Source organism: Streptococcus infantarius subsp. infantarius ATCC BAA-102, assembly GCF_000154985.1.
Taxonomy (GTDB): Bacteria; Bacillota; Bacilli; order Lactobacillales; family Streptococcaceae; genus Streptococcus; species Streptococcus infantarius.
In genome coordinates, this window is the sequence record NZ_DS572684.1 from 1 (window position 1) to 57,671 (window position 57,671).

General features: G+C 37.9%; 50 protein-coding genes, 2 tRNA genes and 3 pseudogenes (1 of these 55 running past the window's edge). 52 read left to right on the plus strand and 3 right to left on the minus strand.

Annotated features, from left to right (window positions below; translation table 11 throughout):
- The first annotated feature begins 96 nt into the window (after positions 1 to 96).
- The 40 genes and pseudogenes from STRINF_RS01295 to STRINF_RS01485 form a co-directional block, all read left to right on the plus strand.
- Positions 97 to 1,014, plus strand: a complete 918-nt coding sequence (locus STRINF_RS01295; protein WP_006531206.1) for a LysR family transcriptional regulator — start codon at positions 97 to 99, stop codon at positions 1,012 to 1,014.
- Positions 1,011 to 1,484: a signal peptidase II gene (gene lspA, locus STRINF_RS01300; RefSeq protein ID WP_006531207.1), complete on the plus strand. Its 474-nt coding sequence runs from the start codon at positions 1,011 to 1,013 to the stop codon at positions 1,482 to 1,484. The genes STRINF_RS01295 and lspA overlap by 4 nt, the downstream gene beginning before the upstream one ends.
- On the plus strand, positions 1,468 to 2,364 hold the full coding sequence (locus STRINF_RS01305) for an RluA family pseudouridine synthase (protein ID WP_006531208.1): 897 nt from the start codon (positions 1,468 to 1,470) through the stop codon (positions 2,362 to 2,364). Before lspA ends, STRINF_RS01305 begins: the two co-directional genes overlap by 17 nt.
- 287 nt (positions 2,365 to 2,651) lie before the next feature.
- Complete coding sequence (gene pyrR / locus STRINF_RS01310; RefSeq protein ID WP_006531209.1) at positions 2,652 to 3,173, plus strand: bifunctional pyr operon transcriptional regulator/uracil phosphoribosyltransferase PyrR; 522 nt, start codon at positions 2,652 to 2,654, stop codon at positions 3,171 to 3,173.
- Between the two features lie 31 nt (positions 3,174 to 3,204).
- Positions 3,205 to 4,467, plus strand: coding sequence for a uracil-xanthine permease family protein (locus STRINF_RS01315; RefSeq protein ID WP_006531210.1), 1,263 nt, complete (start codon positions 3,205 to 3,207; stop codon positions 4,465 to 4,467).
- 4 nt (positions 4,468 to 4,471) lie between these two features.
- Positions 4,472 to 5,398, plus strand: a complete 927-nt coding sequence (locus tag STRINF_RS01320) for an aspartate carbamoyltransferase catalytic subunit (RefSeq protein ID WP_006531211.1) — start codon at positions 4,472 to 4,474, stop codon at positions 5,396 to 5,398.
- A 68-nt stretch (positions 5,399 to 5,466) separates the two neighbouring features.
- Positions 5,467 to 6,555: a carbamoyl phosphate synthase small subunit gene (locus STRINF_RS01325; RefSeq protein WP_006531212.1), complete on the plus strand. Its 1,089-nt coding sequence runs from the start codon at positions 5,467 to 5,469 to the stop codon at positions 6,553 to 6,555.
- A 106-nt stretch (positions 6,556 to 6,661) separates the two neighbouring features.
- Positions 6,662 to 9,841 (plus strand): carbamoyl-phosphate synthase large subunit, encoded by a 3,180-nt coding sequence (gene carB / locus STRINF_RS01330; RefSeq protein WP_006531213.1) that lies wholly within the window; start codon positions 6,662 to 6,664, stop codon positions 9,839 to 9,841.
- 209 nt (positions 9,842 to 10,050) lie between these two features.
- Positions 10,051 to 11,256: an efflux RND transporter periplasmic adaptor subunit gene (locus STRINF_RS01335; protein ID WP_043878271.1), complete on the plus strand. Its 1,206-nt coding sequence runs from the start codon at positions 10,051 to 10,053 to the stop codon at positions 11,254 to 11,256.
- Between the two features lie 14 nt (positions 11,257 to 11,270).
- Positions 11,271 to 11,981, plus strand: a complete 711-nt coding sequence (locus tag STRINF_RS01340; RefSeq protein WP_006531215.1) for an ABC transporter ATP-binding protein — start codon at positions 11,271 to 11,273, stop codon at positions 11,979 to 11,981.
- A 117-nt stretch (positions 11,982 to 12,098) separates the two neighbouring features.
- Positions 12,099 to 12,679, plus strand: a pseudogene (locus STRINF_RS10855) (ABC transporter permease); the annotation flags it as partial.
- A 225-nt stretch (positions 12,680 to 12,904) separates the two neighbouring features.
- Positions 12,905 to 13,222, plus strand: coding sequence for an ABC transporter permease (locus STRINF_RS10860; RefSeq protein ID WP_398577266.1), 318 nt, complete (start codon positions 12,905 to 12,907; stop codon positions 13,220 to 13,222).
- A 106-nt stretch (positions 13,223 to 13,328) separates the two neighbouring features.
- Positions 13,329 to 13,898 (plus strand): TVP38/TMEM64 family protein, encoded by a 570-nt coding sequence (locus STRINF_RS01350; RefSeq protein WP_187361779.1) that lies wholly within the window; start codon positions 13,329 to 13,331, stop codon positions 13,896 to 13,898.
- An 18-nt stretch (positions 13,899 to 13,916) separates the two neighbouring features.
- On the plus strand, positions 13,917 to 14,666 hold the full coding sequence (locus STRINF_RS01355) for a class I SAM-dependent methyltransferase (protein WP_006531219.1): 750 nt from the start codon (positions 13,917 to 13,919) through the stop codon (positions 14,664 to 14,666).
- A gap of 54 nt (positions 14,667 to 14,720) precedes the next feature.
- A complete protein-coding gene (locus STRINF_RS01360) occupies positions 14,721 to 15,491 on the plus strand; it encodes a hypothetical protein (protein ID WP_006531220.1) in 771 nt (256 codons plus the stop codon).
- A 177-nt stretch (positions 15,492 to 15,668) separates the two neighbouring features.
- Positions 15,669 to 15,941, plus strand: coding sequence for a 30S ribosomal protein S16 (gene rpsP / locus STRINF_RS01365; RefSeq protein WP_006531221.1), 273 nt, complete (start codon positions 15,669 to 15,671; stop codon positions 15,939 to 15,941).
- A 17-nt stretch (positions 15,942 to 15,958) separates the two neighbouring features.
- Positions 15,959 to 16,201, plus strand: coding sequence for a KH domain-containing protein (locus STRINF_RS01370; protein WP_006531222.1), 243 nt, complete (start codon positions 15,959 to 15,961; stop codon positions 16,199 to 16,201).
- A gap of 223 nt (positions 16,202 to 16,424) precedes the next feature.
- Complete coding sequence (locus tag STRINF_RS01375; protein ID WP_043878273.1) at positions 16,425 to 19,037, plus strand: cation-translocating P-type ATPase; 2,613 nt, start codon at positions 16,425 to 16,427, stop codon at positions 19,035 to 19,037.
- 191 nt (positions 19,038 to 19,228) lie between these two features.
- A tRNA-Gln gene (locus tag STRINF_RS01380) sits at positions 19,229 to 19,300 on the plus strand.
- A 30-nt stretch (positions 19,301 to 19,330) separates the two neighbouring features.
- Positions 19,331 to 19,402: transfer RNA gene (locus STRINF_RS01385), tRNA-Glu, on the plus strand.
- A gap of 81 nt (positions 19,403 to 19,483) precedes the next feature.
- On the plus strand, positions 19,484 to 20,002 hold the full coding sequence (rimM, locus tag STRINF_RS01390; RefSeq protein ID WP_043878274.1) for a ribosome maturation factor RimM: 519 nt from the start codon (positions 19,484 to 19,486) through the stop codon (positions 20,000 to 20,002).
- Positions 19,992 to 20,705: a tRNA (guanosine(37)-N1)-methyltransferase TrmD gene (gene trmD / locus STRINF_RS01395; RefSeq protein WP_006531225.1), complete on the plus strand. Its 714-nt coding sequence runs from the start codon at positions 19,992 to 19,994 to the stop codon at positions 20,703 to 20,705. Before rimM ends, trmD begins: the two co-directional genes overlap by 11 nt.
- Before the next feature lie 75 nt (positions 20,706 to 20,780).
- The gene (locus STRINF_RS01400; protein ID WP_043878275.1) at positions 20,781 to 21,293 is read left to right on the plus strand and encodes a GrpB family protein; all 513 of its coding nucleotides are present in this window, start codon (positions 20,781 to 20,783) and stop codon (positions 21,291 to 21,293) included.
- Positions 21,294 to 22,295: an NAD(P)/FAD-dependent oxidoreductase gene (locus tag STRINF_RS01405; RefSeq protein ID WP_006531227.1), complete on the plus strand. Its 1,002-nt coding sequence runs from the start codon at positions 21,294 to 21,296 to the stop codon at positions 22,293 to 22,295.
- A 168-nt stretch (positions 22,296 to 22,463) separates the two neighbouring features.
- The gene (locus tag STRINF_RS01410; RefSeq protein WP_284702729.1) at positions 22,464 to 23,216 is read left to right on the plus strand and encodes a DeoR/GlpR family DNA-binding transcription regulator; all 753 of its coding nucleotides are present in this window, start codon (positions 22,464 to 22,466) and stop codon (positions 23,214 to 23,216) included.
- Complete coding sequence (gene pfkB, locus STRINF_RS01415) at positions 23,213 to 24,124, plus strand: 1-phosphofructokinase (RefSeq protein ID WP_006531229.1); 912 nt, start codon at positions 23,213 to 23,215, stop codon at positions 24,122 to 24,124. Before STRINF_RS01410 ends, pfkB begins: the two co-directional genes overlap by 4 nt.
- Positions 24,121 to 26,049: a PTS fructose transporter subunit IIABC gene (locus STRINF_RS01420; RefSeq protein ID WP_006531230.1), complete on the plus strand. Its 1,929-nt coding sequence runs from the start codon at positions 24,121 to 24,123 to the stop codon at positions 26,047 to 26,049. Before pfkB ends, STRINF_RS01420 begins: the two co-directional genes overlap by 4 nt.
- A gap of 272 nt (positions 26,050 to 26,321) precedes the next feature.
- Positions 26,322 to 28,556 (plus strand): 5-methyltetrahydropteroyltriglutamate--homocysteine S-methyltransferase, encoded by a 2,235-nt coding sequence (gene metE, locus STRINF_RS01425; protein WP_006531231.1) that lies wholly within the window; start codon positions 26,322 to 26,324, stop codon positions 28,554 to 28,556.
- A gap of 13 nt (positions 28,557 to 28,569) precedes the next feature.
- Positions 28,570 to 30,426: a bifunctional homocysteine S-methyltransferase/methylenetetrahydrofolate reductase gene (locus tag STRINF_RS01430; RefSeq protein ID WP_006531232.1), complete on the plus strand. Its 1,857-nt coding sequence runs from the start codon at positions 28,570 to 28,572 to the stop codon at positions 30,424 to 30,426.
- A 147-nt stretch (positions 30,427 to 30,573) separates the two neighbouring features.
- Positions 30,574 to 32,433, plus strand: coding sequence for a 1-deoxy-D-xylulose-5-phosphate synthase (gene dxs / locus STRINF_RS01435; protein WP_006531233.1), 1,860 nt, complete (start codon positions 30,574 to 30,576; stop codon positions 32,431 to 32,433).
- A gap of 131 nt (positions 32,434 to 32,564) precedes the next feature.
- Complete coding sequence (locus STRINF_RS01440) at positions 32,565 to 33,224, plus strand: glucosaminidase domain-containing protein (protein WP_006531234.1); 660 nt, start codon at positions 32,565 to 32,567, stop codon at positions 33,222 to 33,224.
- A gap of 119 nt (positions 33,225 to 33,343) precedes the next feature.
- Positions 33,344 to 33,724 (plus strand): DUF1149 family protein, encoded by a 381-nt coding sequence (locus STRINF_RS01445; protein ID WP_006531236.1) that lies wholly within the window; start codon positions 33,344 to 33,346, stop codon positions 33,722 to 33,724.
- Positions 33,724 to 34,572, plus strand: coding sequence for a DegV family protein (locus STRINF_RS01450; RefSeq protein ID WP_006531237.1), 849 nt, complete (start codon positions 33,724 to 33,726; stop codon positions 34,570 to 34,572). The genes STRINF_RS01445 and STRINF_RS01450 overlap by 1 nt, the downstream gene beginning before the upstream one ends.
- A 23-nt stretch (positions 34,573 to 34,595) precedes the next feature.
- A complete protein-coding gene (gene dapB, locus STRINF_RS01455) occupies positions 34,596 to 35,363 on the plus strand; it encodes a 4-hydroxy-tetrahydrodipicolinate reductase (RefSeq protein ID WP_006531238.1) in 768 nt (255 codons plus the stop codon).
- Positions 35,360 to 36,565, plus strand: coding sequence for a CCA tRNA nucleotidyltransferase (locus STRINF_RS01460; RefSeq protein WP_006531239.1), 1,206 nt, complete (start codon positions 35,360 to 35,362; stop codon positions 36,563 to 36,565). Before dapB ends, STRINF_RS01460 begins: the two co-directional genes overlap by 4 nt.
- Positions 36,562 to 38,430 carry an ABC-F family ATP-binding cassette domain-containing protein gene (locus STRINF_RS01465; protein WP_006531240.1) on the plus strand — a complete coding sequence of 623 codons (1,869 nt, stop codon included), beginning with the start codon at positions 36,562 to 36,564 and terminating at the stop codon, positions 38,428 to 38,430. Before STRINF_RS01460 ends, STRINF_RS01465 begins: the two co-directional genes overlap by 4 nt.
- Positions 38,431 to 38,471: 41 nt before the next feature.
- Complete coding sequence (locus STRINF_RS01470) at positions 38,472 to 40,211, plus strand: ABC transporter ATP-binding protein (protein WP_006531241.1); 1,740 nt, start codon at positions 38,472 to 38,474, stop codon at positions 40,209 to 40,211.
- A gap of 2 nt (positions 40,212 to 40,213) precedes the next feature.
- Positions 40,214 to 41,983: an ABC transporter ATP-binding protein gene (locus STRINF_RS01475; RefSeq protein WP_006531242.1), complete on the plus strand. Its 1,770-nt coding sequence runs from the start codon at positions 40,214 to 40,216 to the stop codon at positions 41,981 to 41,983.
- 166 nt (positions 41,984 to 42,149) lie between these two features.
- Complete coding sequence (queC, locus tag STRINF_RS01480) at positions 42,150 to 42,800, plus strand: 7-cyano-7-deazaguanine synthase QueC (RefSeq protein WP_006531243.1); 651 nt, start codon at positions 42,150 to 42,152, stop codon at positions 42,798 to 42,800.
- Positions 42,801 to 43,001: pseudogene (locus STRINF_RS01485) on the plus strand (preQ(1) synthase); the annotation flags it as partial.
- A gap of 36 nt (positions 43,002 to 43,037) precedes the next feature.
- Here STRINF_RS01485 and STRINF_RS01490 read toward each other — a convergent pair.
- Complete coding sequence (locus STRINF_RS01490; RefSeq protein ID WP_043878276.1) at positions 43,038 to 43,535, minus strand: DUF308 domain-containing protein; 498 nt, start codon at positions 43,533 to 43,535, stop codon at positions 43,038 to 43,040.
- A gap of 237 nt (positions 43,536 to 43,772) precedes the next feature.
- Between STRINF_RS01490 and gdhA the strand changes: the two genes are divergently transcribed.
- From gdhA to STRINF_RS01535, 9 genes are all read left to right on the plus strand, one after another.
- Positions 43,773 to 45,122 (plus strand): NADP-specific glutamate dehydrogenase, encoded by a 1,350-nt coding sequence (gene gdhA / locus STRINF_RS01495; RefSeq protein ID WP_043878277.1) that lies wholly within the window; start codon positions 43,773 to 43,775, stop codon positions 45,120 to 45,122.
- A gap of 156 nt (positions 45,123 to 45,278) precedes the next feature.
- On the plus strand, positions 45,279 to 45,788 hold the full coding sequence (locus tag STRINF_RS01500; protein ID WP_006531248.1) for a GNAT family N-acetyltransferase: 510 nt from the start codon (positions 45,279 to 45,281) through the stop codon (positions 45,786 to 45,788).
- Positions 45,785 to 46,195: a peptide deformylase gene (locus tag STRINF_RS01505; RefSeq protein WP_006531249.1), complete on the plus strand. Its 411-nt coding sequence runs from the start codon at positions 45,785 to 45,787 to the stop codon at positions 46,193 to 46,195. Before STRINF_RS01500 ends, STRINF_RS01505 begins: the two co-directional genes overlap by 4 nt.
- Before the next feature lie 144 nt (positions 46,196 to 46,339).
- A complete protein-coding gene (locus STRINF_RS01510; RefSeq protein WP_006531250.1) occupies positions 46,340 to 46,780 on the plus strand; it encodes a MarR family winged helix-turn-helix transcriptional regulator in 441 nt (146 codons plus the stop codon).
- A 3-nt stretch (positions 46,781 to 46,783) separates the two neighbouring features.
- Positions 46,784 to 48,598 carry an ABC transporter ATP-binding protein gene (locus STRINF_RS01515; RefSeq protein WP_006531251.1) on the plus strand — a complete coding sequence of 605 codons (1,815 nt, stop codon included), beginning with the start codon at positions 46,784 to 46,786 and terminating at the stop codon, positions 48,596 to 48,598.
- The gene (locus STRINF_RS01520; RefSeq protein WP_006531252.1) at positions 48,588 to 50,360 is read left to right on the plus strand and encodes an ABC transporter ATP-binding protein; all 1,773 of its coding nucleotides are present in this window, start codon (positions 48,588 to 48,590) and stop codon (positions 50,358 to 50,360) included. Before STRINF_RS01515 ends, STRINF_RS01520 begins: the two co-directional genes overlap by 11 nt.
- Positions 50,361 to 50,460: 100 nt before the next feature.
- A complete protein-coding gene (locus STRINF_RS01525) occupies positions 50,461 to 51,096 on the plus strand; it encodes a GTP pyrophosphokinase (protein ID WP_006531253.1) in 636 nt (211 codons plus the stop codon).
- Between the two features lie 2 nt (positions 51,097 to 51,098).
- Positions 51,099 to 51,779: a response regulator transcription factor gene (locus STRINF_RS01530; protein ID WP_006531254.1), complete on the plus strand. Its 681-nt coding sequence runs from the start codon at positions 51,099 to 51,101 to the stop codon at positions 51,777 to 51,779.
- Between the two features lie 8 nt (positions 51,780 to 51,787).
- Positions 51,788 to 53,014: a sensor histidine kinase gene (locus STRINF_RS01535; RefSeq protein ID WP_006531255.1), complete on the plus strand. Its 1,227-nt coding sequence runs from the start codon at positions 51,788 to 51,790 to the stop codon at positions 53,012 to 53,014.
- A gap of 44 nt (positions 53,015 to 53,058) precedes the next feature.
- Here the strand turns inward: STRINF_RS01535 and STRINF_RS01540 are convergent, their stop codons facing one another.
- Positions 53,059 to 53,904 (minus strand): aldo/keto reductase, encoded by an 846-nt coding sequence (locus tag STRINF_RS01540; protein ID WP_006531256.1) that lies wholly within the window; start codon positions 53,902 to 53,904, stop codon positions 53,059 to 53,061.
- 65 nt (positions 53,905 to 53,969) lie between these two features.
- Positions 53,970 to 54,884 carry a LysR family transcriptional regulator gene (locus STRINF_RS01545; protein ID WP_006531257.1) on the minus strand — a complete coding sequence of 305 codons (915 nt, stop codon included), beginning with the start codon at positions 54,882 to 54,884 and terminating at the stop codon, positions 53,970 to 53,972.
- Positions 54,885 to 55,465: 581 nt separating this feature from the next.
- On the opposite strand from STRINF_RS01545, the gene STRINF_RS01555 reads away from it, so the two are divergent.
- The 3 genes and pseudogenes from STRINF_RS01555 to STRINF_RS01565 all read left to right on the plus strand — a co-directional run.
- Complete coding sequence (locus tag STRINF_RS01555) at positions 55,466 to 56,497, plus strand: uroporphyrinogen decarboxylase family protein (protein WP_043878278.1); 1,032 nt, start codon at positions 55,466 to 55,468, stop codon at positions 56,495 to 56,497.
- Between the two features lie 52 nt (positions 56,498 to 56,549).
- Positions 56,550 to 57,429 (plus strand): annotated as a pseudogene (locus STRINF_RS01560) (transporter substrate-binding domain-containing protein).
- A 9-nt stretch (positions 57,430 to 57,438) separates the two neighbouring features.
- A protein-coding gene (locus STRINF_RS01565; protein WP_006531260.1) for an amino acid ABC transporter permease crosses the window boundary here: on the plus strand, positions 57,439 to 57,671 show its start. The gene runs 460 nt beyond the window's last position; the window shows 233 of its 693 coding nt (coding positions 1–233); it begins with the start codon at positions 57,439 to 57,441; the stop codon falls past the right edge of the window.

Here is a 57,671-nt window from a genome sequence, read left to right on the forward strand (position 1 = left end):
AAAATGGTTAGCCAGTCACTTTGGGCTTGATATAGCGCCATTAGCTATATTTTGCTATAATAAAGATGATTGATTTTTTAGAAAGAATGATTGACAATGAATATACAACAATTACGATATGTTGTAGCTATTGCAAACAGTGGGACCTTTCGTGAAGCAGCTTCGAAGCTTTTTGTCAGTCAGCCAAGTTTGTCAGTAGCTATTAAGGACCTTGAAGGTGAATTAGGTTTTCAAATTTTTACACGTACAACGACAGGTGCTGTCTTAACGAGTCACGGAATGACTTTTTATGAAAAAGCTTTGGAGGTTGTTAAGAGTTTTGACTCATTTGAGAAACAATTTTCACAATCGTCGGCTGATTCAGATGAGTTTTCTATTGCTAGTCAGCACTACGATTTTTTACCGCCTTTGGTAACAACCTTTTCTAAGGCTCATCCAGAGCATAAGGATTTTCGTATTTTTGAGTCAACAACTATTCAAATTTTTGATGAGGTAGCTCAAGGTGATAGTGAGATTGGGATTATTTATTTAAATAATCAAAATCGCAAAGGACTTTTGCAACGTATGGAAAAATTAGGCTTGGAATTTGTCGAGTTAATCCCTTTTAAGACTCATATTTATCTGGCTAAGACTCATCCTTTGGCACAAAAGGAAAGTCTTGTAATGGAGGATTTGAAGGAGCTACCAACGGTCCGTTTCACCCAAGAAAAAGACGAGTACCTTTATTATTCTGAGAATTTTGTTGATACCAGTGATAGTCCACATGTTTTTAATGTGACTGACCGTGCAACCTTAAATGGTATTTTAGAGCGTACAGATGCCTACGCAACTGGTTCAGGTTTCCTAGATAGCCGTAGTTTTAATGGTATTACTGTTATTCCACTTGAAGACAAGCTAGATAATAAAATGGTTTATATCAAGCGTCGTGATAAAAATTTATCGGCTTGTGCTTTGAAATTCATCACTGTCATGAAAGATTATTTTGAAAAATTCAGTCCAAAGGTGACCAAATGAAAAACTATAGAAAACTTTATTTTCCATTAGCTGCTGTGATGTTGATTTTGTTGGATCAATTAAGCAAGCAATGGATTGTCAATCATATTCCTTTAAATGCCATTCGCAAATGTGTGCCAGGTATTTTTAGCTTAACTTATTTACGTAATTATGGTGCAGCTTTCTCTATTTTGCAGAATCAGCAGTGGTTTTTTACGGTGATTACACTTGCTGTTGTCGGAGCCGCTTGCTATTATTTTATTAAAAATATTAATGGCAATTTTTGGTTCTTATTTGGACTTTTGCTGATTATTTCGGGTGGAATCGGTAATTTTATCGACCGTTTGCGACTTGGTTACGTTGTTGATATGGTTCATTTGGATTTTATGAATTTTGCTATTTTTAATGTGGCGGATTCGTATTTAACAGTTGGGGTAGTGATTTTATTTATCGCCCTATGGAAAGAGGAGGAAAATGGAATTAATCATTAAAGAAGCTGGCGCTCGTTTAGATAAGGCGTTAGCAGACTTAACAGACTTGTCACGTAGCCAAGCTAATGATGAAATTAAAAAAGGAACAGTTTTAGTAAACGGCAAAGCTGTTAAAGCAAAATATGCTGTCAAAGTTGGCGATGTTGTGACTTATGAAGTGCCAGAAGAAGAGGTACTTGAATATAAAGCTGAAAATATTCCACTTGATATTGTTTATGAAGATGAAGATGTCGCAGTGGTTTACAAACCTCAAGGCATGGTTGTTCATCCATCTGCAGGTCACACGTCAGGTACTTTGGTCAATGCTTTGATGTATCATATCAAAGATTTGTCATCTATCAACGGTGTGATTCGACCAGGGATTGTTCACCGAATTGATAAAGACACTTCAGGGCTTTTGATGATTGCCAAAAATGATACTGCCCACAATGCACTTGCTGCTGAATTGAAGGATAAAAAATCCCTTCGTAAATATGTGGCTATCGTACATGGTAATATTCCAAATGATCGTGGTGTTATTGAAGCACCGATTGGACGTTCTGAGAAAGACCGTAAAAAACAAGCTGTTACGGCTAAAGGAAAACCAGCTGTAACTCATTTCAAAGTTTTAGAACGCTTTGGTAACTATACTTTGGTTGAATTGACGCTTGAAACAGGTCGAACTCACCAAATCCGTGTGCACATGGCTTATATTGGACACCCAGTTGCAGGAGATCCATTGTACGGACCACGTAAGACATTGAAAGGTAATGGTCAATTCTTGCATGCCCAAACACTTGGCTTTACACATCCAAAAACAGGTGAAACAATGACTTTTACAGCTGAAGTGCCAGTGATTTTTAAAGAAACACTTGAAAAATTGCGAAGCGGAAAAGCTTAAAACATATGATAAAAATTGCAGTGATAAACCTTTTGGAAAGTCCTGCTTTTTTTATTCGTTTTTGCGAAAAATCACGAAATATTTTTTTGCTGAAAATAATAAATCCCTTGTCAAATGATGAAAGATTTGGTATTATATAAGAGTAAATATTATCCTTTAATACTGTCCCGTGAGGCAGGCAAGGAGAGAACGGTAAAAGAAGCGTGCAACTGGTATAGTTGTACCTATATTTTGTGGAATCTCCTTGGTAACGAGGAGATTTTTTGTATATTAAGAGAGGTTTGTTTATGAAAACAAAAGAAATTGTTGATGACGTAACAATGAAACGTGCGATTACACGTATCACTTATGAGATTATTGAGCGTAATAAAAATCTTGACAATATTGTTCTTGCAGGAATTAAGACACGTGGTGTCTTCATTGCTCGTCGTATTCAAGATCGCTTGAAACAATTGGAAGGTATTGATATTCCGCTTGGTGAACTTGATACAAAACCTTTCCGTGATGATATGAAAGTTGAAGAAGATACAACTGATATGCCAGTTGATATTACTGGTAAAGATGTTATCTTGATTGATGATGTTCTTTATACAGGACGTACAATTCGTGCGGCTATTGATAACTTAGTAAGTCTTGGTCGTCCAGCTCGTGTTAGCCTTGCTGTTCTTGTTGACCGTGGACACCGTGAACTCCCAATTCGTGCTGATTATGTTGGTAAAAACATCCCAACAAGTGCTATCGAGGAAATCATTGTTGAAGTGATCGAAGTAGATGGTAAAGATCGCGTTAGCATTGTAGATCCAAGCTAAGCAGTATTAGAATTGAGGAGGATGATAAAAAGTGGAAAACGTAAGATATGATGTGCATGATATGCCAAAACCAGGAATGCTGTTTGGATTATCATTTCAACATTTGTTTGCAATGTTTGGTTCAACAGTTTTGGTACCAATCTTAGTTGGTATTGATCCAGCGATTGCTCTATTTTCAAGTGGTTTAGGTACTTTAGCACATTTGACAGTAACCAAATATAAAATCCCAGCTTACATGGGTTCAAGTTTTGCTTACATTGCAACTATGCAAATGTTAATGAAGACTGACGGGATTGCAGCGGTAGCACAGGGGGCTATCGCGGGTGGTTTGGTTTACTTAATCGTTGCCTTGATTGTAAAATTTGCCGGAAATGCATGGATTGATAAAGTTCTTCCACCTATTGTGGTTGGACCAATCATCATCGTTATTGGTCTTAGTCTTGCGACAACAGCTGTTAACGATGTTATGCTAAAAAATGGTGCTTACAATTTTACTTACCTTTTAGTTGGGATGGTAACTCTTCTTGCGGTTATTCTCTTTAACATGTATGGTAAAAAGATTATCGGTGTTATTCCAATCTTGCTTGGATTGATTGTTGGTTACATTTTTGCATTGGTAGTTGGTGCGGTAACTGGTCAAAGTATTGTTGATTTGTCAGGTGTGGCAAAATCAGCTTGGTTCCAAGTTCCAAGTTTTGATATTCTCTTTGTTGATTATCATTTCAAACTTTACCCAAGTGCTATTTTGACAATGGCTCCAATCGCTTTTGTAACAATGACTGAACACTTTGGTCACGTGATGGTTCTTAACAGCTTAACAGGACGTGATTTCTTTAAAGATCCGGGTCTTGACCGTACGCTTACAGGTGATGGTTTGGCACAAATTATCGCTGGTTTCTTCGGTGCTCCACCGGTAACATCATATGGTGAAAATATTGGTGTTATGGCCCTTAACAAAATCTACTCAGTATATGTTATTGCTGGAGCAGCAGTAATTGCTATAGTGATGAGCTTTATCGGAAAAATCTCAGCTCTTCTTTCATCAATTCCAACACCAGTTATCGGTGGTATTTCAATTGCCCTCTTTGGTGTTATCGCATCAAGTGGTCTTAAAATTTTAGTTGAAAATAAAATTGATTTTGACAATAAGAAAAATCTTTTGATTGCAAGTGTTATCCTAGTGTCTGGTATCGGTGGTTTGACATTGCAAGTTGCTGGTTTACAAATTACAGGTGTTGCTTTCTCAACACTTCTAGGTATTATCTTGTATCAAATTCTTCCAGAAAAGGACTAAAAAAATGGCAATTACAGATGGCGTTGTTTCACTAAAGCATTTGGTAACAATGGAAACTTTATCAAATGAAGAAGTGCTAGGCTTGATTAAACGCGGAATCGCGTTTAAGAACAATGAAGCCGACTTTAGTTTGGACAGACAGTATTTTGCAGCTAATCTTTTCTTTGAACCATCAACACGTACACACAAATCTTTCGAAGTTGCAGAAAGAAAACTTGGTTTAGATGTTATCGAATTTGATGCTAAAACAAGTTCAGTCAACAAAGGGGAAACTTTGTATGACACGATTTTGACAATGAGTTCTCTTGGAATTGATATTTGTGTAATTCGCCACTCAATGGAAGATTACTACAAAGAATTAATTGATAGCCGAACAATTCAAACAGCAATCGTTAATGGTGGAGACGGTTCAGGTCAACACCCAAGTCAATGTTTGTTAGACTTGATGACGATTTATGAAGAGTTTGGTAGTTTTGAAAATCTAAAAGTGGCTATCGTTGGTGACATCACGCATTCACGTGTTGCAAAATCTAATATGCAAATCCTAAAACGCTTAGGAGCAGAGTTGTATTTTGCAGGTCCAGAGCAGTGGTATTCAAGTGAATTTGATGTGTATGGAAAATACGTGGCTATCGATGAGATTGTTGATCAAGTTGATGTTATGATGATGTTGCGAGTCCAACACGAACGTCATGATAGTGAACGTGGTTTTTCAAAAGAAACTTATCACAAAACATTCGGTCTTACATATGACCGATATGATAAAATGAAGCCTTCTGCAATCATCATGCACCCAGCACCAGTTAATCGTGATGTTGAGATTGCTGATCACTTGGTAGAAGCACCAAAATCAAGAATTGCTCGACAAATGCAAAATGGTATGTTTGTCCGCATGGCAATTCTAGAAGCTGTACTTAACGGTAAAGCTTAACAATTATTTTGAAGTGTCTGCTAATAAACGTTAAAGTGCTCCCGTGAGAGCAAACGAGAGGAATAAAAATGGCAAAAAGACTTTTAATTTTAGAAGATGGAACAATTTTTGAAGGGAAGGCTTTTGGAGCTGACCTTGATGTAACTGGTGAGATTGTTTTTAACACTGGTATGACAGGTTACCAAGAATCAATCACAGACCAATCTTACAACGGTCAAATTTTGACTTTTACTTACCCACTTGTTGGTAACTATGGGATTAACCGTGATGACTATGAATCAATTACACCAACTTGTAAAGGTGTTGTCGTATCTGAAAACGCCCGTCGTGCCAATAACTGGCGTAATCAAATGACTTTGGATGAGTTCTTGAAGGCTAAAAATATTCCAGGAATCTCAGGAATTGATACTCGTGCCCTTACAAAAATCATTCGTAAGCATGGTACTATGAAAGCGACTCTTGCAAATGCTGGTGATACGATTGAGCATTTACAAGATCAATTGCGAGCTACAGTGTTGCCAACCAATAACATCGAACAAGTATCAACTAAAACTGCTTACCCAGCACCAGGTGTTGGAAAAAATATTGTTTTGGTGGACTTCGGACTTAAACATTCTATTCTACGTGAATTTTCAAAACGTAAATGTAATGTGACAGTTGTTCCTTACAACATTTCAGCTGAAGAAATTCTTCACCTTAATCCAGATGGTGTGATGCTATCAAATGGTCCTGGTAACCCAGAAGATGTTCCAGAAGTTCTAGATATGATTCGTGGCGTACAAGGGAAAATTCCGATTTTTGGAATCTGTATGGGACACCAATTATTTAGCCTTGCTAATGGTGCTAAAACCTATAAAATGAAATTTGGTCACCGTGGATTTAACCATGCCGTTCGCGAAATTGCAACAGGTCGTATTGATTTTACAAGTCAAAACCACGGTTACGCAGTTGATCGCGACACACTTCCAGATTGCCTTATGGTAACTCACGAAGAAATCAATGATAAATCCGTAGAAGGTGTTCGTCACCGTGATTTTCCAGCTTTCTCAGTGCAATTTCACCCAGACGCTTCGCCTGGTCCACATGATGCAAGTTATCTCTTTGATGATTTCATCGAATTGATTGATGCATTCCAAGCTGAAAAAGCTAATCGTTAAAAAGTCATTCGACATCAAAATCTTGTCGGTAAATTGCAAAATGACTGACAGCAAGGTCATTAACATATTTAAAGTCAATCAGAGAGTTGACAAATAGGAGAAAATAATGCCAAAACGTACAGATATTAAAAAAATTATGGTGATTGGTTCTGGTCCGATTATTATCGGTCAGGCAGCAGAATTTGACTATGCCGGAACACAAGCTTGTTTAGCCCTCAAAGAAGAAGGTTACAACGTAGTTCTAGTTAACTCAAACCCTGCGACAATCATGACTGATAAAGAGATTGCAGATAAGGTTTACATTGAACCTTTGACAACAGAATTTGTTACTCGTATCCTTCGCAAAGAACGTCCAGATGCTTTGCTTCCAACTTTGGGAGGACAAACTGGTCTTAACATGGCGATGGAATTGTCAAAAGCTGGTATTCTTGATGAACTTGGTGTTGAGTTGTTGGGAACAAAACTATCAGCTATTGAACGAGCAGAAGACCGCGATCTCTTCAAACAGTTGATGGAAGAACTCAACCAACCAATTCCAGAATCTGAAATTGTAAATACTGTTGATGAAGCTGTTGCATTTGCAGAATCAATCGGTTATCCTGTTATCGTTCGTCCAGCCTTCACTCTTGGAGGTACTGGTGGCGGTATGTGTGATAACGAAGAAGAACTTCGCGAAATCGCTGAAAATGGTTTGAAATTATCACCAGTAACACAATGTTTGATTGAACGTTCTATTGCTGGCTTCAAAGAAATTGAGTATGAAGTTATGCGTGATGCTGCTGACAATGCTCTTGTTGTTTGTAATATGGAAAACTTTGATCCAGTTGGTATCCATACTGGGGACTCAATTGTATTTGCACCAACACAAACTCTTTCAGATATTGAAAACCAAATGTTGCGTAACGCTAGTCTAAGCATCATTCGTGCCCTTAAAATTGAAGGTGGATGTAACGTTCAGCTAGCTCTTGACCCAAATAGTTTCAAATACTATGTTATCGAAGTTAACCCACGTGTGTCACGTTCATCAGCCCTCGCTTCAAAAGCAACTGGTTACCCAATCGCGAAATTAGCTGCTAAAATCGCTGTTGGTTTGACTCTTGATGAGATGGTGAACCCAGTAACTGGTACAACATATGCTATGTTTGAACCAGCTCTTGACTATGTGGTTGCTAAAATTCCTCGTTTCCCATTTGATAAGTTTGAAAACGGTGAACGTCGCCTAGGAACACAAATGAAAGCAACAGGTGAAGTTATGGCAATCGGTCGTAACATTGAGGAATCACTTCTTAAAGCTTGTCGCTCACTTGAAATTGGTGTTCATCATAATGAAATGCCAGAGCTCACAAATGTTACTGATGATGAATTAGTTAATAAGATTGTTCGTGCTCAAGACGATCGTTTATTCTACCTTTCTGAAGCAATTCGTCGTGGCTATACTATTGAAGAATTATCAAAATTAACAAAAGTTGATCTCTTCTTCCTTGATAAATTGCTCCACATCTTTGAACTTGAACAAGAATTGGCGAGTCATGTCGGAGATGTTGACGTTCTTAAAGAAGCAAAACGTAATGGTTTTGCAGACATTAAGATTGCAGAACTTTGGAATATGACCGCCGATGATGTGCGTGCCATTCGTACTGAAAATAAAATCATTCCAGTTTATAAAATGGTTGACACGTGTGCAGCTGAGTTTGAATCAGCAACACCATATTTCTATTCAACATATGAATGGGAAAATGAATCAGTCAAATCTGATAAAGAATCTATCATCGTTCTTGGTTCAGGTCCAATTCGTATTGGGCAAGGGGTTGAATTTGACTATGCCACTGTTCACTCAGTTAAAGCCATTCAAGCAGCTGGATATGAAGCCATTATCATGAACTCAAATCCAGAAACGGTATCAACAGATTTCTCAATCTCTGATAAACTTTACTTCGAACCATTAACATTCGAAGATGTTATGAATGTTATCGAACTCGAACAACCAAAAGGTATTATCGTGCAATTCGGTGGTCAAACAGCTATCAATTTGGCAGAATCATTGTCAAAAGCTGGTGTTACTATCCTTGGTACACAAGTTGCTGACCTTGACCGTGCTGAAGACCGTGACCTCTTTGAGCAAGCTTTGAAAGAATTGGATATTCCTCAACCACCAGGACAAACAGCTACCAACGAAGAAGAAGCGGTTGAAGCTGCTCACAAGATTGGTTTCCCAGTTTTGGTTCGTCCATCTTATGTTCTTGGTGGGCGTGCGATGGAAATTGTAGAAAATGAAGATGACCTTCGTTCTTACATGCGTACTGCCGTTAAAGCAAGTCCAGACCATCCGGTTCTTGTTGACTCATATATCGTTGGTCGTGAGTGTGAAGTGGATGCTATTTCAGATGGTAAAGATGTGCTTATTCCAGGTATTATGGAACACATCGAACGCGCTGGTGTTCACTCAGGTGACTCAATGGCTGTTTATCCACCACAAACACTTTCTAAAAAAGTACAAGAAACCATTGCAAACTACACAAAACGTTTGGCAATTGGTTTGAACTGCTACGGTATGATGAACATTCAATTTGTCATTAAAGATGAAACAGTTTATGTTATCGAAGTTAACCCTCGTGCTAGTCGTACAGTTCCATTCTTATCAAAAGTAACTAACATTCCAATGGCACAAGTTGCAACTAAATTGATTCTTGGACAAAGTCTTGCTGATCTTGGTTATGAAGATGGACTTTACCCAGAATCTGATTTTGTGCATGTCAAGGCGCCAGTCTTCTCATTCACAAAACTTGCTAAGGTTGATAGTCTTTTAGGCCCTGAAATGAAATCAACTGGTGAAGTTATGGGTTCTGATTTGACTCTTGAAAAAGCACTTTACAAAGCTTTTGAAGCGTCATATCTTCACTTGCCATCATTTGGTAATGTTGTCTTCACAGTATCTGATGATACTAAAGAAGAAGCTCTTGGCTTGGCAAAACGCTTTGCTAACATTGGCTACAGCATTTTTGCAACACACGGAACAGCTAAGTTCTTTGCTGAACATGGACTTGATTCAACAATCATTGATAAGATTGGTCAGGATGATGACAATGATATTCCTGCACTTGTTCGTACAGGTAAAATACAAGCGATTGTGAATACAGTCGGTACAAAACGTACACTTGACGAAGATGGTGCGATTATTCGTAGCTCTGCTATTGAACACGGTGTGCCTCTCTTTACCGCGCTCGATACAGTAGATGCTATGATTCGTGTCCTTGAAAGTCGAGGATTTACAACACAAGCCATCTAATTTTAAGTCTAAATATATATTTGAAAAGTCTGAGACAAAATGTCTCAGGCTTTTTTCTCTTACAAACTTGTAAGAATGCAATGCTAAAAAAATTCTATAATATTTGATAAAGATAGTGGTCAGGTTTGTTCTTGACAGTAAAATATCAAAAATGTATAATTGTTCTATCTGAGTGATACAACTATACAAGAAAGAATATGAGGATTATTATGTCTAGAAGAAGTAAATCAAGTATGTCAAAAAAAACTAAGGTGATGATTGGTGCAGCGGCAGCGTTCTTTGTTCTTGCAGGTGGAGGCTTAATGCTTGTGCAACAATCAAAAGCAAAAGCTGCGAACGCTGAAGTTTCTTATAAAGCTGTAAAAGTAACAGAAGGAACGGTTTCATCAACAACACTCTTAACGGGACAAGTAAAGGCTCTTCAAGAGCAGTATGTTTATTTTGATAGCAGTAAAGGCAGCTCTGCTAAGGCAACTGTTGCTGTAGGAGATCAAATTACAACTGGTCAACAATTGGTTCAATACGACTCAACCACAGCTCAAGCAACATATGACACAGCCGTTCGTGCTCTTAATAAAGTTGGACGCCAGATTGACCATCTGAAAAAATATGGTAATCTTCCAACAACATCAACAACGACTGATGACGAAACTGGTGAAGAAAAGACAGTTACTCAACAACCAACTGCTCAACAAACAGCAGATTACAATCAACAATTACAAGACTTGAATGATGCTTATGCAGATGCACAAGCAGAAGTGAATAAAGCGCAACAAGCTTTAAATGAAACAATCATTACTAGCGATGTGTCTGGTACAGTTGTTGAAGTAAATAACGACATTGATCCAGCATCTAAAAATAGTCAAACTCTTGTCCATGTTGCTACTGAAGGTCAACTTCAAGTTAAAGGGACGTTGACAGAGTATGATTTAGCAAATATTAAAACAGGTCAAAATGTTAAAATCAAATCAAAAGTATATCCTGATAAAGAGTGGACAGGTACGATTTCATATATTTCAAATTATCCAAATCAAACAGCCTCTTCTGAATCAAATGGCTCATCAAACAGTGCAGCTTCATATGATTACAAGATTGATTTGACTGGAGACACAGCAAATCTTCAACAAGGCTTTACAGTTTCTGTGGAAGTTGTCAACGAAAATAAAAACAAATTAGTTCCTGTTGATGCTCTTGTATCTGAAGGTGACAAGAAATTTGTTTGGGTTTACGATAAAGCGACTAAGAAAATCAGCAAAGTTGAAGTAGCCGTTGGTAATGCAGATGCTTCTCAACAAGAAATTTTAAGTGGTTTGGAAGTCGGACAAACAGTTATTTCAAACCCTGAAAAATCAATGAAGAATGGTGAGAAAGTAGATAAAGTCACTACTGAAGATGCCGCTACAACAGAAAAATAAGAGGTGAGTAAGTAGTGAAAGATGAGAAAAAAGCATTAATTCAGCTAAGTAATGTCGTAAAATCCTATAGTAATGGTGATCAAGAGCTTAATGTCCTCAAAGGAATTGATTTGACAGTCTATGAAGGTGAATTCGTAGCAATTATGGGTCCATCTGGTTCTGGTAAATCAACTCTAATGAACATCATTGGTTTGTTAGACAAACCAACCTCAGGTGATTATAGTTTAAATGGAACACAAGTAGAAGAACTCAAAGAAAAGCAATTAGCCAAAGTTAGAAATCAAGAAATCGGATTTGTTTTTCAACAATTTTTCCTTCTTTCAAAATTGTCTGCTTTGCAAAATGTTGAGCTTCCGCTTGTTTACGCCGGGGTAAATTCGTCAAAACGACGTCAATTAGCCAAACAATTTTTGGAAAAAGTTGAGCTCAGCGAACGCATGAAACATTTGCCATCAGAGTTATCAGGTGGTCAAAAACAACGTGTAGCTATTGCGCGTGCCTTGGTGAATAATCCATCAATCATTCTTGCTGATGAGCCAACCGGTGCACTTGATACCAAGACAAGTGACCAAATCATGCAATTATTGACTGAGCTTAATCGTGAAGGAAAAACAATTGTTATGGTTACGCATGAACCTGAAATTGCTGATTTTGCTACACGAAAAATTGTTATTCGCGATGGTGAGATTACGCGAGACACGACAGAAAGTGTCAGAATTGATTAGGGGAGGATTATAATGGAAAATTGGAAATTCGCCCTAAGTTCAATTATGGGGCACAAGATGCGTTCGTTTCTGACGACTTTAGGGGTTATTATTGGTGTAGCTTCAGTCGTGGTTATCATGGCTTTGGGGCAAGGAATGACTAATCAAGTCACTAATATGTTTGCTTCAGACAGTCAAGATGTTCAGCTCTATTACACAACAAAAAAGACTGATAATATTGATGTTTTTGACGATACAGATCCTAGAGAAGCTGATAAGGGGCCAGCTATTAAAGAAGAATGGCTACAAAAAATTACTAGTGAGCTGCAAGATGTTGAAAATTATTATTTAACCAATAGTACAACGTCAACAGTTGAGGGCAATCAGAAAAAGTCAAAAAATGTTAACATAACAGGAGTTAACAGAACCTACTTTACGGTTAAAAGTACAAAGTTCTTGCAGGACGAAGCTTGGAAACTGGCGATTACAGTCGATTTTCTCGTATTGTCATGTTGGATACCAAGCTTGCAGTTAAATTATTTGGTAGCAATGAAAATGCACTAAATCAACATGTATCAATTGGTTCAAAAAATTATTTGGTTGTTGGTGTTTATAAAGATCCAAATGCTGGATCTCAGCAATATGGCATGCAATCAGGTGGGAATGCTGTCATGACCAATACTCAATTAGCTGCTGAGTTTAATGTGGATGAAGTTCAAGCGGCATTTGTTCATGTTGAAGACGTCAAACAAACAACAAAAGTCGGAAAAGAAGCGGCTCGTCTCTTGACGCAGTTGTCAGGGGTGAGAACTGGTCGTTTTACAATCTTCGACATGTCACAAGTTATTTCGCAAGTCAGCTCTGCTTACAGCATGATGACAGCAGTTATTGGTGCTATCGCAGGTATTTCTCTTCTTGTTGGTGGTATTGGGGTTATGAATATCATGTTGGTATCTGTTACCGAGCGTACACGAGAAATTGGTTTACGAAAAGCTCTTGGAGCAACCCGTCAAAAGATTTTGACACAATTTTTGATTGAATCAATGGTATTGACAATTTTAGGTGGTTTAATTGGACTTTGTCTAGCTTCTGGTTTAACAAGCCTTATTGGAAATAGCATTCCAAATGTAAAACCATCAATCTCATTAAACATTGCTTTAGGAAGTCTTATCTTCTCAGCGATAATTGGTGTTATTTTTGGACTTTTGCCGGCTAATAAAGCAAGTAAACTAGATCCGATTGAAGCTCTTCGCTATGAATAGTGAGAAAGTTATAAGAATTCTTGTTTAATAGGATCAACCCTTGTATAATGGTTTTAAAGTAACAAATAAAAATAAAGGGTGATACAATGTATGGTGCTTTAAAAAACTGGTTAAATTTCTAGGAATTTTTTCAATTGTTTTAACGCTTCTATTTTTAGTTTATCTGTTTAAGAATTTGGATATTTTAAATGATCCAGATGCCTTAACAAGAGCTCTAAAAGGTCATCTTATTCTTGGGAGTTTTGCTTTTCTTCTTCTACAAATCATCCAAGTAGTTATTCTAATTATTCCTGGGGGAGTGACCACAGTTGTGGGGTTTATGGCTTTTGGACCTATTCTAGGCTTTATCCTAAATTATGTTGGGATAGTAATTGGAAGTATCATTCTATTCTTGTTAACTCGCCGCTACGGCAAACCATTCATCATGCTCTTTATTGATGAGCAAACTTATGCCAAATATGAGGAAAAGTTAGCTTCATCAACCTACGAAACAGTTTTTGCGCTGAACATGGCTTCACCAATCTCGCCAGCAGACATTTTGGTTATGATTACAGGTTTATCTAAGATGTCTTTTAAACGATTCCTTTATATTATTTTACTTTGCAAGCCGATTTCAATCGTTGCTTTTAGTTACTTCTGGATTTACGGCGGGCAATTTATCAGAAGTTTGCTTTGATTTTGTTATAATAGATATATGACTATTGCAATTACAACGAGTTTAAGGGAAAATGATGATTTATTAAAAAGAGCAAGAATAATCGGAGAGAAGCTTTCTTTGCCTATCATCAAACGGCAAAAGCAATCAGTAACAAAGCTTTTAAAGGGAAGAGAAGGTCTTCTTCTGGTTTATGATAATAAGCTTTGCCTGGTAAATCAAGATGGTAGTGAACTTGTTTTTCATCCAGACACTGCTATGCTACGTATTAAAAGCTCACATGATGCTTTAATTGATTTGTTGGGAAAAGAACCTTTGCGAATTCTTGATAGCACGATGGGCTTAGCAAGTGATAGCATTGTCATGGCTTATGCGGGCCACACTGTCACAGCGGTGGAAAGCCACCCAATCATTCATTTTATTGTATCAGAAGGATTACAGCATTATCAGTCTGATTCAGAAGTTTTAAATAAAGCCATGCGTTCAATTCACACGGTTTGTGCGAAGAATTTAGCTTATTTAAAAACATTGCCAGATAATTCTTATGATGTCATTTACTGTGATCCAATGTTTTCTGAGAGAATTACGGAGTCTAAAAATTTAGATGGCTTACGCCAATATGCTAACGACACAGCTTTTTCAGAAGAATTTTTGAGAGAAGCAAAGCGCGTTGCAAGAAAGAAAATTATCATTAAAGCTCATTTTAGAGATAAGGTATTTGAAATCTATGGGTTTAAGCAATTTGTGCGACCGAATCAGAAGTTCCATTATGGTGTAATTGAGATTTAATTGGTAATATATTACTATCTGAATAATTTTATATTACTATATTGAGGAGAAAAAATGGTTTCAGTAACACAACGTATAAAACAAGTGAAACAACCTTGGGGAGGATATATCCGACCCAAGACAGCATTTCATGTCCAACAATTTGATGATGAGACAGCGTTAAATGATGAAGAGAACATACATCCTATTCTTGTTGGATTGTTGGTTGATTATCTTACTCGATTTATGAATGGAGCACCGTTAGAGGATGCATTTAAAGTTTCTTTACAAGGGGCTAAAAATATTTCTGAGTATGAATTGGCAAAGGCGTTTTTAAAGCACGTTACAGGTTTAGATGATGAATCGATACGTTGTGCTCATAAACTTGTTGAATTTGATGTATATTATCGTGTACAAATGTCATCCTTTTATAGGAGTATGCAAAAAGAAAATAGTCCTGTTCTAACTGATGAGACTATTGAGAATGTACGTACAATGGTCCTAAGATCACTTGCATTTATTGAAAATTATGGACCAGTTACTAAAGATGGTTTTACTTTTGAGGGAGCTTATACTGATGTTATTACTATAGGTGATGGTGACTATTTAACTGCTGATACTCTTTGGGATTTTAAAGTATCAAAGAAAGAGCCAAATAAAGACCAGACACTTCAAATATTGATTTATTATATAATGGGAAAGCATTCTAATTATCTAGAGTTTAACAATATTCAGAATCTCGGAATTTTCAATCCGAGACTTAATAAAGCATATTCACTATCTGTAAGCGATATTTCTGATGAAATAATTACTGAAGTTTCAGAAAAAGTTATTGGTTATAAGTAATATGAATTGTAAACTAAGTAATCTACAATGCTTATATTGTTTAACAATTTGAAAAAAATTTTAAAAGGTGTCAAGTTTTTTTCTTGACACCTTATCTTTTTATGATATAATAAATTAAGTGAGTTAGTAGCAGAGCTATTAACCTAAACAAAAAAATAGAAAAGAGACTTTATACTAATGGCAGTAAAAATCCGTTTAACTCGTATGGGTTCTAAGAAAAAACCTTTCTACCGTATCAACGTAGCTGATTCACGTACTCCACGTGACGGTCGTTTCATCGAAACAGTTGGTACTTACAACCCACTTATCGAAGAAAACCAAGTATCACTTAAAGAAGAACGTGTTCTTGAATGGTTGTCTAAAGGTGCTCAACCTTCAGATACAGTTCGTAACATCCTTTCACGTGAAGGCGTTATGAAAAAATTCCACGATTCAAAATTTTTAAAATAATAGAGTAAACTAAGCCTATGGATACCATTGAAAATCTTATTATCGCTATTGTGAAACCTTTGATTTCACAACCAGATAATCTTACCATTAAAATTGAAGATACACCTGAGTTTTTAGAATATCATCTTGATTTGGATGCACAGGACATCGGTCGTGTTATCGGTAAAAAAGGTCGTACCATTACAGCGATAAGATCGATTGTCTATTCGGTACCAACTCAAGGTAAAAAAGTAAGACTCGTTATTGATGAGGAAAACTAGAGAGACTGAACTTCGGTTCGGTCTCTTTACATTTTTCTAAAACGTTCTCATTTGAATTTTTTCCTATTTATGCTATAATAGTGGTAATATGAGGGAGTAGCTAGCGAACTAGGTTCGTTATATTGTCGTCAATACGAAAGAAATTTCTGGCAATATATGAAATAGCGAGACTTGTTTTAGTAAAACAGGTCTCTTTTTTGTTGCAAAAGAGACCAGAAGGAGGATGCTATGTTCTTTTTATCGAAAGTCTTCTGATGAGACAATGGAAGAGTTGAATACTTCCTTGAACGGATTGTCGTCGCAAGAAGCAGCTAAACGCAAAGAGCGCTACGGGGCTAATGAGCTCAAGGAAGCTGATCGACCTAGTGCATTGCAAATTTTTATTGACCAATTCAAGGATTTGATTGTCATTATTTTGATTGTTGCAGCCTTGATTTCTGGTGCGACTGGTGATTTAAAGTCAACGATTGTTATTATTGCGGTATTGATTTTGAATGCGATTTTGGGGACCACTCAGACGCTCAATGCACAAAAATCAGTTGATTCTTTGAAGTCTTTGTCTGTCCCTAAGGTTAAGGTTATTCGTGACGGTCAGAAGCAAGAAATTGATTCTACGGATGTGACTATTGGTGACTTGGTTGTCTTTGAAGCAGGTGACATGATTGTCGCTGACGCTCGTATTGTTGATGCGAGTTCGCTTCAGGTTAACGAATCAGCTCTGACAGGTGAAAGCCATGCGGTTGATAAGACGGTTGACCCTATTGCAGGAGAAGTGGTTATCGGTGACCAGACCAATATGGTCTTCACTAGTTCTCAAGTTACTTATGGTAATGGCTCTGCTATTGTCACAGACATCGGTGAAAATACTGAAATCGGTAAGATTTCATCACTAATCAAGGGAGCTACTAGCCGTAAATCACCCCTTCAACGTTCTATTGACGAATTTTCAAAACATTTGTCAATGGGAATCATGATTATCTGTGTGATTGTCTTCGGTTTGGTTTATTGGAATTCTGGGAATTTCATGTCAGCGGCCATGTTTGCAATTGCCCTTGCAGTAGCAGCGGTTCCAGAAGCGCTAGCTTCTATTATTACGATCGTGGAATCTCTCAGTTGTCAAAAATTGGCTAAAGAAAATGCCATTATGAAGAGTCTTAATTCTGTTGAAACTTTGGGTTCAGTCTCAGTGATTGCCTCAGATAAGACAGGAACGTTGACTCAAAATAAGATGACGGTCAATGACATTTACCTCAACGAAACATTGGTAAAACCTGACCAGCTTGATTTGACTGACAAAGCAGCTCAATTCTTGATGAACACTATGGTTTTGACTAATGATTCGTTTATCAATGGTGATCAAAAAGTTGGTGACCCAACGGAGCTTGCGTTGATTGAACTAGGTCGTAAGTACGGTATTACCGAACAAAATCATCGTGAAAAATACCCACGTGTTGCCGAATTACCATTCGACTCTGTCCGTAAATACATGTCAACTCTTCATGATATTGATGGACAGCGTGTCCTCCTTGTCAAAGGTGCACCGGATGAATTGCTTCGCCAGACAACTCACGTCTTGATTAATGGTGAGGTTCGCGAAATCACATCTGATGACCAGGTTAATATCCTTAATCAAAATAATAAGTTTGCTGAAGAAGGACTTCGCGTACTTGGCTACGCCTTCCGTTATTTTGACGATGATGAACTTGATTTTAAACATGAGGATCATTTGACTTTCGTTGGGTTGACGTCGATGATTGACCCACCGCGTGAAGAATCAAAAGAAGCAGTTGCTAAGGCTATCCGTGCCGGTATCAAACCGATTATGATTACAGGTGACCATGTCGTGACTGGTCGTTCTATCGCCCGTAAGATTGGTATTTTCCAAGAAGGTGATATGGTTCTTGACGGGGCTACTCTTGAAAAAATGTCCGACGAAGAATTGGCACGCGATCTTGAGAAGATTTCAGTTTATGCGCGTGTTGCGCCTGAGCATAAAATTCGTATTGTCAACGCTTGGCAAGCCAAAGGTAAGGTTGTTGGGATGTCCGGTGATGGTGTCAACGATGCGCCAGCCCTTAAACAAGCTGATATCGGTATCGCTATGGGGATTACTGGTTCAGAGGTTTCAAAAGACGCTGCAGACATGATTTTGACGGATGATAACTTTGCAACTATCATTAAAGCAGTTACTGTTGGACGTAACCTATTTGCTAACATTAAGAATGCCATCAAGTATCTTTTGACTGGTAATAGCTCAGCTATTATCGTAGTTATTCTAACAACCTTTATGGCTTTCTTTGATAGTAAGTTTGTCGTGCCTTTCTTAGCAATTCAACTGCTCTTCATCAACTTGGTGACGGATTCACTTCCAGCCATTTCCATCGGTATGGAGGAAGGAACGGAAGCTGTTCTTGATGATGCGCCACGCGATCCAAATGAGTCTATTCTCACAGCCAAGACCTTCAAAGAAGTTATTAGTGGAGCAATTCTTATTGCCATCGCCGTTATGGTTGCTTATCTCATCGGTGTTAATACTGGTAAGGGCTACGCAACAACCTTTGCATTCTTGGTGCTCTGTCTTGGACGTCTTTTCCATGGATTCAGTTGTCGTAGTGACCTTCCATTAAGTAAAATTGGTATTTTCTCTAATAAGAATACTGTCTATGCATTCTTGGTTGGTCTTGCTCTTGTTGCTCTTATTGTCTTTGTTCCAGCCATCGGTGGCATGTTCGGTGTTGTAAGTCTATCACTAAGTCAAATTTTGACAATTTTAGGCCTAGCGTTTGCTCCTACATTGGTTGTTCAAGCCATTAAAATGATTCGTTACAGCAAATAATAAGACAAAGTGAAATGTTATTTAGTTGAAGGATTGAGCTCTGCTGTATAATGCGGAGCTCAATCCTTTTAGTTTGTTTTAGTTAGTTTTGTCAAATAATTAGCCCAAAATTATGGAAATATTTCTTTCTAATTTTTTTAGAAAATAGGTTGACAGTGACTCGTATTTTCGATATACTAGTAACTGTTTTTTGGGGTATAGCCAAGCGGTAAGGCAAGGGACTTTGACTCCCTCATGCGTTGGTTCGAATCCAGCTACCCCAGTAAACCTCATTGGTTTTATACATTGATTTTGGTCCGTTGGTCAAGGGGTTAAGACACCGCCTTTTCACGGCGGTAACACGGGTTCGAATCCCGTACGGACTATCTTGACCAGTTGCAGAGCGCAGCTGGTTTTTTCATTGCTATCATGGTACAATGGTAAAGACTAAGTTAAGTGGAGTAAACATGAATTATTTTAATGTTGGAAAAATTGTTAACACACAAGGTCTCCAAGGTGAGATGCGTGTGTTGTCTGTGACGGATTTTACAGAAGAACGTTTTAAAAAAGGTTCAAAATTAGCAATTTTTGATGATAAAGACCGTTTTATTATTGAAGTTGAGATTGCTAGTCACCGTAAACAAAAGAATTTTGATATTATCAAGTTTAAAGGCATGTATCATATCAATGATATTGAAAAATACAAAGGTTGCACTTTGAAAGTAGCTGAAGAAAACTTGTCAGAGCTTGAAGACGGTGAATTTTACTATCATGAAATTATCGGGCTTGATGTTTATGAAAACGACGTTTTAGTCGGACAAGTCAAAGAAATTCTTCAACCTGGTGCAAATGATGTTTGGGTGGTTAAACGTAAAGGTAAACGCGACTTGCTATTACCATACATTCCACCAGTTGTTTTAAATGTCGATATTGCTGCCAATCGTGTAGATGTGGATATTTTGGAAGGACTTGACGATGAAGATTGATATCTTAACGCTCTTTCCTGAAATGTTTGCGCCTTTAGAATACTCTATTGTCGGGAAAGCTAAGGAAAAAGGGTTGCTTGACATTAACTATCACAATTTCCGTGATAATGCTGAAAAAGCCCGTCATGTTGATGATGAACCATACGGTGGTGGACAGGGAATGTTGCTTCGTGCACAGCCTATTTTTGACACGATTGATAAAATCGATGCGAAGAAACCTCGTGTTATTCTTTTGGATCCAGCGGGTCGCACTTTTGATCAAAGCTATGCTGAAGAGTTGGCACAGGAAGATGAGTTGATTTTTATCTGTGGCCATTATGAAGGTTATGATGAACGTATCAAGACTTTGGTAACGGATGAAATCTCACTCGGGGATTTTGTTTTAACGGGTGGTGAATTGGCTGCGATGACGATTGTGGATGCAACGGTTCGCCTAATTCCAAATGTTCTTGGAAAAGAAGCGAGTCACCAAGATGATTCGTTCTCATCTGGTTTGCTCGAGTTCCCACAATACACTCGTCCTTATGACTTCAGAGGTATGAAAGTTCCTGATGTTTTGATGAGTGGGCACCACGAAAATATTCGCAAATGGCGAATTGAACAAAGTCTTCGTAAGACTTTAGAGCGTCGACCGGATTTGTTGGAAGATTATGCTTTTACAAAAGAAGAAGAGGCTATTTTCCGCAAGATTCTCAAAGAGTGAGACGTGCAAGAATAGAATATGTGATATAATAGAGGACATGCAGGCTGTATGTCTCTTTATTTTTGGGGAGGTTTTATGCGAACGAAGGAAGTCCTTGTTCTGTCTTATCAGGAAAGTTGGAAAGATGATTTTAAGAAGATTGCCAAAGAGCTTAAAGCTGCTCTAGGTGACTTAATTCTTAAAATAGAACATGTGGGAAGTACTTCTGTTCAAGGGCTTTCGGCAAAGCCAATTATTGACATCGATTTGGTGATTGCTATAGACACAGACTTGTCTGAGGTGATTCAAGAATTAGCAGTGATTGGTTATGTTCATGAGGGAAATTTAGGGATCGAAGGTAGAGAAGCTTTTGCTTACTCAGGCAAAGAGCATCTTCAAGTTCATCATATTTATGTTTGTCCTGAAAATTCGCCTGAACTGAAGCGTCATCTTGCTTTTCGTGATTATTTACGTAGTCATCCTGAGGCTGTTTTGGCTTATGGCGAGGTAAAAGAAAAAGCAGCGAAGCTATTCCCTAAAGATATTGATAAATACATTGCCTATAAATCGTCGATTATCGAAGAAATATACAAGGAGTTGGAAATATAAATGTCAGAAAATCGTGAAATCTATGATATTACTATCATTGGTGGTGGACCTGTTGGTTTGTTTGCAGCCTTTTACGCTGGTTTGCGTGGCGTTTCGGTGAAAATCATTGAAAGTTTATCTGAACTTGGTGGACAACCTGCAGTTCTTTATCCAGAAAAAATGATTTATGACGTTGCTGGTTTTCCTGGAATTACAGCAGCTGATTTGACTGAAAATCTGATCAAGCAACTAGATCGTTTTAAAGATAGCACAGCTATTTGCCTTAAAGAAGAAGTCAAAACATTTGAAAAAGATGGTGATATTTTTACTATCGAAACAAATAAAGGTCAACATTTTTCACGAGCTATCGTGATTGCATGTGGTAATGGTGCTTTTGCCCCTCGTACACTTGGTTTGGAAGGTGAAGAAGCTTATGCTGACAACAACCTTTTCTACAACGTTCACAAACTTGACCAATTTGCTGGTAAAGATGTAGTCATTTGTGGTGGTGGTGACTCAGCTGTTGACTGGGCGAATCACTTAGATGGCTTGGCTAAAAGTGTAACTATTGTGCACCGTCGTGATGCTTTTCGTGCTCATGAACACAGTGTAGAAGTTTTGAAAGAGTTAAATGTTAACATTTTGACACCTTATATGCCATTTGAACTTTCTGGTGATGGTCAATTTGTTAAGAGCTTAACTGTTCAAAAAGTGAAGTCTGACGAAACAATTGAATTGCCCCTCGATGCTTTGATCGTAAGTTTTGGATTTTCAACATCAAATAAAAACCTTAAAAATTGGAATGTGGATTACAAACGTTCAAGTATTGCGGTGTCACCGTTGTTTGAAACAAGTCAAGCAGGTGTTTACGCAATTGGTGATGCGGCCGATTATGAAGGTAAAGTTGATTTGATTGCGACTGGTTTTGGTGAAGCACCAACAGCGATTAATCAAGCTATCAAGTATATCTTCCCTGATCGTGATAACCGTGTTGTTCACTCAACATCATTAATCAATGAATAAAAACAAAAAGCCTTGTAAGAATCATTCTTACAAGGCTTTTTCTGAAATTCTTGAGAATCTTTTCTGAAAATTGACGGTCTGATAGAAAAATGATAGAATTTGATAGAAAGTGCTTGACATTGACTGGGAATATAGTATAATTCTAACTGTAAACGATTTCAAAAGGAGGTGGCGAGGATTCTAAAGTCTAAACGAAAGCAATTAATCATGGAAAAACTTTCGCATGATAAGTTTGTTCGGCTAGATGATTTAGTGAGCCTGCTAGATACCTCTGAGTCCACTGTTCGCAGGGATTTAGATGAGCTCGAAAGTGAGCGAAAACTTCACCGAGTACACGGTGGAGCAGAACTTCCTCACTCTCTCCAAGAGGAATTTACCAATCAACAAAAATCTATCAAAAACATTCAAGAAAAAATGCAGGTTGCTAGAAAAGCAGCATCCTTGATTTCAAATGATGATGTTATTTTTGTAGATGCAGGGACAACCAATGAATTGTTGTTAGGCTATTTGAATCAAGACAATTTAACTGTTGTAACCAACTCGATTCACCATGCGGCTAAGTTGGTTGATAAAAATATTCAGACCATTATTATTGGTGGTCATGTAAAAAAATCAACAGATGCCAGCATTGGAGCTGTGGCTTATGAGCAAATTAAGCAGTTGAACTTTGATAAGGCTTTTTTAGGTATCAACGGCATTGATGAGGAATTTTTAACGACACCAGATATGGAGGAAGCTGTTATCAAGAAAACTGTAATTGAAAATGCTAGAAAGTCATACATCGTTACAGATTCATCAAAAATCGGTAGGGTATCCTTTGCCAAGGTCGATAAGATTGAGAATGCTACAATTATTACCAATCAATCTAGCGGAGCACTGATGAAAAAAACAAAAGAAAATACGAGGGTAATTGAAGTATGATTTACACAGTAACGCTGAATCCATCAATCGATTTTATCGTGCGTTTGGATCATTTAGAACTTGGTAGCGTTAACCGCATGACTAGCGATGACAAATTTGCTGGTGGTAAAGGTATCAATGTTAGTCGTATCTTGCAACGTTTGGATGTCGATAATACTGCAACTGGTTTTATCGGTGGATTTACTGGACGTTTTGTTGAAGATGGCTTGACTGCAGAAGGTATCAAAACAAACTTTGTTCAAGTTTCTGAAGATACACGTATCAATGTTAAAATCAAAGCTGGTGAAGAAACAGAAATCAATGGTGCTGGTCCAAAAATTTCAGATGAAAAACTTGAAGAACTAAAAGCTATTCTTGCTGGACTTTCAAGTGAAGATACTGTTGTTTTTGCAGGTTCAGCTCCAAGTAGCCTTGGTAACCAAGTTTACAACACATTGATTCCAATTGCTAAAAAAGCTGGTGCAGAAGTAGTTTGTGACTTTGAAGGTCAAACTCTTTTAGATTCATTAAACTACCAACCACTTTTAGTAAAACCAAATAATCACGAATTAGCAGATATCTTTGGTGTAGAATTGAATGGTCTTGAAGACATCGAAAAATACGCCCGCGAAATTCTTGCAAAAGGTGCTAAAAACGTTATTATTTCAATGGCTGGTGATGGTGCTTTACTAGTAACACCAGCAGCAGCTTACTTTGCAAAACCAATCAAAGGCACTGTTAAAAATTCTGTTGGTGCTGGAGATTCAATGGTTGCCGGATTTACTGGTGAATACGTGAAATCAGGTGACCCAATCGAAGCGCTTAAATGGGGTGTTGCCTGCGGTACAGCAACGACATTCTCAGATGATTTAGCAACAGCTGAATTCACTAAAGAAACATATCAAAAAGTAGAGGTAGAAAAACTATGAAAATTCAAGACTTGCTCAGAAAAGATGTCATGATTCTTGATTTGAAAGCAACTTCAAAAGAAGCTGTTATCGATGAAATGATTACAAGCCTTGTTGAACACGGAGTTGTCACAGACTTTGATACTTTTAAACAAGGTATCATGAACCGTGAAGCTCAAACATCAACTGGTTTAGGTGATGGTATCGCTATGCCACACAGCAAAAACGCTGCTGTAAAAGAAGCAACAGTCCTTTTTGCTAAATCTACTGCTGGTGTTGACTATGAAGCCTTGGATGGACAACCAACATACCTATTCTTCATGATTGCAGCACCAGACGGAGCAAACGATACTCACTTGGCTGCTCTTGCTGAATTGTCAAAATACCTTTTGAAAGATGGTTTTGCTGATAAATTGCGTCACGTCTCAACAGCTGATGAAGTCATCGCAACTTTTGACTCTGCAGAAGAAGATAATAAAGCAAAAGAAGAAGTTAAAGCAGCTCCAGTATCAGATGACAAACCACTTATTGTTGCTGTAACAGCATGTACAACTGGTATTGCACACACTTACATGGCAGAAGAAGCCCTCATCAAAAAAGGTGACGAAATGGGTGTCACTGTTCGTGTTGAAACAAATGGTGCCTCAGGTGTCGGTAACCGTTTGACAGCTGATGAAATCGCTCGTGCTAAAGGTGTTATTGTTGCTGCAGATAAAGCAGTGGAAATGGCACGTTTTGATGGTAAACCATTGGTATCTCGTCCAGTTGCTGACGGTATCAAGAAAACTGAAGAATTAATTAACATCATCCTTGATGGTAAAGCTGACACTTACAAAGCTGCAGCAGGTTCTTCTACTGAAGAAAAAGAATCAAGTGAAAAACTTAGCCTTGGCGCTGCATTCTACAAACACTTGATGAGTGGTGTTTCTCAAATGTTGCCATTCGTTATCGGTGGTGGTATCATGATTGCACTTGCATTCTTGATTGATAACATTTTGGGTGTGCCAAAAGATCAACTTTCTAACTTGGGTACATATCACCAAGCAGCTGCTTACTTCAAAACAATTGGGAACGCAGCATTTGGTTTCATGCTTCCAATCTTGGCAGGTTACATTGCTTACTCAATAGCTGAAAAACCAGGTCTTGTAGCTGGTTTCGTAGCTGGTGCGATTGCTTCAAGCGGTGCTGCTTGGGGTAATCTTGAAGGAACTCCTTCAGGTTTCCTTGGAGCTCTTGTAGGTGGTTTCCTTGCTGGATGGTTAGTTAACCTTGTTAAAAAAGCTTGTGCTGGTTTGCCACGTTCACTTGAAGGTATCAAATCAATCTTGCTTTATCCATTGCTTGGTGTCTTCTTGACAGGTTTTGCAATGTTGTTCGTCAACATTCCAATGGCTGCTATTAACACTGGTTTGAACAACTTCCTTGGAGGTCTTCAAGGTGCATCAGCAGTTCTTCTTGGAGCTATTCTTGGTGGTATGATGGCTATCGATATGGGTGGACCATTTAACAAAGCTGCTTATGTCTTTGGTACAGGTACTCTTGCTGCATCAGTAGCGACAGGTGGTTCAGTGGCTATGGCATCAGTTATGGCTGGTGGTATGGTTCCACCACTTGCAGTATTTGTTGCAACTCTTCTTTTCAAAAACAAATTCACTGAAGAAGAACGTAACTCAGGTTTGACAAACATCATCATGGGTCTTTCATTTATCACAGAAGGAGCTATCCCATTTGGTGCTGCTGACCCTGCTCGTGCAATTCCAAGTTTTATGGTTGGTTCTGCTGTAGCTGGTGGTCTTGTCGGAGCATTCGGTATTAAATTGATGGCTCCACACGGTGGTATCTTTGTTATCGCATTGACAAGTGCTCCAATTCTTTACCTTGTCTTTGTTATCATTGGTGCAATCGTTGCAGGTCTTCTCTTCGGAGCCCTTAAAAAAGCAAAATAATTAAAAGTCATTACAATACAACTAATACAAAAAATTATTAATCTAACAACGATAAAGGGATTCCTTCGGGAATCTCTTTTTTAAGTATTAGAAGATTCTTGTTATAGTTAAAAACTATAACAAATTCTAAGTGCATAGTTAAAAATTATAGCAAAGCATAAAAATATAGAATGGCTAGAACCATTGAAAAATAAAGGTTTATCGTTTAAAATATTAACTATAAAATTTTTGGATTGTATAGTTTTAAACTAATACGGTTATAGGAGGTAACTATGGTTAAGGTTTCGAATTTGGGATATCCGCGTTTGGGTGAAAATCGTGAGTGGAAAAAATTGATTGAGTCTTATTGGGCAGGTAATATTTCACAAGATGAATTGCAAGCAGAAGCGAAAGCATTGCGCTTATCATTTTTGAAAAAACAAGCTGATGCAGGTATTGATTTTATTCCTGTGGGTGATTTTTCACTTTACGATCATATTTTGGATTTGTCTGTGCAATTTGGCGTGATTCCAAATCGTTTTGCCAAGGAAGAGATTAATCTGGATTTGTTCTTTGCGATTGCGCGTGGTAACAAGGAAAATGTTGCTTCATCAATGAAAAAATGGTTCAACACCAACTACCACTACATTGTTCCAGAATGGTCAAAAGTTAAACCGCACTTGACAAATACACGCTTGCTTGATTTGTACCTTGAAGCTAAAGAAGTTGTTGGTGATAAGGCTAAGCCAGTTATTACTGGGCCAATCACTTATGTCGCCTTGTCATCTGAGGTTAGCGATTTTACTTCAGCAGTGAAAAAACTCTTGCCACTTTACAAACAAGTCTTTACAGAATTGGTTGAAGCTGGTGTAACATACATTCAAGTTGATGAACCGATTTTTGTAACGGACGAAGGGGTAGATCTTCTTGAAGCAGCAAAATGCGTTTATGCTTATTTTGCCAAAGAAGTGCCACAAGCCAAGATTATCTTCCAAACTTATTTTGAAGCTTTGATTGATGCTAAAGAGTTATCAGAACTTCCGGTTGCAGCATTTGGTCTTGATTTTGTTCATGGCCTTGATGAAAATCTTGAAGCGGTTGAAGCTGGTTATTTTGAAAATAAAGAAGTGTTTGCAGGAGTTGTTGATGGTCGTAACATCTGGGCAACTGATTTTGAAAAAACATCAGAATTGCTCGAAAAGCTACAAGCTAAAGTTGGCAATCTTGTGATTCAAGCATCTTGCTCACTTCTTCATGTGCCAGTTACCACAAAAAATGAAACTGACCTTGATCCTGTTCTTAAAAATGGTCTTGCTTTTGCAGACGAAAAATTGCAAGAACTTGAACTTTTGAGTCAATACTTGGATGGTCAAGAATCTGAAGCTTACAAGCAACATGTGGTTGACTTTGACGCTTTACAAGCAGCTGATTTCCGAAATGTGACTCTTGAAAGTTTAGAAAATGTGCCGACTGAGCGTGTGGATTATAAAGTTCGCCGCAAGGTGCAACAAGAAAAGCTAGGTTTGCCAACACTTCCGACAACGACAATTGGGTCATTCCCTCAATCACCAGAAGTTCGTCGTACTCGTCTGGCTTGGAAACGTGGCAATATCTCTGATGTTGAATATGAAGATTTTATCAAATCAGAAATCGCTCGTTGGATTAAGATTCAAGAAGACTTAGATATCGATGTTTTGGTACACGGTGAATTTGAACGTGTGGACATGGTTGAATTTTTCGGTCAAAAATTAGCTGGTTTTACCACAACTAAACTTGGTTGGGTGCAATCATACGGTTCTCGTGCGGTTAAACCACCAATTATTTACGGTGATGTGAAACACATCCAACCTTTGTCAGTAAAAGAAGTGGTTTATGCGCAAAGTTTGACTGACCGTCCTGTGAAAGGAATGTTAACTGGACCTATTACCATCACTAACTGGTCATTTGAACGTTCAGATATCTCACGCGCAGACCTTTTCAATCAAATTGGTCTTGCTATCAAAGACGAAATCAAGTTGCTTGAAGATGCAGGCATTGCTATTATCCAAGTGGATGAAGCTGCGCTTCGTGAAGGTTTGCCACTTCGTAAAGCTAAACAAAAAGCTTATCTCGATGACGCTGTGCATGCTTTCCGCATCGCAACATCGTCTGTCAAAGATGATACTCAAATTCACACTCACATGTGTTACTCTAAGTTCAATGAAATCATCGATTCTATTCGTGACTTGGATGCTGATGTGATTTCTATTGAGACAAGTCGTAGCCACGGTGATGTGATTGAATCATTTGAAACAGCGGTTTACCCACTTGGAATTGGTCTAGGGGTTTACGATATTCACTCACCACGTGTGCCAAGTAAAGAGGAAGTTATTGCAAATATTGAACGTCCACTTCGTAAATTATCATTGGAACAATTTTGGGTTAACCCTGACTGTGGTCTTAAAACACGTCGTGAACCAGAAACAATTGCCTCACTTAAAGTATTAGTAGAAGCAACTAAGGAAGTTCGAGCAAAAAACGGAAAATAAGGAAGGTTGAGCTATGTCAGGATTATTAGAACGTTTAAAAACAGATATTTTAGTCGCTGACGGTGCTATGGGAACTCTTCTTTATGCTAATGGTCTTGATAATTGTTACGAAGCTTATAATTTGACGCATCCAGAAAAAGTTTTAGCGATTCATAAAGCTTATATTAACGCTGGTGCTGATGTCATTCAGACAAACACCTATGCGGCCAAAAGACATCGACTAGGAGGTTACGGCTATGGTGACAAGATTAAAGAAATTAATCAAGCAGGCGTCAAAATTGCAAGACAAGCAGCAGGCGAGGATACCTTTGTTTTGGGAACAGTCGGTGCTCTTCGTGGTCTCAAACAATGCGAATTATCGCTTGATGAGATTATCAAGGAAACTTTAGAACAAGTTGGTTATTTGCTTGAAACAAAGGAAATTGATGGTCTTTTATTTGAAACTTACTACGATGAAGAAGAAATCATCGAAATTTTAAAGGCAGTCAGACCTTTAACAAAATTGCCGATTATTACCAATATTTCCATTCATGAAGCGGGAATAACCGAAAATGGTCGTCCATTGGTTGAAATCTTTGGAAAACTAGTGATGCTCGGGGCAGATGTAGTAGGACTCAATTGTCATTTGGGACCTTATCACATGATTCAATCACTCAAGCAAGTGCCGCTGTTTGCTCAGTCGTATTTGTCGGTTTATCCAAATGCCAGTTTGTTATCCTTTGTTGATGACAATGGTAGTGGGCAATATGGATTTAGCCAGAACGCAGATTACTTTGGGAAAAGTGCAGAGCTTCTTGTGGCTGAAGGAGCACGTCTGATTGGTGGGTGTTGTGGTACAACGCCTGACCATATCAGAGCAGTTAAGCGTGCAATAAAAGGCTTGAAACCAGTCTCACGCAAATTTGTTACACCGATGGTTGAAGAAGCAGAACTGATTAAGGCGGTTAAGCAATCAGAAACTATTGTCGACAAGGTAAACCGAAAAGTGACCATTATAGCAGAGCTGGATCCTCCAAAAACACTTGATATTAGAAAGTTTACTAAAGGGGTAAAAGCTTTGGACGAGGCTGGAGTATCTGCAATTACGCTGGCTGATAATTCGCTAGCTAAGACACGTATTTGTAATGTTAGTATTGCCTCGCTTTTGAAAAATGAGATTTCAACACCGTTTTTACTACACTTATCTTGTCGCGACCACAATATGATTGGGCTTCAATCACGTCTTTTGGGGATGGACGTGTTGGGCTTTCATCAGGTACTAGCGATTACAGGGGATCCATCTAAAATAGGAGATTTTCCGGGAGCAACCAGCGTCTATGATGCCACGAGCTTCAAGTTATTGGAGCTGATTAAGCAACTTAACAAGGGAATAGGTTACAGTGGCGCAAGCATTAAAAAAGAAACAACTTTTACAGCAGCAGCGGCTTTCAATCCTAATGTGAAAAATTTATCACGTTGCGGTCGATTGATTGAAAGAAAGATTGCTGCTGGAGCAGATTGTTTTATTACACAGCCTATTTTTAATAGTGAGATTATTGAAAATTTAGCAAAGCTAACACGAGATTATGAAACGCCATTTTTTGTTGGTATTATGCCAATTACTAGCTATAACAATGCTATTTTCCTTCACAATGAAGTACCCGGCATTCAGCTATCAGATAACTTTCTAGCAAAACTAGAAGCTGTCAAAGATGACAAGGAAAAATGCCAACAATTGGCTTTAGAAGAAAGTAAACAATTAATTGATCATGCTTTAAAATTCTTTAACGGCATTTACCTCATTACACCATTTATGCGATATGATTTAACTGTTGAATTGGTTGAATATATCCATCAGAAAGTTGAACAAAGTCACCAAATAATACCTTAATCAAGAGAGATAGAGATTATCTCTCTTTTTCTCCTAAAAAATCATTTTTTTGCTTGACTTGGAGTTAGCTCCAAGGTGTATGATAGGGATACTTGAAAAAAGCTGAGAAGTTTTTAAAAATGATTGTCAAATAAAAAGGAGAAATATATGGTACTTGAAACAATTGCATCGCCACAAGATTTAAAAAAATTGTCTCGTGAGGACTTGCAACGTGTGGTTGATGAAGCTCGTCAAGCTTTGCTTGAAAAAACAAGTCAGCATGGCGGACACAACGGACCAAACTTTGGTATGGTTGAAATGACAGTTGCTATGCACTACGTCTTTAATTCACCGGTTGATAAATTTATCTTTGACGTTTCTCACCAATCATACGTTCATAAAATGTTGACTGGGCGTGCGCAAGCCTTTCTTGACCCAGATCACTATGATGACGTGTCTGGTTATACAAATCCCAAAGAAAGTGAACATGATTTGTTTACCATTGGGCATACTTCAACCTCTTTGTCACTGGCTTCAGGTGTGGCAAAAGCGCGTGATTTAAAAGATGAAGTTTACAATGTTGTTGCTGTTATCGGTGATGGTTCACTGTCAGGTGGAATGGCTTATGAAGGCTTGAACCAAATCACAACAGAAGGAACCAATACGATTGTTATTGTTAATGATAATGACCAATCAATCGCAGCAAATCCAAGTGGAATGGCTTATGAAGGCTTGAACCAAATCACAACAGAAGGAACCAATACGATTGTTATTGTTAATGATAATGACCAATCAATCGCAGCAAATCCAACTGGTGGCATTTACACAGCACTTCGTGATTTGCGTGAAAACAATGGCAAAGCTGCTAATAATTTCTTTGAGGCATTTGGTTTTGATTATCATTATCTTGAAGCAGGAAATGATTTGACTCAATTAATTGCTCTTTTTGAAGAAGTAAAAGATGCGAATCACCCAGTTTTGTTACATATTCATACACAAAAAGGTCACGGCGTGTCATTTATGGAAGAAAATCGCGAAGCCTTCCATGCTGGAGGACCTTACATTCCAGAAACTGGAGAATACCTTCGTCACACAACTTCAGGTGAAACTTACAACAGCATTACGACAGAATTTGTTTTAGACAAAATTGAAAAAGATCCAACGGTTGTTGCTGTAAATGCAGGAACTCCGATGTTTATGTTGAATCAAGAGCAACGTCAAAAGGCTGGTAAACAATTTGTTGATGTAGGGATCGCTGAAGAAGAAGCAGCGACTATGGCAGCTGGTCTTGCTAAAAATGGTGCAAAACCAATCTGGTACGTCGCAGCACCATTTATGCAACGTACATATGACCAATGGTCACATGACATCGCACTTAATAATCTTCCGGTGACAACCTTGGTTTACTCAGCGTCAGTTAGTGCCATGAATGATGAAAGTCACCTTGGTTTCTTCGATATTCCATTCTTGGCTCACATTCCAAATGTGGTTTACTTGGCGCCAACAAGTAAAGAAGAGCATCTAGCGATGCTTGATTGGGCTGTTGAACAAAATGAACACCCAGTTGCTATTCGTATTCCAGTTGGTCCACTTCGTGAGACTGGAGTAGCTGATACGACAGATTATTCAATTCTTAACAAGAACCAAGTCACTCAAAAAGGTAGCAAGGTTGCTATCTTTGGTCTTGGTAATTTCTATGGTTTAGCTGAAGAAGTGGCTAAAGAATTGGCCGACAAACACGGAATCACAGCAACCCTTGTTAATCCAAAATTCATCACAGGATTAGACGAAGAATTACTTGATAGCTTGGAATCTGAACACCAAGTTGCGGTGACTTTAGAAGATGGTGTGCTTGAAGGTGGCTATGGTCAAATGATTGCAAGTTACCTTGGAAATACAGACATCAAGATTCAAAATTACGGTGTAGAGAAAGCCTTCCATGACCGTTACAATCCTAAAGAACTTTTAGCAGAAAATGGTGTGACGGTTGATAATATTGTCAAAAATATTTTAGCAAGTCTTGCTTGATTTAAATAGGAAAAAGAGTCTTAGAGAGTTTCGTCTAAGGCTCTTTTCAAGAATTTGTGTCATTAACGGTTAAGAGTCTCTTTTTTATCAAAAATTTGTTATACTGAAAGGTGACTTTTTGAAAGGACTGAATGTATTTGGCAAAGGTAAGAAAAAGGAAGAAAAGAAGAAGGGTTAGTGGAAGACGACGTCGAAAAAATGTCCCTCGTTCTGTCTTATATGGCATAACCTTTCTAGCCTTTTTGGCTTTTTTGACCTTGATTTTCTTCGCCTATCACTCGCAGGAAGCAGCAAATCCAACCTCCGCAGACACTAGTCAATCATCTCAAGACACGACGACCATATCTTTCATTCAAATTATTGGTGAATTAGCTCGTCAAATCGCTGCGCAAAATGACCTTTACGCTTCGGTCATGATTGCGCAAGCCATTTTAGAATCGAACAGTAGTCAGTCAAAACTGAGTCAAGCACCCAATTATAATTTCTTTGGCATCAAAGGGGATTATAAGGGGCAGTCGGTGACTATGCAGACTTGGGAGGATGATGGCAATGGGAATTCTTACACCATTGATGCTCAATTTCGTTCTTATGGTAGTCTGGAGGAATCTCTGCAGGATTATGCTCAGTTTCTTCAAAAAGATTTGTATGTTGGTGTGCATAAATCAAGAACTGCTTCTTATCAAGATGCGACAGCAGCACTAACGGGAACTTATGCCACTGATACGTCTTATGGTAGCAAATTAAATCAACTCATTTCAGAATACGATTTAACTATCTATGATAGTTGGTAAGCATACTTTTTTGAGTCAAAAAAAGAATTGTCAGTATTGCTTTAAAGTTCAAAGAAAAGCGTGCAAAATAGAGTTGAAATATGCTATAATGAAAAGTGATATACAAAGAGGAGATAAGTATGGAATTAGTACGTGAAAAAGAATTTGTCAACCAATACCATTATGATGCAAGAAATCTTGAATGGGAAAAAGAAAATGGTACACCGAAGACTAATTTTGAAGTCACATTTCAATTAGTGAAAAAAGACACAGACAATAATCAAACAACAATCGTTTCTGTTTTACAATTTATGGTCGTAAAACAAGAGTTTGTCATTAGCGGTGTTGTTTCACAAATGGTTCACATTCAAAATCGTATTGTCAATGAACCAAGTGAATTCACTAAGGACGAAGTTGAATATTTGGCAGCGCCTTTACTTGATATTGTGCAACGCCTAACATACGAAGTAACCGAAATTGCCCTCGATCGTCCAGGGGTTAAATTGGAGTTTAGAAGTTAATGAAATTAGCAGTTATAACAGATACAACCGCAGTTTTGTCAGATGACCTTAAGGCAAAAGAAAATCTTTTTGTCTTAGATATCCCAATCATGATTGGTGGTATTTCTTACGTTGAAGGTAAAGACTTGAGCCTTGATGATTTTTACAGAAAAATGGCTATGTCACCAACCTTACCTAAGACAAGCCAACCAAGTCTAGCAAAATTAGATGAAATTTTGACACAACTTTCAACTGAAGGCTATACACACGTTGTAGGATTGTTTTTGTCATCAGGCATTTCAGGATTTTGGCAGAATATTCAATTCTTAATTGAAGATTATCCTGAATTAATGATTGCATTTCCAGATAGTAAAATCACTTCAGCACCATTAGGTAGCATGGTTAAAAACACACTTAATTGGGCTGAAAATGGTCTTTCATTTGATGATATTTTGGCTAAATTGCAAAAGCAAATCGATGGAACAGGTGCCTTTATCATGGTTGATGATTTAAATCACTTGGTAAAAGGTGGACGTTTGTCAAATGGTTCAGCTTTGATTGGTAACTTGCTTAGCATCAAACCAATTCTTTATTTTAATGACGAAGGTGTTATTGAAGTTTATGAAAAAGTGCGAACTGAGAAAAAAGCTATCAAACGTCTTGTTGATGTTTTGTCTGACGTGACTGAAAATGGAGAATACGAAGTTTTCATCATTCATTCTCGCGCAGAAGAAAAAGCTCAATATTTCTATCAAGCTTTGGCTGAAAGAGGTCAAACGAAGAATCTTGAAATCGTATCATTTGATGGCGTAATTGCTACTCATTTAGGGGAAGGTGCCGTTGCATTTGGTTTCACACCAATTGTCTAAGTGCTAGAGAGGAAAAGAAAAACATGAGTATTAAAGTTATCGTAGCAGGTTTTAAAGGGAGAATGGGTTCAGCAGCAGTTAACATGGTTAAGGGAGATGACGATTTAACCTTAGCAGCTTTGCTTGATCCATTTGCAACAGAAAAAGAAATTGATGGCGTCCCAGTATTCACTGATAAATCACAACTAGTTGGTTTTGATGCTGATGTGTGGGTTGATTTTACAATGCCAGCTGTTGCTTATGAAAACACTCGTTTTGCTTTAAAAAATGGCTTTGCTCCAGTTGTTGGGACAACAGGATTTTCTGAAGACGAAATTACCGAATTGATTGCTCTTTCTGAAGAAAAAAAAACAGGTGGTTTGATTGCTCCAAACTTTGCAATTGGTGCTATTTTACTCATGGAATTTGCCGCTAAGGCTGCCAAATATTTTCCGGACCTTGAAATCATTGAACTACATCATGACAATAAGAAAGATGCTCCTTCAGGTACAGCTGTGAAAACAGCGGAATTGATTCGTGAAGTTCGTCAACCTAAAAAACAAGGGGTTGCAGATGAAGTTGAAACGTTAAAAGGAGCGCGCGGGGCTGATTTTGATGGTATGCGTATCCATAGTGTTCGTTTACCTGGCTTGGTTGCGCACCAAGAAGTTATTTTCGGTGCCCAAGGTGAGGGATTGACACTTCGTCATGATTCTTATGATCGTATTTCGTTTATGAGTGGTGTTAATATTGGAATTAAAGCAGTTGTCAAACGAGATAAGCTCGTTTATGGTTTGGAAAAATTACTATGAAATTAAACAATCTGCCTTCTGAATTTCAGGAGGCTTTACCAATCTTGAAAAAAATTCGTGAAGCAGGCTATGAGGCATACTTCGTTGGCGGTAGCGTTCGAGATGTCTTACTAAATCGCCCAATTCACGATGTCGATATTGCAACAAGTTCTTACCCAGAAGAAACAAAAAGTATTTTTCACCGTACCGTTGATATTGGGATTGAGCATGGGACTGTGCTTGTTCTTGAAGAAGGTGGTGAGTATGAAATCACTACTTTCCGTACGGAAGATGTTTATGTAGATTATCGTAGACCAAGTAGCGTATCTTTTGTTCGCTCACTTGAAGAGGACTTAAAACGTCGTGACTTTACGGTAAATGCTTTTGCACTTGATGAAACAGGTTTGATTATTGATAAATTTAATGGCTTAGCTGACCTGAAAGCCAAATTGTTACGTGCGGTTGGAAATCCAGCTGAGCGTTTTAATGAAGATGCCCTTCGCATCATGCGTGGTTTCCGTTTTTCAGCTAGTCTTGATTTTGATATTGAACCTGAGACTTTTGCTGCCATGGCAGCACATGCGCCCTTACTGGAAAAAATTTCAGTAGAGCGCTCTTTTATTGAATTTGACAAATTATTGATGGCACCTTTCTGGCGTAAAGGGATTAAAGCCATGATTGCAAGTGAAGCTCAAAAATACCTTCCTCATCTTGAGAATGCTCATGATCATTTGCAACAATTCTTAGATGATTTGGCAGACGATTATCACTTTAAAACATCAGAACAAGCTTGGGCAGCTTTGCTATTAGCATTGGATGTCAAAGATGTTCGTGCCTTTTTGCGAGCTTGGAAAACATCAAGTCAATTCCAAAAAGATGTTGAAAAGATTGTGTCAATCTATCGTTTCCGTTTGACAAATGAGCTTGATAAGATGGAAATGTATTGCTATGGTTGTAATCTTATCGAACAAGCAGAAGACCTTCGTTTAGGTTTTGGTCTACCAGTTGATTTTGCGACGATTGAGCGCTTGGATAAGGAATTAACCATTCATGACAAACATGAGATTGTGGTCAACGGTGGTATGCTGATTAAAGAAATGCAGTTTAAACCAGGACCTGAGCTTGGTCAAATCCTAAAAGCAATCGAACAACATATTGTCCTTGGTGAGCTTGCCAATGATAAAGAAGCTATTTTTGAATTTATTAGAAAGGAAAGTAAATGAGCGATTTTATCGTAGAACACTTAACGAAATCCGTTGGTGACAAGACAGTATTTAGTGATATTTCCTTTATTATTCATGATTTTGATCGTATCGGGATTATTGGGGTTAACGGAACTGGTAAGACAACCCTTTTAGATGTTATTTCGGGACGTCTTGGTTTTGATGGTGATGTGTCGCCGTTTTCAGCTAAGAATGGATATAAAATTGCCTATTTGACGCAAGAACCTGAATTCGATGATAACAAAACGATTTTGGATACAGTTTTGTCATCGGATTTGCGTGAAATGACTTTGATTAAGACTTATGAAACTTTGATGGCTAATTATGATGAAGCCAATCAAGATAAGCTTGAAAAAGTTATAGCAGAAATGGATTCGCTTGACGCTTGGGCTATCGAGAGCGAAGTGAAGACAGTTTTAACAAAACTAGGTCTAGAAGATTTGTCACAAAAAGTTGGTGACTTGTCTGGTGGGCTTCGTCGTCGTGTTCAGTTAGCGCAAGTTTTGTTGAATGATGCTGATTTGCTTCTGTTGGACGAACCGACTAACCATTTGGACATTGATACCATCGCTTGGTTGACGAATTACTTGAAAACTTCTAAAAAGACAGTTCTCTTCATCACCCACGACCGTTATTTCTTAGATAATGTCGCAACCCGTATCTTTGAGTTGGCTAATAGTCAATTGACAGAATACCAAGGAAATTATCAGGATTGTGTGCGTTTGCGTGCGGAGCAAGATGAGCGTGATGCGGCTACGCTTCATAAAAAGAAACAACTTTATAAGCAAGAGTTGGCTTGGATGCGTACGCAACCACAAGCGCGTGCGACAAAACAACAAGCGCGTATCAATCGTTTCAATGATTTGAAAGCTGATTTGTCTGGAACGACTCAATCAACAGAGCTGGAAATCAATTTTGAAACAAGTCGTATCGGGAAAAAAGTAATTAATTTTGAAAATGTGTCTTTTGCTTTTCCGGATAAACAAATTTTGACTGACTTTAACCTTTTGGTGCAAAATAAAGACCGCATTGGTATCGTTGGTGATAATGGTGTCGGAAAATCTACGCTTCTTAATTTGATTAATGGTGATTTGCAACCAATAAGCGGAAAACTTGAAATTGGTGAAACAGTTCGCATTGGTTACTTTTCACAGTTGCCAAAAGACATGGACGAAGACAAACGTGTCATCAATTATTTGCAAGAAGTAGCAGATGAAGTTAAGACAAGTGTCGGAACAACAAGTGTGACGGATTTGTTAGAACAATTCCTTTTCCCACGTTCGACTCATGGAACATTGATTTCAAAATTATCTGGTGGTGAGAAAAAACGTCTTTACCTTTTGAAGATTTTGATTGAAAAACCAAACGTTCTGCTTCTTGACGAACCAACCAATGACCTTGATATCGCAACTTTAACAGTTCTTGAAAGTTTCTTACAAACTTTCCAAGGCCCCGTTATCACTGTTAGTCACGACCGTTATTTTCTTGACAAAGTGGCTAATAAAATTTTAGCTTTTGAAAATGGTCATGTGCGAGAATTTTTTGGTAACTACACCGATTATCTTGATGAAAAAGCATTTGAAGAAAATGCGGTAGTTCAAGTTAAGAAAGAAGCACAACAAAAGACAGAAAAAGAGAAAACGAAGAAAAAACGTATGTCTTACTTTGAAAAACAAGAGTGGGAAGTCATCGAAGATGAAATCGCCAAGCTTGAAGAAGACATCGAATCTATCGAAGCTCAAATGCAAGAAAATGCCAGCGATTATGGCAAACTAGCTGAGCTTCAACGTTCATTGGATGAAGCCAATGAAAACTTACTTGAAAAATACGAAAGATATGAATACCTAAGTGACTTAGCAGAATAAGCAAGGTCACTTCTTTCATATAAACATTAGAAAGGAAGACTATGAAACTCATTTGGACTTATTTGAAAAGATATCCCAAATGGCTAGTTCTCGATGTTATTGGGGCGCTTACCTTTGTAGTGGTTAACTTAGGCTTACCAACAGCTCTTGCTCGAATGATTGACCAAGGGGTTACAGTTGGAAATAAGGATAAGGTTTATTTCTGGGCACTGGTTATGCTGGTTGTCATCATCTTGGGGATGATCGGACGTGTGATTCTTGCTTATGCAGCAGGAAAAATTACCACAAACATGATTAAGGATATGCGTAATGACATGTATGATAAGTTACAGCAATATTCACATCAAGAATATGAACAAATCGGTGTGTCTTCCTTGGTAACACGGATGACCAGTGATGCTTTTATCTTGATGCAGTTTGCTGAGCAGACGTTACGTATGGGAGTCATTACACCTTTGATGATGATTTCTAGTGTGGTGATGATTTTAGTAACCAGTCCAACACTTGCTTGGATTGTAGCAGTTGCTATTCCATTTTTGGTTCTGGTTGTTTACTATGTGGCAACTCGTACGCGTCCTTTATCAGAAAAACAACAATCAACTCTTGATAAAATCAACCAATATGTTCGTGAAAATTTAACTGGTTTACGTGTCATTCGTGCTTTTGCGAGAGAAGATTTTCAAGAACAGCGTTTTGGTAGCAAAAACGATGAATATAAAGACTTATCAAGCCGCTTATTTATTTTAACTGGTTTGACTGAACCACTCTTTGTTCTAATCATTATTTCAATGATTGTTGCTATTGTTTGGTTTGCTTTGAACCCATTGGCACATGGTGAGTTACAAATCGGTAACTTGGTAGCCTTTATTGAATATAGTTTCCACGCCTTATTCTCATTTCTTTTGTTTGCCAATTTCTTTACCATGTATCCTCGTATGGTGGTTTCAAGCGAACGTATTTCGGAAGTTATGGCGATGCCAATTTCCATTGACCCTAATGATGATGGTGTGACTGAGACAGCTACAAAAGGTTATTTGGAATTTGACAAGGTAACCTTTGCTTACCCAGGTGAAACGGAAAGCCCAGTATTAAAAGACATTTCCTTTAAGGCAAAACCTGGTGAAACCATTGCCTTTATCGGGTCTACGGGTTCTGGTAAGTCATCACTGGTTAACTTGATTCCACGTTTTTATGACGTGACGCTTGGTAAGATTTTGGTTGATGGCGTTGATGTTAGGGATTATCAACTGAAAGCACTTCGTCAAAAGATTGGCTTTATTCCGCAAAAAGCTCTGCTATTTACAGGAACCATCGAAGAAAACTTGAAGTATGGTAAGTCTGATGCGACAAGTGAGGAATTGCAAGCGGCAGCTGATATCGCACAAGCTAAAGAATTTATCGAAAGTCGTGATGAGCGCTATCAAACACATTTGGCTGAAGGCGGAAGTAATTTGTCTGGTGGGCAAAAGCAACGTTTGTCAATTGCGCGTGCAGTGGTTAAGAAACCAGACATCTATATCTTTGATGATTCTTTCTCAGCGCTTGATTATAAGACAGATGCTCAGTTGCGTGCTCGATTGAAAGAAGTGACGCAAGAAGCGACTGTTTTGATTGTGGCGCAACGTGTGGGAACTATCATGGATGCCGATCAAATCATTGTGCTTGATAAAGGTGAAATTGTTGGGCGCGGCACACATGATGAACTGATGCAATCAAATGACATCTATCGTGAAATTGCCAACTCACAATTGAACAAAGCAGAAGAAATGAAAGGAGAATAAGAATGTCCAAACGAAATGTTTTTCTACGTTTATGGGATTATCTCCGACAATATAAAGGTGCACTTTTCTTAGCTGTTTTTCTAAAAATCTTTAGTAGTGTCATGAGTGTACTTGAGCCATTTGTGCTTGGTCTTGCTATCACAGAATTGACATCAAATCTTTTGGATATGGCTAACGGTGTGGCTGGAGCACACATTAATATTTCTTACATTGCCATTATTTTGGTGCTCTACTTTGTCCGAGGTATGGGGTATGAGCTAAGTAGTTATGGTTCAAACTTTTTCATTACCAAAGCGGTGCAAAAGAGCATTCATGATTTACGTCATGATTTAAGTGAAAAAATTAATAAGATTCCAGTTTCTTATTTTGATAGTCAACAATTTGGTAATGTTTTGGGACGTTTTACGTCAGATGTGGAAACAGTATCAAATGCTCTTCAACAAAGTTTCCTTCGAATCATTGAAGCTTTCACAACGATTACTTTAGTTATTTGCATGGTGCTTTATCTTAATTGGCATCTTGCCTTGGTTGTCATTGCCATTATTCCAATCACTTACTTCAGTGCTAAATTTATCTTGGGCAAATCACAACCTTACTTTAAGGAACAAGCTGACGCTCTTGGGGATATGAATGGTTTTGTTCAGGAAAATCTATCTGGTTTTAATGTCATTAAACTTTATGGTCGTGAAGACATTTCTAGCCAAGAGTTCCGTGAGATTACTCAGAATTTACAAGAAGTTGGCTTTAAAGCTAGTTTCATTTCCGGGATTATGATGCCAGTTTTAAGTGCGATTTCGGATATGGCTTACCTGATTATTGCGGTTTTGGGTGCTTTACAAGTTCTTTCAGGTCAACTGACTGTTGGTAATATGCAAGCTTTTGTTCAATATGTATGGCAAGTGAGTCAACCGGTTCAAACTATTACTCAATTGGCTAGTGTGCTTCAAAGTGCTAAATCATCACTTGACCGTATTTTTGAAGTTCTTGATGAGCCAGAAGAAGCAGCACAAGTAACTGAAAAACTAGAACATGACCTGTCTGGTCAAGTAACCTTTGAAAATGTATCCTTCCAATATGTTGCTGATAAACCATTGATTCGTAACTTTAACTTAGAGGTTAAACCTGGTGAAATGGTTGCCATTGTTGGACCAACCGGTGCTGGTAAGACAACGCTAATTAATCTTTTGATGCGATTTTACGATGTAACGGATGGTTGCATTAAGGTCGATGGTCACGATATTCGTAATTTGTCACGCCAAGATTATCGCAAACAATTTGGAATGGTCTTACAAGATGCTTGGCTTTATGAAGCAAGTATCAAAGAAAACCTTCGTTTTGGGAATTTGAATGCGACAGATGAGGAAATTGTGGCAGCAGCAAAAGCTGCTAATGTTGATCACTTTATCCGCACTCTTCCAGGCGGCTACAACATGGAAATGAACCAAGAATCAAGCAATGTCTCACTTGGTCAAAAACAACTCTTGACCATTGCGCGTGCTTTGTTAGCTGATCCTAAGATCTTGATTTTGGATGAAGCAACTTCATCTGTAGATACGCGTCTTGAGTTATTGATTCAAAAAGCTATGGAAAAATTGATGGAAGGTCGCACAAGCTTTGTGATTGCTCACCGTCTATCAACCATTCAAGATGCTGATAAAATCTTGGTGCTTAACAATGGTCAGATTGTTGAGCAAGGAAACCATGAAAGCCTTCTAGCCGCTAAAGGTTTCTATTACGATTTATATAATAGTCAATTTGCTAAAAACAATTAGCCATTGAATATCTTTCATAAAGATGATATGATTATTAAGTAATAATAACGATGTTTGGGAAAAGCCATCGCTAAAAAAAACCAGCCTAATGACTGAAATTAGCGCCCCTGTGGATTCCCATAGGGACTTTTTCTTTGCCCAGATATCTTAGAAAAGAGATATTGAAATGAAACGTCAATCAGCACTTGTCGTCTTTAGTGGCGGACAAGATTCCACAACTTGCCTATTTTGGGCTTTAGAGCATTATGAACATGTCGAAACAGTGACTTTTAATTATGGTCAACGTCACAGTCTTGAAATCGAAGTTGCCAAACATATTGCTGCTGAGCAAGGTGTTAAAAATCACTTGCTTGATATGTCATTGCTAGGGCAATTAACTGAAAATGCATTGACACGTGATATTGAGATTGAAAATCCTGATGATGATTTGCCAAATACTTTTGTTGATGGACGCAATCATTTGTTCTTATCATTTGCTGCGGTGCTAGCCAAACGTCTTGGTATTACAGATATTATTACTGGGGTGTGTGAAACAGACTTCTCAGGATATCCTGATTGTCGGGACGCTTTTGTCAAATCACTAAATGTCACTTTAAATCTTGCTATGAATTACAATTTTGTGATTCATACACCATTGATGTGGCTTGATAAGTCTGAAACTTGGGAGTTGGCCGATCAACTTGGAAAATTTGATTATGTTCGTGAAAATACTTTTACTTGCTATAATGGCATTAAAGGCAGCGGTTGTGGAGAGTGTCCTGCTTGTAAACTTCGTCAAGCTGGTCTGGAAAAATATTTAGCTAGAAGAGGGAAATAATGTTTTCAGTACCAAGGTAAAGACATGATTGATTTACTTCAACCACGTTATCTTGAGGTTTGGGGAAAATTCACTCCACGTGGTGGCTTGTCAATTGATCCGTATTTTAACTACGGAAAACCTGGTACCAAGTATGAAAAAATGGCAGATTATCGTTTGATGAACCATGACTTGTATCCAGAAAACATTGATAATCGTTAAAAAATAACCCTCGGATTTTTCCGAGGGTTTTGTTGATTATAATTTAAATGAAAAACTAATACCAGAAACGCCGACAGTCATTAGAAGAAGACCAGCCAAACGACCGATAAAAATAGCTGACAAAGTTGGATTAAATAGGAGGAATAATCCCAGAAGAATGGCGAGAACTGCTGAACTTAAGAAACGATTGGCATCAAAGAATCCAGCTTTTTTCATTTGAAAACCACCAATCAAACGTAAGATACCACTAATTAAAATCCAATAAGCAGCGATGGTCATGACTGCACTTGATAGAGACATAACTGAGCTTGATAGCAGGATGATTCCAAAAACAATGGACAAAATACCTTGTAGCAAGTACCAAAGTGAACGATTAACTCTACTTGAATACATAAAGAGGCTTGTGAAGCCAGACAAGAAAATAATAATGGCGATAATCCAACCAATCATGGCTGTAGTCGTGAAGGGATGAATAAAGAGAAAAAGTCCGATAAGTAGGGCGATAATCCCTGACCAAAGTGATAAACCTTTCATAATGTTACCTCCTATATTGTCACCTTAATCATACCACAAATCATGAAAAAAAGATTGTTAGAAGTTATAGCTTAAAGAGTTAGAAAAAAAACTAAGTGACATAAGATGTAACGTTTTATAACATCAAAATGAAAGTTTTTTTAAAAAGATACTGTAAATGCTTGACAGAAATATTCAGAAAATTTATAATATTTAATGTAATACAAAATTACAATCTCGTTTATGGAGGACATATATATGACAACAGGTAAAGAGTATGTAGCTGGCGTCTTTGAAAAGGTGAAAGCTCTTAATTCTCATGAGCCCGAATTTCTACAAGCTGTAGAAGAAGTGTTTGAATCACTGGTTCCAGTGTTTGATAAATATCCTAAATACGTTGAAGAAAATCTTCTTGAACGTTTGGTAGAACCTGAACGCATTGTTTCTTTCCGTGTTCCTTGGGTTGATGACAAAGGTCAAGTTCAAGTGAACCGTGGTTTCCGTGTTCAGTTCTCATCTGCGATTGGTCCTTACAAAGGTGGTCTTCGTTTCCACCCATCAGTAAACCAATCAATCATCAAATTCCTTGGATTTGAACAAATCTTTAAAAACTCACTTACTGGTCAACCAATCGGTGGTGGTAAAGGTGGTTCTAACTTTGATCCTAAAGGTAAATCAGATAACGAAATCATGCGTTTCTGTCAAAGCTTTATGACTGAGTTGAGCAAACACATCGGTGCTGACACTGACGTTCCAGCTGGTGATATCGGCGTTGGTGGACGTGAAATTGGTTATCTTTACGGTCAATACAAACGTCTTCGTAATGAATACACAGGAGTTCTTACTGGTAAAGGACTTACTTACGGTGGTTCTCTTGCACGTACAGAAGCAACTGGTTACGGTGCTGTTTACTTTGCTGAACAAATGCTTAAAGCTCGCGGCGAAGATTTCGCTGGCAAAGTAGCTCTTGTATCAGGTTCAGGTAACGTTGCTATTTACGCAACTGAAAAACTTCAATCACTTGGTGCTAAAGTTGTTGCTGTTTCAGACTCATCAGGTTACGTTTATGACCCAGAAGGTATTGATGTTCCACTTCTTAAACAATTGAAAGAAGTTGAACGTGCTCGTATCGTGAAATACGCTGAAGCTCGTCCAAGTGCAACTTTCACACCTGCTAACGAAGGGACTATCTGGTCAATCAAAGCAGACCTTGCTTTCCCATGTGCTACACAAAATGAAATCAATGCTGAACAAGCTAAAATGCTTGTTGACAATGGTGTCATTGCTGTTACTGAAGGTGCAAACATGCCTTCAACATTGGAAGCTATCGAAGTCTTCCAAAAAGCTGGTGTTTCATTTGGTCCTGCCAAAGCAGCCAACGCTGGTGGTGTAGCTGTTTCAGCCCTTGAAATGGCACAAAATAGCCAACGTACACCTTGGACTTTCGAAGAAGTAGATGCCAAACTTTACAACATCATGAAAGGCATTTACGAAAATGCAGCAGCTGCAGCCAAAGAATTTGATGCAGAAGGTAACCTTGTTGTTGGTGCCAATATTGCTGGATTCCTTAAAGTTGCTGATGCGATGTCAGCACAAGGTATTGTTTAACATATTACCTTAGAACCGTACAGACGGATTCAACAAGCCATTTTGTCTTAAATTAATTCTCTAATATCAAATAACCGAATAGAGCTCACCTAGGTGGGCTCTTTTGGTTGCTTGAAAAATTTGCTATAATATTTCTATCGAAAGAGAGGTCTTCTTATGATTGAAGTGAGAGAAGTAACTGTTAAAGATGCTAAAAATCTGCTTGAATTCTGTAATCAGGTTGGTTCAGAGATAGATAATCTTTCTTATGGCAGTGAAGGGATGGGACTTTCTGTTGCTGAGGAAGAGAAAATCTTAGCAAAATTTCAAAATGCCAAGATATGTCATTTTTTATTAGCTGAAGAAAATGGCCAAATTTTTGAAACATGCAATTGTAGAAGTTTTCGAAAAAAACGTTTGTCACACCGTGCAGAAATTGGAATTGCAGTTAAAAAAGCCTATTGGAATAAAGGCATTGGGCGTAAACTCTTAACACGCTTAATTGATCTTAGTCGACAATCAGGTCTTAAAATTCTCTCACTTGAGGTTCGTACGGATAATAAGGGAGCTATTCACCTCTATGAAAGTTTAGGTTTTCGTAGGATTAGAACCTTTGAAGGCTTTATGGAAATTGATGGCAAGTCTATCGATTTTGACATTATGGAATTATTTTTGGAGAAATCATGATTAAAGAAATTGTAAAAGATACCTTTTTCTTGGCGCAAAAATCGCAAGAAGCTACAAAAGAGGATTTGTATCTAGCTCAAGATTTGCAGGATACCTTAAATGCGAATCGTGATAATTGCATTGGAATGGCAGCGAATATAATTGGTGTTAAAAAACGCGTGATTATTGTCAATATGGGCTTGGCAGATTTGGTGATGTTTAATCCAGTTATGACGAACAAATCTCTTCCTTTTGACACTGAAGAGTCTTGTCTATCACTTTTAGGGTCTCGTCCAACACGACGTTACCAAAAAATCGATGTTACTTTTATGGACAAGAATTGGAATAAACAAAGCTTAACATTAACTGGTTTAGCAGCACAAATCTGCCAGCATGAACTAGACCACTTAGAAGGTATTATCATCTAGAAAAGTTGTTAATGCAGCTTTTCTTTTTTTATTGGTCAAAAAAATAATTTCCATGAGAACTTTTTTCTTGACATTAGTTCTCATAAGAACTACAATATATTTTACAAGAATAAATCTTGAAAATTTTCAGAAAGTGAGGAAAAGATGCGAGACAAAGATCCCTTTTCACAATTTAGATACTTTATTAATTTGATGGAGAATCGGGTACATGAGCTCGGTGAGCAGCATGGTGTTGAAAATCTCGCTGGTCCGCAGGGTTTTGCAGTTCTTTATTTACGTGAAAATGAAGACAAGGAAGTTTTCATCAAGGACATTGAACGTAAGCTTAAGATTTCAAAATCTGTGACCAGTAATTTGATTAAGCGAATGGAGAAGAATGGCTTTATTGAGGTGGTTCCGTCAGAGGTTGATAAGCGTTATAAGCGTGTCGTCTTGACTGAGCTAGGCAAAGCAAAATCCAAAGACATCGATGCTTTTCATACTGCTATTCATAAACAAATTTTTGATGGTATTAGCCGTGAAGAACTAGAAATTTCTGGTCGTGTCTTTGATCGCATTTTGAAAAACTTAGAAAACAAGGAGTAACGCATGTTAAAAATTTTTAAACGTTTAACGGCAAAAGAAATCATTATGATTATTATTGCCGTCTTATTTGTGTGTTTGAATGTTTTCTTGGATTTAAAAATTCCAGATTACATGTCTGATATCACATCCTTGCTCTCGACTCAAGGAACAAAAGCAAAAGATATTTTTGCTTGGAATCTTGATGCCCCAGGTATGCGTATGGTCTTGCTTTCTTTAGGAAGTTTTGCAGCCTCTGTAGTTGTCGGATTCTTAGCCGCACGTATTGCAGCAAGTTTCAGTACGCGTTTGCGTGATGATATTTTCCATAGTGTTTTGGACTTTTCGGATGCGGAAATCAAGAAATTTTCAATTCCAAGTCTTTTGACACGTACAACAAATGACATTACTCAAATTCAGTTGGTCTTTACCACGGGACTTCAAGTTATTACCAAAGGACCAATTATGGCAATCTGGGCAATCACTAAGATTGCTGATAAAAACCATGAGTGGTTGATGGTGCTGGTTGTAGCAGTGGCTGTCATGATTTTGATGTTGATTTTCTTGATCATGATGGTAATGCCAAAACAACGCATGATTCAAAAATTGACTGATAAATTGAACAGTATCACGCGTGAATCATTGACCGGTATCCGTGTTGTCCGTGCTTACAATGCCGAAAGTTATCAAAATGGTAAATTTGCTAAAGCTAATGATAACGTGACAAACTTTAACCTCTTTATCAACCGTTCAATGGCTTTGATGTCGCCAGTCATGACAAGTATTTCAAGTGGAATGACTTTGGCCATTTATTGGATCGGTGCCTTCTTGATTGAAGATATTGCTATTCCAAAAGATCCAACTAAAATTGCTGGTGCCATGCAAGATAAGGTAAATATCTTCTCAGATATGGTGGTTTATTCATCATATGCCATGCAAGTTGTTATTGGCTTTATGATGATGATTATCGTTTTCTTCATTCTTCCTCGTGCAGTTGTTGCTGCTGGTCGTATTAATGAAGTCTTGGATACAAAACCATCTGTTATTTATCCTGAAGAAAGTAAAGTTCAGCCGGTCGAAAAAGGTTCTGTTGAATTCAACGATGTATCTTTCCGCTACAGTGATCATTCGGAAGCTGTTTTGGAACATGTTTCCTTCAAAGCTAAAGCAGGTGATACAGTTGCCTTTATCGGATCAACTGGTTCTGGGAAATCAACTTTGGTTAACTTGATTCCTCGTTTTTACGATGCAAGCGAAGGAACAATCAAGGTAGATGGTGTTGATGTTCGTGATTACGATCATGATACCCTTCATAAGATTGTTGGTTACATTCCGCAAAAAGCTGTGCTCTTTAGTGGAGACATTGCTTCAAATATGGACATGGGTGACAGCAATAGTTCACCGCTTGATGATGACAAGATGTGGGAAGCACTTGATTTGGCACAAGGTAAAGATTTCGTTGAAAGTAAAGAAGGTCAATTGAAAGCCCAAGTCTCTCAAGGTGGTCAAAACTTCTCAGGTGGTCAAAAACAACGCTTAGCGATTGCGCGTGCACTTGCCCGTAAACCGGAAATTATCATCTTTGATGATTCATTCTCAGCGCTTGATTATAAGACTGACCGAATCCTTCGTTCTCAATTGAAAGAACGTACAGCTGACATGACTAAGTTGATTGTTGCCCAACGTATTTCAACAATCATGGATGCCGATCAAATCTTGGTCTTGGATGAAGGTAAAGTGGTTGGTCAAGGTACTCACGAAGAATTGCTTGCAAATAATGAAGTTTATCGTGAAATTGCCTACTCACAATTATCTAAGGAGGAATTAGAAAATGGAAAATAAGAAAAAAGTATCCTTCTATGGCAGAATGAAGCCATACATTAAAGGTTTTCAATTTCCATTTATCCTTGCGGTAATTGGAGCCATAATCTCAGCGACTGTTACTGTTATCGGTCCTGATAAATTAAAAGAAATTACAAATATCATTATGAAAGGTTTGACACCAACGGCGACTGGTATGATTCCAGGAATCGACTTGGATAAAGTTGGTAAAATTGCATTAACTTTGGCAATTTTATACGTTATTTCAGCAGTAGTTGGTTATATTCAAAGCTTTACCGTAGCGACTATCGTTCAACGTTTTTCACAACGTTTACGTAAAGCTATTCAGACCAAAATTAACAAGGTTCCATTGAGTTACTTTGATAGTCATTCACAAGGAGATACCCTTTCTCGTGTGACAAATGACGTTGACTTGCTTGGTCAATCGCTTAACCAAAGTTTGGGAACTTTAGTGACATCAACCATTTTATTGATTGGTTCAATTTTCATGATGTTCCATTCAAATGTCAGCATGGCTTTAACAGCGATTGGGTCTGTTCTGATTGGTTTTGTTTTGGTTATGGTTATCATGGGCTCATCACAACCATTGTTCAAACGCCAACAAAATAACTTGGCTGCGATTAACGGTTATGTTGAAGAAATTTACTCTGGTCATAATGTGGTAACAAGTTATAACGCTGCTGGTGAAACAAGCGAAACCTTTAAAAAATTAAACACCAATCTTTATAAATCAATGTGGCAATCACAGTTCTTGTCAGGTATTATGATGCCGCTTATGATTTTCGTTGGGAACTTTGGTTATGTTATGGTCTGTGTGGTTGGTGCTGTTAAAGTTATCAATGGTGATATTACCATGGGTGATGTGGTTGCATTTATGATTTATGTTCGTATCTTCTCACAACCATTGTCACAAATTGCGCAAGCTTTCACACAAATGCAATCAGCAACAGCTGCTATGAGCCGAGTCTTTGAATTTCTTGAAGAAGAGGAAATGGAAGATGAATCACACAAAGAACGTCAATTGTCTGATGTTAAAGGTGAAGTTACCTTTGATAATGTCTTCTTTGGTTATTCTAAAGATAAAACCATTATCCATGATTTCTCTGCCGTGGCAAAACCTGGTCAAAAGGTTGCTATCGTTGGACCAACTGGTGCTGGTAAGACAACCATTGTTAACCTTCTTATGAAATTCTATGAAATTGATAAAGGTCAAATTGCTATCGATGGTGTTGACACATGTTTGATGTCACGAGAAGAAGTCCATGACCAATTCTCAATGGTGCTTCAGGATACTTGGCTCTTTGAAGGAACAATCAAAGAAAACTTGATTTATAACCAAGAAAATATCACTGATGAACAAGTAGTAGCAGCAGCTAAAGCAGTTGGTGTTCACCACTTTATCATGACGCTTCCTGATGGCTATGACACATACCTTGATGATTCTGTTACCCTTTCAATCGGTCAAAAACAACTCTTGACCATTGCGCGTGCCCTCTTGAAAGATGCTCCGCTTCTTATTCTAGATGAAGCAACATCATCAGTCGATACACGTACAGAAGAGTTGATTCAAAAAGCCATGGATAAATTGATGGAAGGTCGCACATCATTTGTGATTGCCCACCGTTTATCAACGATCAAGAATGCTGATTTAATCCTTGTCATGAAAGATGGTAACATCATTGAACAAGGTAGTCATGATGAATTGATGACAGAAGGTGGCTTCTATGCTGACCTTTACAATTCACAATTTGAAGTAGCCTAAAAAAGAGACCTAGTGGTCTTCTTTTTTGATAGAAAGTTTGATTCATCCTTATTTTAAAATAATTTGCTATAATGACAATGACATATAGTTAGGAAAAATTATGACAGAATCTATATATGGAAAATACGCTGATTACCTGCCATTGATTTTAGAAGACTTTAGTCAGCGTATTCAAGAAAGAAATGACCTGGTCAAAAAAGAGACGGGTTACAAGTTATTTGAGCATTTGATTTCACGTGTTAAAACACCTGAAAGTATGGTCGAAAAGTGCCAACGAAAAGGCTTTGAAGTGTCGACGGAGTCAGCTTTACGACAAATTCGTGACAGTATCGGTTTACGTATTGTTTGTGGCTTTGTTGATGATATTTACCGTTTGGTAGATGTAATTCATTCTTTTGAAGATTGCAGGATTGTCGTTGAAAAAGACTACATCAAAAATGCCAAACCAAATGGTTATCGTTCTTATCACATGATTGTAGAGGTTGAGACCCCTTATCCTGATTGTCTTGGAAATGAGCAGGGCTCATACTTTATTGAAATTCAGCTTCGTACCATTGCTATGGATTCTTGGGCGAGTTTGGAACATCAGATGAAATACAAGCATGACATCAAAGACCCTAAGCGTATCGTACGTGAGCTGAAACGCTGCGCTGATGAATTGGCTTCTTGTGATTTGAGCATGCAAACCATTCGCAATTTGATTCAGGAAAGTTCTCAGGTTGAAGGAGACGACTAATTATGAAAGTACTTATAGCAGAAGACGAAGTTCAGATGAACCGTGTGTTGACAACCGCTCTTAAACATGAAGGGTATGAGGTTGATTCGGTTTTTGATGGACAAGCAGCTGTTGATAAAGCTAAAGAAAACGCCTATGATGTTATGGTCATGGACATTATGATGCCAAGAAAAACAGGGATTCAAGCTGTGCAAGAAATTCGTCAAACCGGTAATCAATCTCACATCATCATGCTAACAGCCATGGCTGAAATTGATGACCGTGTGACAGGGCTTGATGCAGGAGCGGATGATTATCTTACTAAACCATTTTCGCTAAAAGAATTGCTTGCGCGCCTTCGCTCGATGTCACGCCGAGTGGATACCAATTTTACGTCAAATATTTTAAAACTAGGTAGCGTTACTCTAAATGTTGGTGAGCAGGAATTGGCTAGTCAAAATACCATCCGCCTAGCAGGGAAAGAAGCTAAGATGCTTGAGTTTTTCATGTTAAACCCTGGCAAGAAACTCTCAACAGAGCAGCTTTTCAATCACGTCTGGGCAAGTGATAAGGATGACCCAGAGATTGATGAGGGTTATGTCTTTATTTATGTCTCTTATCTCCGTCAAAAACTCCAATCCGTGGGAGCAAATCTTGTGATTGAAGGAGAAGACATGGGTGATTATGAATTGAAAGAATTATAGGTGGCGCTATGTTTCGTAAACTTCGTCTACGTTTTATTGCTACTGCCTCTTTAGCGATTCTAATTGTGCTGTTTTCTGTTGTTGGGGTTTTGAATTCAGCTCGTCATGTTCAAACTGTTGATGAGATTAATAAAATCTTGACTCTCCTTTCTGATAATGGTGGAAGTTTTCCTAGCATTTCAAAGACAACAAGTGAGCTTGGTGACACTGTATCAGTAGACACTCTTTTTCAATATCGTTATTTTAGTGCTAAAATGGACCACGACGGCAATATCATCTCCTTAAATTCTAGTAATATTTCTGATTTGACGGACCAAGAAGTCAAAGAATTTTTGGAAAGAATCAATCATTCTAAGGATACGAGAGGGGATTTTTCTTACCACCACCACACTTATTCTTACATGGTAGCTGAGACTAGTCGTCGTAGCGATTTAATCGTGGTACTAGATTCGACTAATCAATTTAGAGATAATATGGCTTTGGTGCATTTGTCGATTTGGATGTCAGGGATTAGTTTTATTTTCTTTGTTTTAGTGATTTCAATTGTGTCTGGTAAGGTGATTAAGCCATTTATTCGCAATTATGAGCGGCAACGTCGTTTTATTACCAATGCAGGGCATGAATTGAAAACGCCTCTTGCTATCATTTCAGCTAACAATGAACTGGTTGAGTTGATGAATGGTGAGTCAGAGTGGACTAAAAGCACTAATGATCAAGTGGAACGAATGACTGGTTTGATTAATAGCTTAGTTGCCATGGCACGCTTGGAAGAACAGCCTGAGTTGGTCCTTACTAATGTGAATTTTTCAGATATTGCTAGAGATGCTGCCGAAGACTTTAAAGGGCCAGTTATCAAGGATGGCAAAGAATTCGTTATGGATATTCAGCCAAATATTCATGTTAAGGCTGAAGAAAAATCGTTGTTTGAACTTGTAACACTTTTGGTTGATAATGCCAATAAATATTGTGATCCAGCTGGTAAGGTTTCGGTGACTCTTAGCAAGAACAGATTGTCAAAAGCTAAACTTGAAATTTCTAATACCTACACCAAAGGAAAAGACGTTGATTATACGAAATTCTTTGAGCGTTTTTACCGAGAAGATGAATCGCATAACAACAAGACTTCGGGTTATGGCATTGGTTTATCAATGGCACAAACCATGGTCAAACTTTTCAAGGGCAATATCTCTGTAAATTATAAAGACGATACCATCACATTTGTGGTTAGTTTGTAAATAATGACAAACAAAAAGGCAGCAAATCTTGCTGCCTTAATTTTTTATGCTTTATAACCAGATAAGCGTTTGACTTGTTCGGTGCTTTCATTTGGTCCATAGTTGTTTGGAAAACGGTCGAGTTTTGCGATGGTATCAAGGTCATTTTGGCTGAGTTCAAAATCAAAAACGTTAAAGTTTTGTCTGATACGATCTAGGTGAACAGATTTTGGAATGGTCAAAATATCATTTTGAATTTGCCAGCGAAGAATGACTTGAGCAACGGTTTTACCATATTTTTCAGCAATGCTATTTAAGGTAAGATCCTTGAAGATATCATCCTTTCCTTGGTTAAATGGACTCCAAGCTTGTGTTGCAATACCAAATTCTGCATTAGCCTTACGAAGTAAGTTTTGTTGTTTGTAAGGATGAAGTTCAATCTGGTTGAGGGCTGGAACAATTTCAGTATTTAAGGCAAAATCAGCGATGCGTCCAGTTGAGAAATTGGAAACACCGATTGCTCGAATGCGACCTTCTTTATAAAGGTCAGTCATAGCACGCCAAGCGCCATAAGTATCACCGTATGGTTGGTGAATGAGATAGAGGTCAAGGTAATCAGTACCAAGTTTTTTAAGACTTTCTTCAAAAGCTTTTTTGGTTTCGTCATAGCCAAGCTGATTAATCCAAGCTTTTGTAGTGATGAAAATCTCTTCTCGTTTGGTACCTGAAGCTTTAATGGCATTGCCGACAGCCTCTTCATTACGATAAAGCGCAGCTGTGTCAATCAGGCGATAGCCCACTTCAAGAGCATTTTCCACGGCTTTTTGACATTCATCTTGGTCAAACATTTGCCAAACACCAAAGCCGAGTTTGGGGATTTGAACACCGTTGTTTAAGGTTTTAAATTCCATAAGCGTCCTCCTTTTTTCTTTATTCTAGCATAAAAGGCTTACAAGCTTAAAAGATAAGACTTGAACTAGAAAAGTTGACTCTTGTCTGAGAATTCTTTTAAGCTGAGTTTGATTTCATTGATGAAACTTGCTCCGATATCAGAGAGTTTTTTCTTACGATTAGTCACATAACCTAGTGTGTGTTTAGGACTATTTTGCAAAGGTATGAGAACAATCTGGTCTTTAACAAAACTATTAACAATGCCAAGACCTGAAGCGTAAGCGTCTGTTGCACAGAGTAAATTCATGACAGTTCCACGGTCATTGCTGTAGAGAATGCGTTGTTGGTCATGAATATCAAGAGCATCTTCATCAAAATTCAGTCCAGAATGTTCTTGACGAAAGCGTATTTGATTATAGCCTTTTAAGTCTGTTTCTGAAATGACAGATTTGTGAGCCAATGGATGATCACGGCGTAAAAAGACACGCGTTGGAAATTCGCCAAGCGAGGTAAATTCCAAATCATGATATTGCAAAGCTGATGTTAAAATATGTTCATTCTCATCATCTAGGTAAATAATCCCAAGGTCAGCTTCAAAAGAAGCGACACTGTCCAAGACTTTTTTAGTGGTCGTTTCAATGGTTTGAAATTCCTGATAATCCTGCTTGAATTCTTGGGCGACTTTAGCAAGAGGAATCGAGAGAAAATCATAGTGGTGTGAGGCAACCGTAAAGCTTTTTTTGAATTCGTCATGATAGCGTTGCTGCAGCAAATCCAATTCACCAATGATACGCTTAGCATATTTCAAAAAATCATGACCGTCTTCGGTTAAGCGAGCCCCTGTATTGGAGCGCGTGAAGAGTTGAACACCTAATTCATTTTCTAAATCTTTAATTGAGCAAGACAAGTTGGGCTGAGTCATGTATAATTCCTTAGCAGCTTGGCTAAATGAGCCTACACGAGCGACGACTTCGACATAACGACATTGTTGGAAATTCATAAAACATCATCCCTTCTTGTAATAATTGTTACTTATTATAGATAAAAAAGATTAAAAAATCAGCAAAATTCTGATAAGAATATCTAAAGCCTTGATAAAAAAATCCTATAGCGGGTGATAAATGACCTTAATTATTACTTGATTTTATGGCTAGTGATAAAAAGAATAGATTTTTCTAAAGTAGCATAAGCTGTTACAATAAGCTTAGAAAGCTACTCGGAGGTGAGGTGTCAATGCTCTTAACAGAAAAGCACTTAAGAAATAGCTCAATTGCTGTTACAATTATTCTTGTCATATCTCTTCTTATTTTTTTAAAATTTTCTTCCTTTAAAGCCTATCAAACTAATAAAGAATCATCTCAAATTCGAAAGGAAGACATTATTCGCATTAATAGTCTAAAGAGTTTGACACATTTACCTTATGAGTAAAAAGAAAGCTGAGAAAAGTTTCTTAGCTTTCTTTTTTTGGCTTTTTGTTATCATAACTCATTTTTATGGCTGAGCATAAATAAAATAGATTTTTCAAGACTTCTAAAGCGTGATAGTATAATTGCCATACCAAATGAAAAGGAGATTACGCTAATGACAACAAAGAGAGAATGGGTTTTAAAAGCATTTAAAAATGAAACAGTTGACAAGGTTCCAGTCGGCTTCTGGTATCACTTTACAACTGATGAGGAACGAAGTGATGGTTTTAATCCAGAAATTTTTAATAAAAATATTGCTGGTCACAAAAAATTTGTCGCTGACGTTAATCCTGATTTTGTCAAAATCATGAGTGATGGTTTCTTCACTTATCCAAACGAACAAATTCGTGAAGGAATTACTTCCATTAAAGAACTCAAAGGTATCACATCAATCGGTGAAAATCATCCATGGATTGAAAAGCAAATTGAGCTCGCTAAAAAAATCCGTGACGATTTTCCTGAAGATATTGCCTCTTTTTATAATATTTTTGCCCCCGCGACTTATCTCAAATGGCATCTCGCAGGAAAAGGTGGTAATGGTGATACGATTATCGAAAATTTTATCAAAGAAGATGCTGAATTGACAAAACAAGTTTTGGATGTGATTGCTTTTGATATCGGAGTTTTGACAAAACGCTTAATTGAAGAAGCTGGGGTTGATGGCATTTATCTCAGTGTTCAGAATTTGCAGGATTCACGTTTGAGTCATGGCGAATACGATCACGTGATTAAACCGAGTGAACTCCATATTTTGCATCGTGCTATTTCAGCAGGTGGAACAAACATTCTTCATATCTGCGGTTATGAAGGGGCTACCAATGATATTTCTTACTATACAGATTATCCAGCAGATGTCATTAATTGGGCGATTGAATTGGAAGGTGTTAGTCTAGCAAAAGGGCGTCAGCTATTTGGTGGCAAAACTGTTCTTGGTGGTTTTAACAATACAGAGTCGGGTCTTTTGTATAAAGGTAGTAAAGAAGCCATTCAAGCAAGAGTCAGAGAATTGCTTAATGAAACTGGACATCAAGGCGTGGTTATCGGAGCTGATTGCACAGTTCCAAGTGATATTGCATCAGAGCGTATTGCTTGGGTCAAAGAAGCCGTCGCAGATGAACTTGTTCTCAAAGAAGCAGTCGGATTTTAGAGATTTCGGAAATCAAGGAAAGTTTTAGGTAAAAAGAAAAGGAGTGGGGTATATGAGTAAGAAAAAATGGATTATTTCAGGTGGAGTTGTTTTAGCGATTGTGGCAGCGACAGTTGTGGGACGTCAATTAACAGGTAAGACATCAGCAAGTGCAGACAGTTCACAATCAAGTTCTGATAAAGTGACGACCTTACAAGTCGCTCACACTCAAAACTATGTCCCTTATGACTTTGTTAATGATAAAGGGGAAAGTGATGGATTTGAAGTTGCGGTCTTAAAAGCCGTAGATGATAAATTAAAAAATTATAAATTTGAATACACTGGGACAAGTGATGAAGATTTGTTAATCGGACTTGAATCTGGCAAGTACGACATCGGAGTCAAAGGTGCTTGGTACACTGAAGAACGCGCCCAAAAATTTGTTATTCCTGACCAAGCTATCGGAGCTAGTGTGATTGGCTTTGCTGTTCGAAAAGCTGACGAAAACAAATATAAAGATATTGATTCCTTTGCTAAAGCAGGTGGTAAATTAGTTCCAATCTCACCACAAAACGCACAGTATAATGTTATTCAAGAATACAACAAAAAAGCTAAACACCCGATTGAACTCAAAGAATCTGAAAGCTTCTCAGTTGCTGACGCATATGCTTGGGTTCTTGAAGGTCGTTACGATGCTTATTTCTCAATTAAATTGTCATTTGAAGAAGCCGTCCAAAAAGAAGACGGTGCTTATCATCAATACGCTGATCAATTGACATGGTTCCCATATAAGGGAATTGAAACTTACCCATTGATTCATAAAAATGATACTAATAAAGCATTTGCAAAAGAATACGATAAAGCCATCAAGGAATTGCAAAAAGATGGCACAATCGCTAAACTTTCAAGAAAAATACTTTGGAGAAGATGTCTTTAGTTATGTAACAGATTAGGAGGTACCTATGGTTTCTTATGAACCGTCTCGTGTAATAAGAGTAATTCCAGATATTTTATCAGCTCTACCTCTTACCTTATGGGTCTTGGCATTAACTGTTTTGTTAGGAAGTTTATTAGGTTTCTTGTTAGCTTATGCACAACTATCAGACGAACATGGCTTTTCCGTTTTAGCTAGAGGCTATGTCTTTATACTAAGATGTACACCACCAATTGTTCTTATCTTCCTTGTTTTTTATGG

Excerpts from the sequence above, each read along its gene's own strand:
- gdhA (WP_043878277.1), top strand. The coding sequence starts at position 43,773 with ATGACAACAGGTAAAGAGTATGTAGCTGGCGTCTTTGAAAAGGTGAAA.
- STRINF_RS01295 (WP_006531206.1), top strand. The coding sequence starts at position 97 with ATGAATATACAACAATTACGATATGTTGTAGCTATTGCAAACAGTGGG.
- trmD (WP_006531225.1), top strand. The coding sequence starts at position 19,992 with ATGAAGATTGATATCTTAACGCTCTTTCCTGAAATGTTTGCGCCTTTA.
- STRINF_RS01490 (WP_043878276.1), bottom strand. The coding sequence starts at position 43,535 with ATGAAAGGTTTATCACTTTGGTCAGGGATTATCGCCCTACTTATCGGA.
- STRINF_RS01555 (WP_043878278.1), top strand. The coding sequence starts at position 55,466 with ATGACAACAAAGAGAGAATGGGTTTTAAAAGCATTTAAAAATGAAACA.
- STRINF_RS01530 (WP_006531254.1), top strand. The coding sequence starts at position 51,099 with ATGAAAGTACTTATAGCAGAAGACGAAGTTCAGATGAACCGTGTGTTG.
- STRINF_RS01420 (WP_006531230.1), top strand. The coding sequence starts at position 24,121 with ATGAAAATTCAAGACTTGCTCAGAAAAGATGTCATGATTCTTGATTTG.
- pfkB (WP_006531229.1), top strand. The coding sequence starts at position 23,213 with ATGATTTACACAGTAACGCTGAATCCATCAATCGATTTTATCGTGCGT.
- STRINF_RS01335 (WP_043878271.1), top strand. The coding sequence starts at position 10,051 with ATGTCTAGAAGAAGTAAATCAAGTATGTCAAAAAAAACTAAGGTGATG.
- metE (WP_006531231.1), top strand. The coding sequence starts at position 26,322 with ATGGTTAAGGTTTCGAATTTGGGATATCCGCGTTTGGGTGAAAATCGT.
- STRINF_RS01505 (WP_006531249.1), top strand. The coding sequence starts at position 45,785 with ATGATTAAAGAAATTGTAAAAGATACCTTTTTCTTGGCGCAAAAATCG.
- STRINF_RS01465 (WP_006531240.1), top strand. The coding sequence starts at position 36,562 with ATGAGCGATTTTATCGTAGAACACTTAACGAAATCCGTTGGTGACAAG.
- STRINF_RS01520 (WP_006531252.1), top strand. The coding sequence starts at position 48,588 with ATGGAAAATAAGAAAAAAGTATCCTTCTATGGCAGAATGAAGCCATAC.
- STRINF_RS01305 (WP_006531208.1), top strand. The coding sequence starts at position 1,468 with ATGGAATTAATCATTAAAGAAGCTGGCGCTCGTTTAGATAAGGCGTTA.
- carB (WP_006531213.1), top strand. The coding sequence starts at position 6,662 with ATGCCAAAACGTACAGATATTAAAAAAATTATGGTGATTGGTTCTGGT.
- queC (WP_006531243.1), top strand. The coding sequence starts at position 42,150 with ATGAAACGTCAATCAGCACTTGTCGTCTTTAGTGGCGGACAAGATTCC.
- STRINF_RS01450 (WP_006531237.1), top strand. The coding sequence starts at position 33,724 with ATGAAATTAGCAGTTATAACAGATACAACCGCAGTTTTGTCAGATGAC.
- rpsP (WP_006531221.1), top strand. The coding sequence starts at position 15,669 with ATGGCAGTAAAAATCCGTTTAACTCGTATGGGTTCTAAGAAAAAACCT.
- STRINF_RS01535 (WP_006531255.1), top strand. The coding sequence starts at position 51,788 with ATGTTTCGTAAACTTCGTCTACGTTTTATTGCTACTGCCTCTTTAGCG.
- STRINF_RS01440 (WP_006531234.1), top strand. The coding sequence starts at position 32,565 with ATGTATTTGGCAAAGGTAAGAAAAAGGAAGAAAAGAAGAAGGGTTAGT.
- STRINF_RS01475 (WP_006531242.1), top strand. The coding sequence starts at position 40,214 with ATGTCCAAACGAAATGTTTTTCTACGTTTATGGGATTATCTCCGACAA.
- STRINF_RS01325 (WP_006531212.1), top strand. The coding sequence starts at position 5,467 with ATGGCAAAAAGACTTTTAATTTTAGAAGATGGAACAATTTTTGAAGGG.
- dapB (WP_006531238.1), top strand. The coding sequence starts at position 34,596 with ATGAGTATTAAAGTTATCGTAGCAGGTTTTAAAGGGAGAATGGGTTCA.
- STRINF_RS01470 (WP_006531241.1), top strand. The coding sequence starts at position 38,472 with ATGAAACTCATTTGGACTTATTTGAAAAGATATCCCAAATGGCTAGTT.
- STRINF_RS01400 (WP_043878275.1), top strand. The coding sequence starts at position 20,781 with ATGCGAACGAAGGAAGTCCTTGTTCTGTCTTATCAGGAAAGTTGGAAA.
- STRINF_RS01515 (WP_006531251.1), top strand. The coding sequence starts at position 46,784 with ATGTTAAAAATTTTTAAACGTTTAACGGCAAAAGAAATCATTATGATT.
- STRINF_RS10860 (WP_398577266.1), top strand. The coding sequence starts at position 12,905 with ATGTTGGTATCTGTTACCGAGCGTACACGAGAAATTGGTTTACGAAAA.
- STRINF_RS01405 (WP_006531227.1), top strand. The coding sequence starts at position 21,294 with ATGTCAGAAAATCGTGAAATCTATGATATTACTATCATTGGTGGTGGA.
- pyrR (WP_006531209.1), top strand. The coding sequence starts at position 2,652 with ATGAAAACAAAAGAAATTGTTGATGACGTAACAATGAAACGTGCGATT.
- lspA (WP_006531207.1), top strand. The coding sequence starts at position 1,011 with ATGAAAAACTATAGAAAACTTTATTTTCCATTAGCTGCTGTGATGTTG.
- STRINF_RS01430 (WP_006531232.1), top strand. The coding sequence starts at position 28,570 with ATGTCAGGATTATTAGAACGTTTAAAAACAGATATTTTAGTCGCTGAC.
- STRINF_RS01540 (WP_006531256.1), bottom strand. The coding sequence starts at position 53,904 with ATGGAATTTAAAACCTTAAACAACGGTGTTCAAATCCCCAAACTCGGC.
- STRINF_RS01500 (WP_006531248.1), top strand. The coding sequence starts at position 45,279 with ATGATTGAAGTGAGAGAAGTAACTGTTAAAGATGCTAAAAATCTGCTT.
- STRINF_RS01360 (WP_006531220.1), top strand. The coding sequence starts at position 14,721 with ATGGTTTCAGTAACACAACGTATAAAACAAGTGAAACAACCTTGGGGA.
- STRINF_RS01370 (WP_006531222.1), top strand. The coding sequence starts at position 15,959 with ATGGATACCATTGAAAATCTTATTATCGCTATTGTGAAACCTTTGATT.
- STRINF_RS01445 (WP_006531236.1), top strand. The coding sequence starts at position 33,344 with ATGGAATTAGTACGTGAAAAAGAATTTGTCAACCAATACCATTATGAT.
- STRINF_RS01375 (WP_043878273.1), top strand. The coding sequence starts at position 16,425 with ATGCTATGTTCTTTTTATCGAAAGTCTTCTGATGAGACAATGGAAGAG.
- dxs (WP_006531233.1), top strand. The coding sequence starts at position 30,574 with ATGGTACTTGAAACAATTGCATCGCCACAAGATTTAAAAAAATTGTCT.
- STRINF_RS01320 (WP_006531211.1), top strand. The coding sequence starts at position 4,472 with ATGGCAATTACAGATGGCGTTGTTTCACTAAAGCATTTGGTAACAATG.
- STRINF_RS01510 (WP_006531250.1), top strand. The coding sequence starts at position 46,340 with ATGCGAGACAAAGATCCCTTTTCACAATTTAGATACTTTATTAATTTG.
- STRINF_RS01525 (WP_006531253.1), top strand. The coding sequence starts at position 50,461 with ATGACAGAATCTATATATGGAAAATACGCTGATTACCTGCCATTGATT.
- STRINF_RS01460 (WP_006531239.1), top strand. The coding sequence starts at position 35,360 with ATGAAATTAAACAATCTGCCTTCTGAATTTCAGGAGGCTTTACCAATC.
- STRINF_RS01545 (WP_006531257.1), bottom strand. The coding sequence starts at position 54,884 with ATGAATTTCCAACAATGTCGTTATGTCGAAGTCGTCGCTCGTGTAGGC.
- rimM (WP_043878274.1), top strand. The coding sequence starts at position 19,484 with ATGAATTATTTTAATGTTGGAAAAATTGTTAACACACAAGGTCTCCAA.
- STRINF_RS01355 (WP_006531219.1), top strand. The coding sequence starts at position 13,917 with ATGACTATTGCAATTACAACGAGTTTAAGGGAAAATGATGATTTATTA.